Source organism: Humidesulfovibrio sp. (assembly GCF_031082295.1).
In the GTDB taxonomy this organism is placed as follows: Bacteria; Desulfobacterota; Desulfovibrionia; order Desulfovibrionales; family Desulfovibrionaceae; genus Humidesulfovibrio.
Genome location: NZ_JAVHLD010000007.1, coordinates 1 through 54241 on the forward strand (window position 1 = coordinate 1; position 54241 = coordinate 54241).

Genomic DNA, 54241 nt, shown 5'->3' on the forward strand with positions numbered 1-54241 from the left:
CGCAGGTATTTCGGCGTCTTCGCCGAAAACCTGCGCGCATTGCCTTCGCCCAGCCGAGCCGACGCGCCTGTCCTCGCCACCCTGTCCAGCCCCATTGGGGGGTCCGGGGGCCTCAGGCCACCGGCCGCCGGAGGCGTCTCCCGGTCCAGGCGAAGCCCCTGGCCCGGCGTCTCGTCGGCTAGCGCTTGCCCCAGGTTCTGTGGTGCTTGTCCTTGAGTTGCCGGAGGGAGCGGCCGAGCTGGGTGGCCAGGGACGGTCCGCTGTTGTGGCTTGTGTGGGTCTGGCCCGTGAAGTTCTGGCCGGGGTTGGCCTGGCCGGGATTGGGCTGTGTTTCGGCGGTCTGGCCGCCATTGGCTTTGCCGAGTTTGCGGTACTTGATCTTCATGCGCAGCATGCCGCCGATGAGCAGCAGGCTGACGCCGTTGGCGGCGATGACGGCCGGGGCCTTGATGAGGACGCCGTAGGCCAGCCAGAGCGTGACGCCCAGGAACATGGACGTGTACATGACAAGCGAGATGTCGCCCACGGCCTTGGTGCGCCATGTTTTCCAGACCTGCGGCAGGTAGGCCGCGGTGGTCAGCGTGCCTGCGGCCAGGCCGATGTATTCGATGTAGATGCGTTCCATGCGGTGTTCCTTTCCGGCGCTGGCGGCTGGCGGCATTGCGTCGGGGGCTTCTTCGGGGGCACTGATACCCGAGTCCGCGCGGCGGGGCAACCGCCAGGTCGCGAGGTTTTCGGCGCGCGCAAAACCGTTGCCTTGCACCCGCCCGTGGGGGTATTGCAGCGGGGATGCGCCATGCGCGCGATTTTGGAAAGGGGACAAAAGTGCAGCACCCGGCAATCGAAATCGACGACCTCTGGTTCGCCTACGGCGGCGTGCGCGTGCTGGACAAGGTGCGCCTGGCGCTGCCCGCGGGCGAGTTCCTGGCGGTGCTGGGGCCCAACGGCGGGGGCAAGTCGACGCTGTTGCGGGTGCTACTCGGTTTGGTGAAGCCCGGAGGCGGCAGCGTGCGCGTGCTGGGCCAGGAGCCGGGGCTTGCGGGCGGCCGCATCGGCTATCTGCCGCAGTTCACCAGCGTGTCCGCGAGCTTTCCCATCACGGTGCTTGGCGCGGTGAGCCTGGGCCTGGTGCGGCCCGGCTTTTCGGGGCTGGGCGCGGGCCTTGTCTCGTCGGTGACGGGGTGGCTCAACCCGGCTGTCCGCCGCGCCGAGCGCGAGGCCTCTCTGCACGCGCTTTCCCGCGTGGGCCTGGCTGACCAGGCCGGGCGCAGGTTGTCGGAGCTTTCCGGCGGGCAGCGCCAGCGGGTGTTCATCGCCCGGGCCATCGTGAGCGGGCCGGAGCTGCTGCTGCTGGACGAGCCCACGGCCAGCGTGGACGGCAGGAGCAGGCAGGAGCTCATGGAGCTTCTGGCCGAGCTGAACCGCGACATGACCATCGTCATGGTCAGCCACGACATGAGCACCGTGGACGGCTGCGTGACGTCCATCGCCTGCGTGAACAGGAGCCTGCACCACCACGCCGAGAGCAGGCTGACCCCGGAGATCTTTGCCGAGGCCGCAGGCGTGGACCTGAAGGCCACGTGCCCGGTGGAGCTGGTGGCGCACGGGCCGGTGCCGCACCGCGTGCTGCTCGACCACGACCACCCGGACTGCTGCGGCGGCGCGCACCGCCACGATGGAAAGGGCGAAGGGGGCGCGTCATGATGGAGGCGCTCGGCTTCGAGTTTTTCCGCAACGCGCTCCTGGCGGGGCTGCTGGCCAGCGTCATTTGCGGGGTCATCGGGTCGCTGGTGGTGGTGAACCGCATCGTGTTCCTGGCGGGCGGGGTGGCCCACGCCTCCTACGGCGGGGTTGGGCTGGCCTTTTTCCTGGGCCTGCCGGTGCTGCCCGTGACTACCGCCTTCTCCACCTGCGCGGCCCTGGGCATGGCCTGGGTGACGCTCGACGCGCGCGAGCGCTCGGACACGGTGGTGGGGGTGCTGTGGGCGGCGGGCATGGCGCTCGGCATCATCCTGCTGGACCTGACGCCCGGCTACAATTCCGACCTCATGAGCTACCTGTTCGGCAGCATCCTGGCGGTGCCGCAGAGCGATCTGGTGCTCATGGCGGGACTCTCCGCGCTGGTTCTGGCGCTGGCCGCGCTGTTCTCGCGCGGGCTCCTGGTCATGAGCTTCGACTCCGAGTTCGCCCGTTCGCGCGGGGTGCCCGTGCGCTTCCTGCACTTCCTGCTCATGGCGCTGGTGGCGGTGTGCGTGGTGCTGGTGATCCGGGTGGTGGGCCTGATCCTGGTCATGGCGCTTCTGACCATTCCGCCCTTCATGGCCGAGCGCCGGGTGCGCTCGCTGCCGGGCATGATGTTTTTGTCCGCCGTCTTGAGCGCCGTGTTCTGCGTGGCCGGGCTGTATCTTTCCTACATGCTGGACCTGACCTCCGGGGCCACCATCATCGCCACTGCCTGCGCGGGCTTCGCGCTGTCGCTTGCGGTGCCGGGCAGGAAGCGGGGGGCCGCGTCGTGAGCCACCTGCGCGAATACGTGGAGGTCGGGGACATCGCCCGGCACATCCGGCGCATGGCTCTGCTGGTGCGCTCGGCCGTGACCGGCGGGCCGTTCGCGTCGAGGTCCACGGACGTTGGCGGGAGCGTGCCGACGGGCGGCTGCGACGCCACCGGCTGCCGGGACAAGGGCTGCGCGTCCGGGGGGTGCGCCTCAAAGGGCGCGCCGCAGCCGGAGGAGCCCGGGGCCGGACGCGGCTGGTGGGTGCTGGCCCAGGGCGGGCCGCTCGACGAGCATGACTTTCAGGCGCGGGAGGCCGCGCGCGAGGCGTTGCTGGAGCGGGTGCGCCGGGCTGGCGTGCTGGTGGGCGAGAACGTCTGGGTCTGGGACCTGTCGGGCCGTGCGCAGCTGGTGCTGACCACCCTGCCGACGCTTGAGCGCGCGCGCAAGGTGGCCGTGCGCCTGCGCCAGAAGGGCCTGGCCATCGTCATCCGGCGGGAGATGCCCGAGGCCCCGTAGGCCGGGACTGCGCGGCTAAACGGCCGCTCGGGAGAAGGCTCCGGGGCGTGCGCCGCTGATAACCAGCAGGTCCGCCGGGGCGATCTCCAGGGTGCGGTCAGGCCTGCCGAAGCCGCAGTACAGCGTGGGCGTGATGCCGAGCACGTCCTCATCGACATGGATCATGGCGCCCCCGTAGAACGGCAGGGGCAGCGGCGAGACGCTGCCGGGCTCCACGCCGAGCCGCGCGAGCACCTCCGCCGGGGCCAGCGCGGCCACGTCGCGCCGGTTCACGCCAAGCGCCGCCGCCAGCTTCGCATAATCGACCCGAAGGGTTCCGCGCAGGGCGGCCAGCACAAGGCGTCCGTCGCGCAGGCCGAAGGCGATGGTCTTGACGATGCGCGTCACGTCGAGGCTCAGGTTTGCCCGGGCCTCGTCGATGGTGCGCGTGCTCTGGTGGGCGTGCAGCGTGTGGGGCACGCCGCTTCCTTCCACAAGGGCGCGCAACGATTCGAAGGGTGTCCCGCCCCCGGGGGGCGAGGCTGGCGATGGCGTCATGATCCCGGGGCGGGGGCCTCGGCCCAGCAGCCCAGCAGCCCCAGCTTGCTCAGCTCCTCGCGGATCTGCGCGGCGCGGAAGGGCTTTGTCATGTACGACACGGCCTGGCCGTGGATGAAGGCGCGGGAGGCCGTCTTGTCGTCGTCCAGGGTGGTGGTGATGATGACCGGCACGCGCCTTTCCTGCGGGACGCCGTGCCTGTCCTCCAGGGCGCGCAGCTGCTCCAGGGCCTGCAGGCCGTTGATGCCGGGCAGCATGATGTCCAGAAAGACCACGTCGAAGGGCTGGTTCTGCTCCAGGGCGGTTCGCTGGGCCGCCACGGCGTCCTCGCCGGAGCTGACGGCCAGGCAGTCGCCCAGGCCGCGCAGGGACAGCCGCAGGAACTCCCGGTTCACCGGCTCGTCCTCAACGATCAGGATGCGCAGCATATCTCTCCCCGGCGGTCACGATCGGCGGCAAGCCCTTCGCGGCGCTAGCCCTTGGGCCTGGCGCCCAGCTCCATGACGGACTCGAAGAGGAAGTGGTCCACCACGTGGCAGAGCATGTGCCCGGCCGCGATGTGCACCTCCTGCACCTGGGGGGTGTCCTTGCTGCCCACGCTGATAAGGTGGTCGCAGAGGGGCTCCATCTCGCCGACCATGGCCCCGCACATGCCGATGGTGGTCAGCCCGCGGCTCTTGGCCTCGCGCAGGGCGGCCAGCACGTTGCGGCTGGTGCCGGAGGTGGAAAGTCCCACCAGGATGTCGCCCGCCTGGCCCAGGGCCTGGACCTGCTTCACGAACACGAGGTCGAAGCCGTAGTCGTTGCCGATGGCGGTGATGATGGATGTGTCGGTGGTCAGCGCGATGGCTGGCAGCGGCGGGCGCTCCAGCTTGAAGCGGTTCACGAATTCGGCTGCCAGGTGCTGGCAGTCGGCTGCGCTGCCGCCGTTGCCGCAGAAGAGCACCTTTCCGCCCTCGGTGAGGCACAGGGCCACGGCGCGGGCGATGCCGACCAGGTGGGCGGCGTGCTCCTCGAAGAAGGCTTCGCGCACGCGCAATCCTTCGCGGGCGTGGTCCAGAACCTTGCGGATGGCTTTTTCAGACATGGGGTCTCCGGTGTCTCGGTCAATGTGTCGCGCAACCGGGATCTGATACACGCTTTTGCCCTCGCAGGCAACGCGCCGCCTCTGCCCAGGGCGCCGAATAATGTTCGGCGTCTATGTCCGACCGTCATTCTGTGAGAAATGCTTTGAACTCCCGTTCTGATTGAGGTAAGGAACTGAGCACATAGGTTTGTGTTGCACAATTTTCTACAATTTTGGAGGAGGAACGGATGAAAAAGACGACTATGAAACTGCTGGTGGCGTTCCTGGCCCTGGCTCTGGGCGCGTTTGCGCTCATGGGTTGCGGCAAGGACAGCGACACGATCAAGATCGGCTTCAACCTTGAGCTTACGGGCGACATCCCGAAGGTCGGCGAGGCTTCCAAGTTCGCCGCCGAGATGCTGAAGGAAGACATCAACAGCAAGGGCGGCCTGGAAGTGGGCGGCAAGAAGTACAAGGTCGAGTTCGTCTACCAGGACAACGAGGCCAAGGCTGAGAGCGCCGTCAACGCCGCTCTGAAGCTCATCACCCAGGACAACGTCGTGGCCATCATCGGCCCCAACTCCTCCAAGCAGGCCATCCCCGCCGGCGGCGCCTGCAACGACAACCAGACCCCCATGGTGAGCCCCTGGTCCACCAACCCCGACACCACCAAGGACCGTCCCTGGGTGTTCCGCGCCGCCTTCCTCGACCCCTTCCAGGGTCCCGTGGCCGCGAATTTCGCCGCCAAGCAGTTCGGCGCCAAGACCTCCGCGGTGCTCTTCGACATCGCCAACGACTACTCCAAGGGCCTGGCTGAGATCTTCAAGGCCGAGTGGGAGAAGAAGAGCGGCGCCGGCACCGTGGTGGCTTTCGAGTCCCACGGCACCAAGGACCAGGACTTCTCGGCCCAGCTGACCAAGATCGTGGCCGCCAACCCGGACTTCATCTTCGTGCCCGACAACTACAACCAGGTCGCCCTCATCGTGAAGCAGGCGCGTGACCTCGGCTACAAGGGTCCCTTCATGGGCTCCGACGCCTGGGGTTCCGCTGAGCTCATGACCCTGTGCGGCAAGGAATGCATCGGCCAGTTCTTCAGCACCCACTACGCCGCCGCCGGCGCCCAGGGCGCGACCAAGGAATTCATCGATCGCTACAACGCCAAGTACAAGTACGTTCCGGACGACGTGGCCGCCCTGACCTGGGACGCCACCCGCCTGGTGCTCCAGGCCATCCAGGAGGCCGGCAAGGTCGAGAAGGACATCAAGGCCGAGCGCAAGCTCGTGCGTGATGCCCTGGCCAACATCAAGGAATTCGCCGGCATCACCGGCACCATGAAGTTCGCCGGCACTGGCGACCCCAACAAGTGCGCCGTGGTTGTCCAGATCAGCCCCGAGGGCAAGTTCGAGTTCAAGGAATCCGTCTGCCCCCAGTAGCCGGATAGGCATGCTTTGCGCGGCGGGGACCACCAAAGGTCCCCGCCCGCTTTGTGTTTAAAACGCGGGCCAGGCGCTCCCGGCCCGCTCAAGCTCTCTCCCAAGGCAAGGTGTCTGCGGTGGAATTCTTTCAGCATTTATTGAACGCGTTGCAGTTCGGCAGCTTTTACGCCCTCATCGCCCTGGGCTACACACTTGTGTACGGCGTGCTGCGCCTGATCAACTTCGCGCACGGCGACATTTTCATGGTCGGCGCGTACATAGCGTATTTCGTGGCGGTGCTGCTCCTCGGCGGCGAGGGCATGAACGGCCTGGGGCTCTCGCCCGGGCTCACGCTCGCCATCACCGTGCCCGCCACCATGATCCTTACCTCGCTGGTGGGCGTGACGCTTGAGCGCACCATGTACCGGCCGCTCCGCCGCAAGGGCGCGGACCGGCTCTACGTGGTCATCACCGCGCTCATGGCCGGACTGATCCTGGAGAACGGCAACCTGGCCCTCTTGGGCGCCAGCCGCAAGAGCTTCCCCGAGCTGATGGAGAAGGTCGTCTGGACCTTTGGCGGCATCTCGGTGACGAACCTGAAGCTCGTCGTCGTGGTGGCGGCCATCGCGGTCTTCGTGCTGCTCGAGTTCATCGTCAGCAAGACCAAGATCGGCATGGCCATGCGCGGCATCAGCTACGACAAGTTCGCCATCCCGCTCATGGGCATCCCGCTGGACACCATCATCGTGTTCACCTTCATTCTCGGTTCGAGCATGGCCGGGCTGGCGGGCATCCTCTTCGCCATGAGCTACCCCATCCTTGAACCCTACATGGGCGCGCTCATCGGCTGGAAGGCCTTCATCGCAGCCGTCGTGGGGGGCATCGGCGACATCCGCGGGGCCATCGTCGGCGGGTTCCTGCTCGGCTTCATCGAGATCGGCGTGGTGGCCGTGTTCCCCAGCACCCTGCGCGACCTGTTCGCCTTCTCGGTGCTGCTAGGCATCCTCTGGCTCAAGCCCACAGGCCTCTTCGGCGTAGCCAAGACCACGAAGATCTAGCGAGAAGAGCATGCAGAAACACACCTTCACCATCTCGCTCTTCGTCGGCATCTTCGCGCTCACGGTGCTGGCGCAGCTTGGCGTCATCAACCAGTATCTGCAGTCCGTCATCATGCTCATGGGCGTGAACATCATCCTGTCCACCAGCCTGAACCTCGTCAACGGCTACATGGGCGAGTTCTCCTGCGGGCACGGCGGGTTCATGTGCGTGGGCGCCTACGTCACCTCCGTGGTCACGGTCCTGTGCTTCAGCAAGAACCACATCCTGGGCGCGCCGCTGCTGCCGCCGTCCATGGCGCTCTTCGCCTTCCCCATCGCGCTGTTCGCCGGGGCGGCCGCTGCCGCCGTGGCCGGCCTGGTGGTGGCCATCCCCTCGTTCAAGACCCGCGGTGACTACCTGGCCATCATCACGCTGGCGGCCAACTACATCGTCATCTCCGCCATCGACAACCTGGAAATCATCGGCGGGCCGCGCGGGTTCATGGGCATGAACGCCGCCGTCAACGGCATGGAGGGCATCGTCGACATCCCCTGGATGCTCCTGTGGGTGCTCTTCGGCACGCTGTTCAGCGTGTGGCTGCTCCGGCGCTTCGTGTCCTCCACCCTCGGCAAGGGCGTGCCGGCCATCGCACAGGACGAAATCGCCGCCGAGATCATGAGCGTGGACACCAACCGCATGAAGCTCATCGCCTTCATGCTGTCCTCGGGCATCGCAGGCCTGGCGGGCGGGCTCTTCGCCCACATCCTGGGCTACGTGAACCCGCACTCCTTCGACATCATGAAGTCCACCGAGGTCATGGTCATGGTGTACCTGGGCGGCATGGGCTCGCTCTCGGGCGCCACGCTCTCCGCCGTGCTGTTCACCGTGCTGCTCGAGGTCCTGCGCCCCCTGGAGATCTGGAAATGGGTGGTCATCCCCCTGCTCCTGATCCTGCTCATGCAGTTCCGGCCCGAGGGCATCATGGGCAACAAGGAGTTGTCCGACCTGTTCCCGAAGCTCAAAAAGTACTATTCTTTCAAATAGTCCCCTGGAGAGAGCATGCCCCTTCTTGAAGTAAAAGGACTCACGCGACGCTTCGGCGGCCTCATCGCCGTCAACGACTTCAACATCGACCTTGGCGAGCGCGAAATGGTGGCCTTGATCGGCCCCAACGGCGCCGGCAAGACCACGGTGTTCAACCTCGTGTCCGGCTTCTACCAGCCGAGCGAGGGCGCCATCACCATCAACGGCCGCGATACCAAGGGCATGCGCCCGCACCAGGTGACCAGCCTGGGCGTGGCGCGCACCTTCCAGGGCATTCGCCTTTGGGGCGAGATGACCGTGCTCGACAACATCCGCGTCTCGCAGCACTACCGCGCGGGCTACAGCCTGCTGGACTGCTTCCTGCGGACCAAGAAGTACATGGTCCGCGAGAAGGAGATCGAGCGCATCGCCTGGGAGCTTTTGGAAGCCATGGACCTGAAGGAATATGCGCTGGAACTGCCGCGCAACCTGTCCTACGGCATGCAGCGCCGCGTGGAGATCGCCCGGGCCATGAGCCTCAAGCCCTCGCTGCTTTTGCTCGACGAGCCCGCCGCGGGCCTGAACTCCGCCGACGTGGAAGGGTTGATCAAGCTGGTGCGCTGGATCCACGACACCTTCCCGGTGACCATCTGGATGATCGAGCACCAGATGAAGGTGGTCATGAGCCTGTGCACGCGCATCAAGGTCGTGGACTTCGGGGCCACCATCGCCGACGGCACGCCCGAGCAGATCCAGAACAACCCGCTGGTCATCAAAGCCTATCTGGGAGACGACACGATTTGAACACGCTCTTGGAAGTCAAGAACCTCAAGGTTCGCTACGGCAATATCGAGGCCCTGCACGGCATCTCCTTCGACGTGAAGGAGGGCGAGATCGTGACCTTGATCGGCGCCAACGGCGCGGGCAAGTCCACGACGCTTCTGTCCATCTGCCGCCTGCCACCCCCGGAGGCCCCGCGCGTCACCGAGGGCGACATCCTGTTCAAGGGCCAGAGCCTCTTGAACGTTCCGCCGCACAAGATCGTCAGCGAGCTGAACATGGCGCTGGTGCCGGAGGGCCGAAGAATATTCGGCAACCTCACGGTGGAGGAAAACCTGAAGCTGGCCACCTACGCCCGCACCGACGGGCACGAGGCCATCCACCGCGACTTCGAGCGCGTGTACACGCTGTTCTCGCGTCTGGCCGAGCGCCGCAAGCAGCGCAGCGAGTCGCTCTCCGGCGGCGAGCAGCAGATGCTGGCCGTTGGCCGCGCGCTCATGAGCAAGTGCAGCTTCATCATGCTCGACGAGCCCAGCATGGGCCTGGCCCCGCTCTTGATGTACGACATGTTCCGCACGCTCAAGGTGCTGAACCAGGAGGGCATGACCATCCTCTTGATCGAGCAGAACGCCAACCTGGCCCTGCGCTTCGCCCACCGCGGCTACGTGCTGGACACCGGCGAGATCGTGGCCCGCGGCACCAGCGAGGAGCTGCTGGCCGACCCGGAGGTCAAGAAGGCGTATCTCGGAGGATAGCTCGCGCGACGGAAACGTCGTTTTACTGAAATTGTATGGGGGGGGCTTCGGCTCCCCTCTTTTTTTGCGCGTATACGATATTTCGGGCTAGAGTTTTGCGCCTGCGTGATATAGGTTGCACGAAATGGACGCGCAGGAGGACGCATGGTTACGGTGAAGGATATCGAGAAGCTGCGGGCGATGAGCGTTGAAATCGACGTGCTCTACGGCAACGGCGAAGACCAGCAGGGCCAGCATCGACTGGATGAGGCCTTGAAGCTGGCGGAAGGGCTGGATCCTGCCTACGCCAATTTCTTCCAGGGGGAGGTGGCGGACTATGTCAAGAACGACAACAAGCGCCAGGAGGCCCTTTTCCGCAAAGCGCTGGCCCTGAGGCCGGAAGACCATTTCCTCCTGCGGGGGCTTGGTGTCAGCCTGTCCAAGCAGGGCAAGCTGGCGGAGGCCCTGCAATTATATGACAAGGCCCTCTTGCTGGGTCCGAAGGACGGGCGCGCCTGGTGCAGCAAGGGGGTTGTCCTCTCCGAGATGGACAGGGAGGACGACGCCATCGCCTGCTACGATCAGGCCCTGGCGCTGAACCCAAAAGACTTCAACGCGTTGCGAAACAAGGGCATCGCTCTGTATAAGCTGGGCAAGGAGCCCGAAGCGCTCGCATACTATGACCAGGCCCTGGCGCTCAACCCCAAGGACTACAACTCCTGGCGCGTCAAAGGCGTTTCCCTGGGCCAGCAGGGCAACCATCGCAAGGCTCTTGAATGCACCGAAACAGCCCTGAAGCTCAAACCGAACGATGTCCAGGCCCAGGCGAACAAGGCCTTGCAGTTGCACCAGCTGGGCAACGTCGATGAGGCGATGCGGCTCATTCGGAAGGTTGCAAAGGAGAACCCTGGCGATGGGTATGTGCAGCGTTTCAGCCGGTATTTGAACGTTCTGCAAGGCAAGAAGCAAATAACGGCAGCTGCCACGGGCAGCCAGAAACAGCAGTTGGATGACCTGATGGCTGTTGTGGAGAGGGTGCGCAGCGAGTTCAACGAGTCCATCAATGAGATCTGCAAGAAGATGGAGGAGAGCACTCGCCACATCAACGACTTTCTGGAGCCGGAGTCGTTGCTCCGAGACGACCAGGCGCTGTTCTTCATCCTGCGCAAGTGGAATTCTTATACCCCCTGCATACCGCGTGAGGATGGTGAGCGGAGCATCGGCGGCGGCTACTTCTTCCTTGTGAACGGGATCGGCACTGTGGTTGATCCAGGCTACAACTTCCTTGAAAATTTCAACCGCATCGGCGGGCGCATCACCGATATCCACAACATCGTCATCACCCACGCTCACAACGACCACACGGCGGACCTGGAATCAATCCTCTCACTCGTGTACAAGTACAATGATGACAAGGAATTGAGGGAGCCGACGGACGAAGGCTTCAAGTCCGTCAAGCTGTTCCTCAACGCCGGGTGCCAGATGAAGTTCTCCGGCCTCATCGATCTGCGCGGCGCTCACCATCTCGAAGATGTGCAGACCCTCATGCCCGGCCACCGCTATGACCTTGGCGAGGGGCTGGTCCTGCGGGTATTGCCTGCCTACCACGACGAGGTGGTGGCAAAGAAGTATGCCGTGGGTTTGGAGTTTACCTTGGGTGCCCAGGACGACAGCGCTACACGCGTGGTCATCACCGCTGATACGGGGCTGTTTCCGCAGACCAAGGACCGAAAAGCCGACATCGAGGGTGAGGAGATCTGGAAGCGTTACGGCCTGGAGCCCGGCGGCACGCATCTTCTCGTTCCGCACCTTGGCTCTGTTAAGGAAAAAGAGTTCACCGCAACGCTGCCCACGGACACGCAAGGCGTCTTCTACCCCAACCACCTGGGGCTCATGGGTACGGTGCGAGTCATATCCTCTCTGCGTCCGGAACTGGCCATGGTGTCGGAGTTCGGCGAGGAACTGAAGGAATTTCAGCAGAAGCTGGTGGAGATGATCGCGGAGTGCGTGCAAAGCTTCCAAACGACTGAAGCCACCCGGACGTTGGTGCTGCCCGGCGACCTGACCTTCATCTATGAATTGCGGGAGCGCAAGGTGTACTGCATCAAGAGCAAAGGCCCCGTTCGACCCTCCGCCGCGCTCGAGGCCGAGCTCTGCAAGGAGGAACGGCTGGCCCTGTTCTATTATCACAGCACGGAGACGAGGGGGCTGCGGAACTTCAACGAACTGGTCAAGGACTTTGAGAAAGCCTTGAGAGAGCGTTGCCTGACCTTCATCCACAAACAGGCCGCAGGGGAGAAACCGCCCAAGCCTTCCTCCCGAAAGCGCGGATAGGGTGCATGGGGGAGCTTCGGCTCCCCTTTTTTTCGCCTCGTTCCTTTCCGCACAATGCTTGCCAAATTCTCCTGGCGGATTATAGAGGAGGTCTCGCGCGGCGATTCCCGCTGCCGAGGATGCGCGAGCGCGCAAGGAACGCCCATGCCCCGCAGCAAGAAAACTTCGGCCCAGGCCTGCCCGGTCCCGTCGCCGCCCGTCCGCCAGGAGCTCATGGCGATCATGGGGGCGGCCCCGCCCGCTGTGCGCCGTTCCATGGGCGAGCTCATGCTCTCCATCAAGGCCGGGCTCACCGCCGCCAACCAAACCCCCAAGTTCGTCGACGCCCGCGCGAAGATCTACGACTGGCGGAACCTCCTGCCCATGCTCGCCGACATCCGCGTCAAGCTCGACAAGCCCGTGGCCGCGCGCCTGCGCCGCCGGGGCAAGGCCAAGACAGAGCTGAACCGCCTGGAGGAGAAGTTCGCGCTCCTGCGCCGCGCCCACGAGCGCATGTCGCTCATGGTCCAGATCACCTACGCGCTGGTCAACGTGGGCGGAGAGTTCCAGACGCCCGAGGAGGTGCTGGAGCAGAGCGCCGAGGTCCTCATCGAGCTGCTGGAGGCCGACCTTTTCGTCTGCCGCCTGCGCGACGAGTATGAGGAATGGGTCAACGTGGCGGCCAATACCCAGCACGGCGCCAGCACGCCGATCCTGGTGCGCGCCATGGAGGAGAGCATCCCCGGCCACCCGGTGATGCAGGCCGTGGCCAGCAAGCAGTGGAGCTACGTGCTCTCGAACAACCTCATGAGCTCCGAGCGCGGGGGCGAGTCCTACGACTGCGTGGCCTATCAGGAGGGCTACCGCTCGCGTCTGGCCTTCATCCTGCGCGGGCACGACACCCGCCCCTTCGGCCTGATCATGCTCTATTCGCGCGTGGAGGGCTTCTTCAGCGGCTACGAGCACCAGTTCCTCATCGACTGCTCGCGCATCGTCTCGCTCACGGTGGGCTCGCGCCTGGAGGTGGGCCGCGACGCCCTGGCCAAGGCCTCCGGGGGCATGGCGCACGTGGGCAACAACGCCCTGTCGGTCATCAAGAACTGCCTGGAGCTGGTGAAGGAGGACCTGGAGGCGGGCATCCAGGCCGGGGCCGTGCCGGTGCTCCGGCAAGTGCGCTCCGGGCTCGACCTGGCGCGCGAGATCGAGCTCATCGCCTGCGCCCTGGGCGGGGCCGAGCGCCTGCGCGGGGCCATCGCCAACCTGCTGGACGCCGTGGACCACCCGCGCATCATGCACTACATCCGCGGCGAGGAGGTTCTCGACCTCGACCCGGTGGGCCTTCCCGGCAAGTACGGCAACCAAAGCTGAAGCCGGTTCCGGCAACCGCTGGCAAAACCGGCGGGTGTCCGTGCGCGTCGCCTCCCCCCCCATAAGGCCCGGCATGGGGCCGTCCCCCCGGTCAAGGCTCTCCTCTGCGAGGGGTTCGTGTGTCTTTGCCCACCGCCGGATTGCCATGTTTCCCTGCTTCGGGTATGACTTGTCAAAAGTCCCCGCACCCGCAAGGAGGCACCCATGCGCCCACGCCAATCCGTCTGGACCCTGCGCGCGGTCCTTGCCCTGGCCGCGCTGCTGACCCTGGCCCTGCTGGCGCCCACCGCCTGGGCCGAGACCCCGCAGCACCGCCTGGCCCTGGTCATCGGCAACTCGAACTACGAGACCTCGCCCTTGAAGAATCCCGTCAACGACGCCACGGACATGGGCAACATGCTGAAAAGCATGGGTTTTGAGGTCATCCGAGAGCTGAACGCCAACCAGAAGCAGATGGAGAACGCCATCCGCACCTTCCAGGGCAAGCTCGGCAAGGACTCCGTGGGCCTGTTCTTTTACGCGGGCCACGGCATGCAGGTCTCCGGCACCAACTACCTGGTGCCCGTGGGCGCGAAGATCAACCAGGAGTCCGACGTCAAGTACGAGTGCGTGGACGCGGGCCGGGTGCTCGACGCCATGCACACCGCCGGCAACCCGCTGAACATAGTCATCCTGGACGCCTGCCGCGACAACCCCTTCGCCCGCAGCTACCGCTCCAGCACCAAGGGCCTGGCGCGCATGGACGCGCCCACCGGCACGTTCATCGCCTACGCCACGGCCCCCGGAGACACCGCCGCCGACGGCACCGGCAAGAACGGCGTGTTCACCAAGTACATGCTCGAGTACATGCCCACCCCGAACCTGGAGGTGGACAAGGTGCTCAAGAAGGTCCGCGTGTCCGTCATGCGCGAGACGGGAAAGAAGCAGGTGCCCTGGCAGGCGTCCTCGCTCACCGGCGACTTCTTCTTCAAGGGCGGCGGCGCGGCCGAGGGTCCGGCCGACAAGGCCGTGGCCGAGGAATGGGCGCGCATCGAGAAGGAGCGCCAGGAAATCAACGAGATGAAAAGCCAGCTGGAGCGCAGCAAGGCCGCCTCGGCCCAGGCGCCCCAGGCCGCACCCCAGGCTCCGGCGGGCAAGGCTGCCGTAGCGCCCCAGGCCGCGCCGGCGGCCCTGAAGCCCGTCGCCGCCAAGCCTCCCAAGCTCATGTTCCTGCTGCAGGAGGACTGCGTGAACTGCCCGGTGAAGGGCATGAACATGGCCGAGAACGAGCTCATCGCCAAGCTCAGCCAAAAGGGCTACCCGCTCATCGACAAGAGCCAGCTTGAGGCCGCCAACCAGATGGGCCAGGCCCGGCTGGCGCTCTCGGGCAACGTGGACGCGGCCAAGCAACTGGGCGCCATGTTCGGCGCCAAGTACGTGCTGGTGGGCAAGGCCGTCATCCAGGACGGCGGCGAGATCATGCCCGGCACGGGACTCAAGTCCATCCAGACCAACATCCAGCTCAAGATCATCAGCTCCCAGACCGGGCAGATCGTCGGGGCCACGGTGAAGACCGCCAGCGCCGCCCACATCAGCGCGCTCAACGGCGCGCAGAAGGCCCTGGCCCAGGCCGCGCAGGAAACCGTGGACGGCTTCGTGGCGCCCACCCTGGCGGAGGCCGCGGCCAAGGCCGGGGCGGAGGGCGGGGCGGTGCGCGTGTTCGCCACCGGGGTCAAGGACATGGCCGTGTACGGCGCGCTCATCGCGGCCCTGGAAAAGACCCCCCGGGTGACCCAGGTCAACACCGACCGCTTCAACAAGCAGAGCGGCCTGCTGGTGCTCGACCTGCTCTTCGGCGGCAGCGGCGAAGACCTGGCCGTGGCCGTGGACAACCAGTCCCTGGGCGGCAAGCGCAAGATCTTCGTGCAGGACTTCGGCGCCGAGCAGGTGGATATCCGCGTCAAGTAGCCGCACAGCGCCGCCGACAACAAAAGGCCCTGCCGGAGCGCATCCGACAGGGCCTTTCCCATTGTGGTGACGGGAGGTTACTTCAGCGCGCCGAGCACGCCGTCCACCTGGCGCTTGTAGGCCGGGTCGGCGGCCACGGTCTCGGCGAAGAGCTTCTCGGCCCCGGCCTTGTCGCCCTTGTCCAGCGCCTCCAGCGCCCGGGAGTAGAGCATGGCCGCGTCCATGCCGCCGCGCGCGGCGGGCGCCTCGGCAAGGCTGACCTTGAGGGCCGCGGCGATCTTCTCGGCCAGTTGGCGCTCAAGCTTCATGAAGTCGTCCTTGTGGCCCATGATGGACGAGGCCAGGATGCACTCGCTGGTCTCCACCTTGATGATGCGGGCGTCCATGCGCACGTCCTTGCCGAGCACCATGAAGGAGCCGAAGGCGATGGCCTGCGCGCCCAGCAACCGCCCCGCCTGCACCGCCGTGCCGGAGTCGATCATGCCGGTCTGCCCCATGGCGATTTCCTTGAGCAGGGCGGCGATCTGGGCGCGCTCGATGACCTTGAGGCTCGTCCCGGCCAGCTTGAGGTCAGTGATGAGCATGGCCGCGAGGCCCTGGGCCAGCGGGCCGTACGACGCATGGTCGGTGACGGCGTTGTTCTCGAAGGGCAGCACGGCCAGGGTGGTGGGCGCGGCGTCCTGGGCCTGGGCGCGAACGGGCGCGAGGCAGACCAGGGCGGCCAGCAGGGCGAAAGCGGCCAGGGCGGCCAGGGGCCGGGCCGTCAGCGTATGGGAAAGGGTGCGCATCGCGGATCCTCCTCGGGGATGGGCATGTGTCGCGGGTTATTGCTTCTTGCGGGACGAGCGCCGCCTGCCGGAGTCGTAGCCGGGCTCCGTCCGATACGAGGCGAAGTCGATGCTGAAGCTCTCTCCGTCGCCGTAGTCCTTCTGGCAGTAGCCGGTGTTGTATTCGTCGATGTAGGCGGTCAGGGGCTGGTTGCCCACCTTCACGGCGTAGCCGTAGATCTGGCCGCTCGGCAGGATATACAGGCCCAGGGTTTCCTGGCCTTTCTTGAAGACGCGGATGTTGGTCTCGTCGCCGGGAATCTCCGGGAACTTGTCCTCGAACTTCTCTCCGGCGAAGCGGTAGCCCGCGCGGATGAGCTGATCCTCGGAGGGTTTCGGGTTGTAGGCCTTGTCCGCCGCCATTGCCATTGGCGGAAGCAGGGCGCCGAGAGCGACGCCGAGAGCGACGACGATGGCGGCGCCGAGGGCGAGCGCCTGCCAGCGCGCATGCGGGAAAGTTCGGTGGGTGCTGCGGTCATCCGGTGCGGACATCTCGTTCCTCCCAGGCCCGGAGAAGGGGGGATGCGGGCGCCAATTGGTCATATTGTGCCAGAAGTGGGGCTTTCTGGCAACCTCCGGGCCGGTTGCGCCGCATGGTTGCCGCGCCGTCTTGAGGCATGGGCGCGCACCTTGCGCGCGGGCGAAATCTTTGGCAAGAATGGACCAGGACCAGAAGCATCTCAGGCATGAACGCGCCAGGCTCCCCGCCTGCGCCACAACCCTGGAGGTCGCATGAACGCAGGCCCCCGTTTTCCCCGCTGTCTGTCTTTCGGGCTGGCTTTCGCCGGCGCCGCCCTGGCCCTCTCCGTGGCCTTGACCAGCCCGGCCCTGGCCGAGGAGGTCAGGCGCTACAAGCCCGTGGTGGTGCAGGGCGGCGACAACAACCTCTATCCGCCCAAGGTGCTCATCGTGGATACCCGTGACGGCCACCTCTGGCTCTGGCAGGAGCGCGGCAAGAAGGACTCCCAGGACGGCCTGGCCGACACGCAGCTCATTTACCAGGGCAAGGTGGCCCCCGGCCGCGCCGCCGGGGACGTGATCTCCACCATCAAGCGCAAGTAGGCCGGGCCGAACTACTTGTTGCCGCCCACGGTGACGCCGCCGATGGCGCTGTCGGCGCTGGTGTTCTGGCCTCCGGCCTGGGTGGTCACGCGGTCGGCCTTGCCGCTGACGTTGACATCGCCGGTGTGGCTGCCGCGCCGGATGTCAATGGTGTGGACGCTGGTCCGGGCCTCGGTCTTGTCGCCCGTGGCGCTGGTGGAGACCTTGCCCACCTTGCTCGACACCATCAGGTCCGTCTCGCGGATCTGCCCGGCCTGGGCCGCGCCCGTGGGCAGTGCCGTCGCCAGGAGCGCCAGGAGCGTGAGGCTGGCCAGGGCGGTCAGCGGCTTCGGAGCCCGACGAGGGAGGGGACCCGTCAGCGGCGTCTCATGGGGGAGTGTTGTAACGAGGTCGCGGCGGAGCATGCGGCACCTCCTGGCCTGTTGTCGGCCCTCTGGAGTCGGATCGGACTGTTGCGGGCGCGGTTTCGCTGCGCCTCCCGCAAGAAATGGTGATGCCATGTGTATGGAATTAAATAGCACAAGGCCGTGAAGAGAGCAACGCCTTGGCCTTCTGCTGAGTTGTGGCAGAGGGTGCGCGCCTTGACAGGGCTATGGGCTTCGGAGTAATTTCAATGCATCCTGTGGGACCTCTCCCCAGCGGTCCTTGCCTGGGCATGGTGCCCAGGGACGACGGCTGGCAGGGTCTGGCCCGCAAGGGGGACACATGAAACGCGCCTCGCTCATCCCGTTCATTCTGGCCCTGACCCTGGTATTCTGCGGGTCGGCCCTGGCCAAGGACATGGACGACAAGATCGGCAACGATGACGGGTTCGAGTTCGACAACGACCTGAAGAGAAGCACCAACGTCAAGTACACGAAGGTCAAGGCCAAGAGCGACGCCAAGCGCGACAAGGGCGGCTCCATCGAGGCCGGCGACGGCGACACCAACATCAACAGTGTCGTGGCCGGGGGCAACATCTACGGCGATATCGTGATCATTGACGAAGGCAAGGGCAACAAGAACATCATCAAGAAGTAGACGCCCGCGGCAGGCGCCGCGCGGCTCGCAAGCCGCCACACGGCAAGGAGTTGGCACCATGAAAAAACGCCTGATGCTTGTTACCCTGCTCGCCTTGAGCCTGCTTTTGTCCTCGTGCAAGCAGCCCACGGACGTGACCCTGCCCGTGGAGGCGCCCAAGGCCACCGAAACATCCTATTCACAGGCCCTGAAGAAGTTCGGGCGCCTGACGCGCGAATTCCGGGTGAGCACCCTGCGCGTGCAGACCACCCAGGTGCAGGACGACACGGGTTCCTCCGCAGCCACGGGCGCGGAGATCCCGTTTGACATCACCAAGATGATCATGAGCGCCATCAACGGCATCGGCGGCAGCATCCAGTTCATCCCCTACGACCCCATCTACATCAAGAACCAGGCCGCCCTGAACATGACCACGCTGGAAGGCAAGATGAAGCCGGAAATCGTGCTGAACGGCGGCATCACCGAGTTCGACCGGTCCATCGAGTCCGGCAGCTCCGGGTTCGACTTCGGCGGCAGCTTCGGCGCGGGCAAGAACTCCCCCAGCCTTGACGCGGGCAAGCAGGACCGCGATTCCGTGTCGAGCATCACCATCGACCTGAACATCACCGACGTGGAGACCATGGCCATGGTGCCGCGCGTGCAGGCCGTGAACACCATGAAGGTCTTCAAGGCCGCCAGCGACCTCGACCTCGGCTTCTCCATCTTCGGCGCAAGCTTCGGCTACAAGAGCAGCATCAAGAAGATCCAGGGCCGCCACGCCGCAGTGCGCGTGCTGGTGGACCTCTCTGTGCTGGAGACCCTCGGCAAGTACCTGAACCTGCCCTACTGGAAGTGCGTGGACCAGGGCGCCAAGCCCGATCCCGTGGTCATCGAGAACATCCGCGACCAGTACCTCGAGGCCAACCAGCAGGGCCGTGTGCGCATGATCCAGAACCTGCTCTACGTCTACGGCTTCCGGGGCCTGCGCGCCACCGGCAACCTCGACGGCGACACCGTGGCGGCCATCAAGGCCGTGAGCGCGGCGTACGGCTTCCAGGCCCAGACGCTGGACGAGAACTTCTACGAGCAGCTCTTCCTGAACGCCCCTGTGCTGGGCGAAAAGAGCAAGGTCCAGGGCAGCGCCGGCGCAGCCGCGCAGAACATGACCATCGACGGCTCCGTGGTGGGCCGCGCGGCCAGCCAGAGCGCCCAGCCCGGCGTGCCCTTGAGCGTGGACATCAAGACCGACAAGGCCGTGTACAAGCAGGGCGAGAAGATCCGCATCACCCTCCAGGGCAACAAGGACTTCTACGGCAAGATCGTGTACCTCACCGCCGACGGCCAGACCGTGCAGCTGCTGCCAAACGGCATGCGCAGCCTGGACTTCTTCAAGGGCGGCCGCACCTACAATGTGCCCGAGGACTCCGACGGCTTCAGCCTCGACGTGGCTCCGCCCTACGGCGCGGAGCGCATCATGCTCTACGCCAGCGAGTCCCCGCTGCCACCGGTCAAGACCCGCTCGCTGGGCGAGGGCACGGGCGGCATGCTGAGTCTTGAGGGCGGAAAGCAGGCCCTGACCAACCTCTCGCGCGGCATCAAGATTTCCCAGGCCGCGCCTGCAAAACCCGTGGCGACCGAGGCCCGCGAGGCGGCACCCCCCATGAAGCCGCAGCCGGTCCAGGGCGCCAGCACCAGCGTGGTGGAGCGCGCCGTCGCCATCACCACCAAGGCCAAGTAGGGGCACCATGCCGGGGCGTTTCGCCTCTCGAGGAGAAGGCCCCGGCACAGACTGGAGAGTTGTACACGTGCAACGTAACCTGTAGCCTTTCAAGGGGGAGTCTCATGAAAAAGCTCGTATTGTGCGCGTTCATCGTCCTGGCTAGCGCATCCCTGGCCCTGGCCGCCACCAAAACCGGCGACATCAGCGTGGACAGCAAGGCCGGCACCGTGACCAACGTGGGCATGGGGCAGAACGTGAAAGCCACCACCGACGTCCATTCCGTTGACGTGAAGGGCGGCTCCAAGACCGGCGACATCAAGGTCAAGGGCAAGGCCGGTCAGGTCACCAACGTGGGCATGGGCCAGGGCGTGAAGGCCGAGACCAAGGTCGGCAGCGTGAAGGTCGGCGGACAGTAAGCAACAGCGAAAGAACAAGCGAAGAGGCGGGGCGACCCGCCTCTTTTTTTGCGCCGTGGATGCCGGAGGAAGGTCTACTCGTAGCGCAGGGCGTCGATGGGGTTCAGCCGCGCGGCCTTCCGGGCCGGGTAGAACCCGAAGAAGATGCCGATGGCGCTGGAAAAGGCCACGGCCAGCCCGATGGCGTTGGCCGAGATGAGCGTCGGCCAGTCGAACAGGGCAGAGATGAGGAGCGCGCCGCCCACGCCCATGAGGATGCCGATGACGCCGCCGAGCAGGGTCAAGAGCACTGCCTCGGCCAGGAATTGCAGCAGGATGTCCTTCTCCCGGGCGCCTATGGCCATGCGGATGCCGATCTCCCGGGTGCGCTCGGTGACGGAGACGAGCATGATGTTCATGATGCCGATGCCGCCCACGATGAGCGAAATTGAGGCCACCGCGCCGAGCAGCATGCTCATGACCTGGGAGGACTGCTGCGACACGGCCAGGATCTCGGTCAGGTTGCGCACGGTGAAGTCGCGCTCGCGCGTGGGGCCAACGCGGTGGCGCTGGTCGAGGAGCGCTGTGACCTCCTTCTCGGCCTGGGCGAGCAGGCTCTGGTCCTTGGCCTGCAGCAGGATGACCCCCACGGTGCCCGGGATGGGACTGCCGAAGAGCTTGCGCTGGGCCGTGGTGATGGGCACGTAGACCACATCGTCCTGGTCCGAGCCCTGGGGCGAGCGGCCCTTGACCTCCAGCACGCCGATGACCGTGAACGGCATGCCCTTGATGCGCACCTGCTTGCCCGTGGGATCCTCGTCGCCGAAGAGGGTCTCGGCCACGGTGTTGCCCAGGGCGCAGACCTTCTGGGCCGTGTCCGAATCGTTCTGGGTCAGCTCCCGGCCGCGCACGGTCTTCCATTCGCGGATCCAGAGGAAATCCGGCGTCACGCCCTGGATCATGGTGGACCAGTTCATGTTGCCGAAGACCACCTGGGCCGTGCCGCGGACCGTGGGCGCGGCGAGCGCCACCGCCGGACACTCGTTGCGGATGGCCTTGACGTCGTCATAGGTCAGCGTCGGCGCGGAGCCGCCGCCAGCGCTGATGCCGCCGCTGGTGGTGGAACCGGGCAACACCAGGATGAGGTTGGAGCCCATGGTGGCGATCTGGCCGGCGATCTGCCTTGACGCGCCCGTGCCCACGGCCACCATGACGATGACCGCGCCGATGCCGATCATGATGCCGAGCATGGTCAGAAACGAGCGCATCTTGTTCACGCGCAGGGCGCGCAGCGCGATCTTGAGCGGCAGCAGGAGGTCCATCAGGCCACCCCGCCCTGGGCGCCGCCGCGCGTGTCGTCGACGATCAGGCCGTCGCGGAAGGTGATGCGGCGGCCGGCGTAGGCCGCGATGTCCTGCTCGTGGGTGACCATGATGATGGTGATGCCCTGGCTGTTCAGCTTCGTGAAAATGTCCATGATCTCCTCGCTCATGTGCGAGTCCAGGTTGCCGGTGGGCTCGTCGGCCAGGATGAGCGCCGGACGCCCTGCCAGGGCGCGGGCGATGGCCACGCGCTGCTGCTGGCCGCCGGAAAGCTGGTTGGAGAGGTGCCCGGCGCGTCCGCCCAGGCCCACCATCTCCAGCGCCTCCAGGGCCCTGGCGCGGCGTTCGGGCGTTGGCACACGGCCATAGACCAGGGGCAGCTCCACGTTTTCCAGGGCGCTGGTGCGCGAGAGCAGGTTGAAGCCCTGGAACACGAACCCGAGCTTTCTGTTGCGGATGTCCGCCAGCTGGTCCTTGCCCAGGCCGTGCACGGCCTCGCCGTCCAGGTCGTAGCTGCCGGAGGTGGGGCGGTCCAGGCAGCCCAGGATGTGCATGCAGGTGGACTTGCCCGAGCCGCTGGAGCCCATGATGGCCACGAACTCGCCCTGGCTCACGCTTAAGCTCACCCCGCGCAAGGCGTGCACGGTCTCCTCGCCCATCTGATAGGCCCGGGTGACGTCCGTGAGGCGCACGACTTCCTTGCCAGCCGCCCCGCTCATGGCGGACACCCCGTCCACCTAGAGCCTCGGCCCCATGGGCGGGCCGCTCTGGGTGGAGGACTTGGCCGCGCCGTTCTTGCCCTTGGCGCTCACGGCCTCGACGATGACCTCGGCGTCGGCGGGCAGCTCGCCTCCGGCGATCTCGGTCTCCTTGTCGTTGCCGATGCCGAGCTGCACGCTGACCGCAACCGGCTTGCCGTCCTTGAGGATGTAAATCCTCTTGCCTGCCTTGCCCTTGTCGGCGGCCTTTCCGCCGCTCTTGTCGGGCGTCTTCTGGCTGGCGTCGGCGTCGGTGGCCTTGGGCCGGAAGCGCAGGGCGGGGGTGGGGATCTTGAGCGCGTCGGCCTTGCTGGCGGTGATGAAGGTCACGTTGGCGGTCATGCCGGGCTTGAGGCGCAGGTCGGAGTTGTCCACCCCGACGACAACCGTGTATGTGACGACGTTTGACACCGTGGTGGCTGCGTTGCGCACCTGGGTGACCACCCCGGCGAAGTTCGACTCGGGATAGGCGTCAACAGTAAAGGTGGCGTTGCCGCCCTCCTTGACCTTGCCGATGTCCGACTCGTCCACCGTGGCGTAAATCTGCATCTTGGTCAGGTCCTGGGCGATGGTGAACAGGGTGGGCGTGGTGAAGCTGGCGGCCACGGTCTGGCCCACGTCCACCGCGCGGGAGATGACGATGCCGTCCACCGGGGAGCGGATGGTGGCGTAGTCGAGGTTGGTCCTGGCCTGGTCGAAGCTGCCCTTGGCCTGGGCCACGGAGCCCTGGGCCGCGCCGAGGGCGGCTTTGGCAGAGGCCGCGGCGGTGGCGGCGGTGTCGTAGTCGCTCTGGGACACGGAGCCGTCGTGCACGAGGCTCTTGTAGCGGTTCAGCGTGCGGGTGGTGTCGGCCAGGGTGACCTTGGCCTTCTCCAGGTTGGCCTGGGCGGCCAGATAGTTGCCTTTGCTCTGCTCCACCTGCGCGCGGAAGGTTGCCGGGTCGATCTGCGCGATGACCTGGCCCTTCTTCACCTGGGAGTTGAAGTCCACGAACAGTTCCTTGATGGTGCCGGACACCGGCGCGCCCACGTTCACCGTCACCACCGGGGTGATGTTGCCGGAGCTGGTCACGGTGGCCACGATCTCGCCGCGCGTGGCCTTGGCCGTGCGGTAGGTCTCCGCCGCGTTGCCGCCCCGGAAATAATAGAAGGCCCCGCCCGCGAGGGCCAGTGCCAGCGTGGCCGCAAGGGCGAAGCCCAGGGGCTTCTTGTTGATGAGGGTGGGCATTTATCTGTTCTCCTGGGAGACGATTTCCGGGTGTTCAGGCAGCGCGGTCCAGGGGGTGGCCCTGTCCCAGATGGTCTGTGCGGGCGTTCTTGCAGTCAAGGTTCATGGCGCACTACGTAGCGAGAAGCGTGCCAAGGGCGATTGCCCCGGAAATACAGCCTATTTCTCTCGACACGCCAGCCGTTGTGCAAAGCCTTGCGCGCACTTGTGCACATGTCCATGCTGGCCTTTCAGGGGCTGCGCGTGTTAGCCTTGATTGCAGTTCCGGTGCTTCCAGCCGGGGAGCGTCTTCACGACGTGCCAGAGCAAGACGCGCTGGCCTTCCGTTTGGTTACCGGAGGCGACTCAAGGGGAGGCCGCCATGCATCCGCTCTCCGCGCAGGTGTCCGTGATGACCGGCTTGAACGCCGTGGGCTTTCTGGCCCGCTTCTCCTACGCCCTGGCCAGAAACCCGGTGCTGCCGCTGTTCGCCCTGTTCCTGGGCGCGGGGCCGGAGGCCGTGGGCCTGGCCGTGGGCATCTCCACGGTGACGGGCATATTCTTCAAGATGCCCGCCGGGGCGCTGTCCGACGTGGTGGGCCGCAAGCGCACCATGCTGGCCGGGCTGTTCGTGTTCGGCCTGCTGCCCTTCGCCTACCTGTTCATCCAAAGCTACGAGGCCCTGGTGGTGGTGCGCTTCGTCCATGGCCTGGCCACCGCCATCTACGGGCCCGTGGCCATGGCCGTGGTGGCCGAGATGGCGGGCGAGCGCCGGGGCGAGATGCTCGGCTGGTTCTCCTCGGTCATGATCATCGGCACGCTCTTGGGCGCGCCCCTGGGCGGCTACATGCTGCACCACGCGCCAAACGCCGCCGCTCCCGGCCTGTGGGACTTCCGGCTGGTGTTCCTGGTGAGCGGAGCGGCGGGCATGTCCGCGCTGTTGCTGGGCCTGTGGCTGCTGCGAGGACCGGAAGAGCACGCCGAGGCGGGCAGCCCCCTGGCCGACCGCCTGGCCAGGTTCCGCCAGGGCATCCGCGAGGTGGTGGCGGACCGGCGCGTGCTGCTGACCTCGGCCATGGAGGGCGTGCAGAACATGGGCATGGGCGCGCTGGAGGCCTTCCTGCCCGTGTACGCCGTGACCCGCGCGGGCCTGAACGAGCTGGAGGCCGGAATGCTCTGGGCCGTGCAGATTTCCGTGACCATGGTGGGCAAGCCCCTGCTGGGGCGGCTGGGCGACGCCCACGGCCGCAAGGCTCCCATCGCCGCGGGGCTGGCCTGCTGCGCCCTGGGCCTGGGGGCGGTGCCCTGGCTGGCGGGCTTCTGGGCCCTGGCCGTGGCGGCGCTCCTCTTCGGCCTGGGCGAGGCGCTCGTCACCTCGTCCTCGGCCGCCCTGGTGGCCGACCTCTGCCGCAAGCGCCATTACGGCGCGGCAATGGGCACCTTCGGCACCATCTTCGACGTGGGCCACGCTTCCGGGCCCATCCTGGGCGGCGTGCTCGTGGCATGGCTGGATTTCCGGCTGGCCTTCGCGGTGCTCGCCGTGGTATTGCTGGCGGCGATACCGGTATTTCTCGCCGGAGTGAGCCTTGACGACGGCTCAAACGACAACACCGATGACCGTGCGGCTGCCGCATAGGGAGCGACTCCATGAAAAAGACCCTGACCCCCGCCGAATTGCGCCAGGAACTGGCTTCGGACAAACCGCCCCTGGTCATCGACGTGCGCCGGGTGGACGACCACGAGGGCGGGCCGGAGGGCATCCCCGGCGCGGACTGGCGCGCCCCGACACTGCTTGAGGACTGGGCGGGTGGCATCCCCGAGGGCGCCGACGTGGTGGTCTACTGCGTGCGCGGCGGCGGCGTGAGCCAGGGCGTGCAGACGGTGCTGGCGAAGCGCGGGGTGGCTGCGCGCTACCTGGAAGGCGGGCTGGCGGCCTGGGCCGCCGACGAGGCGCTTGAGCGCGACCCGGACCTGGAACTGCTGCGCACCCAGGGCGTGGGCGACAAGGGTCTGCGGCACGCCCTGCAGGTGGCCCGGGTGGCCCTGTGGCTGGCGGCGGGCCTCGACGGGGCCAAGGCCGGGCCGGTGGACGCGGAGGTCCTCAGGCGCGGGGCGCTGCTTCATGATCTGGGAAAGGTGCGCGACACGGGCAACCTGCACGGAGTCGTGGGCGCGGAGCTGGGGCGCGGGCTGGGCCTGCCGGAGGCGGTGCTCGGCTGCATCGAGAAGCACGTGCGCCACGGGGTGCCGCTGGACCAGGCCGAGGCCCTGGGCCTGCCCCGGCGCGATTTTTCCTTCACGCGCCTGGAGGAACGCCTGGTGTCCTATGCGGACAAGATAGCCGACATCCTGGCCGCCGGACTGGCCGAAGGGCCTGCGGACGCGCACGCGCGCCTGCCGGAGATCCTGGCCGCGCACCCGGCCCTGGCCAAGGACGACGCCACCAAGGCCCGCTACCTGGAGAGCCGGGGCCTGCTGGAGGGCCATGCGTGAGCGTGGGAGACCGGCCCGTGCTCTGCCTCTGCCGGGGCCTGACCCGGGAGGGGGTGCTGCTGTCCCTGGAGGCCGGGGCGCGCAGCCTGGGCGAGGTGCGCGGGTTCTGCGAGGCCAACGGGCACGTGGTCGCGCCCGCCCCGGACGCCATGCATGACTGTTGCACGGACGTGCTGGCCGGGTTGCTGCGCCAGGCCCAGCAAACACCCAGCATCGAATCATGAGGAGAGCCATGAGCCCCGCCCCCACCTTCCGCGAGTTCTTCCGCTACTGGCTGCGCCTGGGGTTCATCAACTTCGGCGGGCCGGCGGGCCAGATCGCCATGATGCACAAGGACATCGTGGACGAGCGGCGATGGGTGCCGGAGAAGCTCTTCCAGCGCGCGCTGGGCTTCTGCATGATCCTGCCCGGGCCGGAGGCGCACCAGCTGGCCGTGTACCTGGGCTGGCGGCTCTTCGGCTATGGCGGCGGCTGCGTGGCCGGGCTGTTCTTCCTGCTGCCGTCCGTGGCGCTCATGCTCTTCCTGTCCTGGCTGGCGGCGGCCCATGGCGGCGTGCCGCTGGTCCAGGGCGTGTTCCGGGGCATCGCCGGGGCGGTGGTGGCCATCGTGGCCCAGGCCGTGTGGCGCATCGCCAAGAAATCCCTCAAGCACCCCGTGCTGTATGCTTTCGCCGCCGCCAGCTTCCTCATGGGCTACGCGCTCAGGCTCAAGTTCCCCGGCATCGTGGTGGCGGCGGGGCTGCTGGGGCTGTGGCTGGGCCAGGTGCGGCCGGACATCTTTTGCCCGAAGGGCGCGTGCGAGCCCGAGGACGAGCTGCCGCCGCCCGCGGCGCGGCCACTAAAGCATCTGGCGCGGGTGGGCGGGGTGTGCGCCGGGCTGTGGCTGGCGGTGGCCCTGCCGACCTACCTGCTCTCCGGGCCGGACTCGCTGCTGCCGAAGATCCTGAGCTTTTACTCCCGCGCCAGCTTCGTGACCTTTGGCGGGGCCTACGCGGTGTTGTCCTACGTGTCGGACATGGCCATGCGGCTGGGCTGGGTGGGGCAGGAGCAGCTGGTGCTGGGCCTGGGCCTGGCCGAGACCACGCCAGGACCGCTCATCATGGTCACGCAGTACGTGGGCTTCCTCACGGCCTGGAACCACCCCGGCGGGCTTGACCCGCTCACGGCGGGCATCCTGGGCGGGCTCTTGACCACCTTCGGCATGTTCCTGCCGAGCTTCCTGCTGGTGTTCGCGGGCGCGCCGTTCATCGAAGCCCTCACCGCCAACGCCCGGCTGCGGGCGGCTCTCACGGGCATCACGGCGGCGGTGGTGGGCGTGGTGCTGAAGCTCGGCGTGGTTTTCGCCACGGCCACCTTCTGGCCGAAGTTCCTGGGCGGCGGGGTTGACCTGTTCGCCGTGGCGGTGGCCGCGGCCTGCGGCGTGGCCCTGTGGCGCTGGAACACCGGGGTGCATTACCTGGTGCTGGCCTGCGGGGCGCTGGGCGCGGCCATGACCCTGGCGGGTGGGTAGGCTGGGCTTATCTGGCAAATTGCCTTTCGCCAGGGGTTGGAGTAGGAAGCGGCCAGTTGCGGCCCCACCCTCTGACCCCCGGGGCCGCGCCGCCATGAACCGGAGACCGCCATGCGCCTCACGCCCCGAATCATCGCCCAATGCTTCTGCATCATCGTCCTGTCCGGCGTTTTCGCCTTTGGCGTCAACGCGCTGCGGCCCGATGGCCTGCCCCTGGCCCAGGCCGCGGCCAAGCCGGCGCCCAGCGCCGTGAAGCTCTCGCCCGTGACCGGCGAGATCGCGCTGAAGGACGCGGCCATGCTGTTCCTGTCCGACCGCGCAGTGTTCCTCGACGCCCGCTCGGCCTACGAGTACCAGCTGGGCCACATCAAGGGCGCGCTCAGCCTGCCCGTGCGCAGCTTCGCCTCGGACTTCCAGGACATCAAGCCCCGGCTGGCGGGCAAGGACGCGGTCATCGCCTACTGCGACGGCGCGGACTGCCCCCTAAGCCACGCCCTGGCCAAGCACCTGGTCGAGGCCGGGGTCAAGAACGTCTACGTGCTGGTGAACGGCTGGACCCTGTGGCAGGCCGAGAAGCTGCCGGTGGCCCAGGGAACGGAGGCCCAGGGCGCGCCAGCCAAGGTTTCGGCGGCGGTCCCGGCGGCCAAGCCCGTTTCGGCCAAGGCCAAGGACCCGGCCAAGGCCAAGGATTCGGACAAGGGCAAGGCCAAGCTGTGCACCGACTGCACCAACTGATGCCCCTGCCGTCGCGCGCGGCGGACTTCACGCTGCGCTTCGCCCTGGCGCTGGTGCTGTTCTACGCCAGCGCGGACAAGCTGCTGCACCCGCAGAATTTCGCGGCCATCGTGGCGGGCTACCACATCCTGCCGGACGCGCTCATCGCGCCGGTGGCCGTGTGGCTGCCGTGGTTCGAGCTGCTGCTCGGCCTGTGCCTGGTGTCCGGGGTCTGGTGCGAGGGCGCGGCATCGCTCACCGCCGCGCTGTTCGCCGTGTTCTGGGTGCTGCTCATCGTCAGCTGGGCGCGCGGCATCGACGTGAACTGCGGCTGCTTCTCCACCAGGCCTGTGGACCCCGACGCCGAGCCCACGCCCGTGCTCTTCTACGTCGGCCGCGACGCGGCGCTGCTCGGCCTGGCGCTGCTCACGGCCTGGGCGCGGCTCAAGGTGGCGCGGGAAGGCGCGGAGTAGGCGAGGCGTCGAGCCCTATTTGATGAACGTCCCGTCCTGATACTCGCGGAAGGCCGCCTGGATCTCCGCCTCGGTGTTCATGACGATGGGGCCGCGCCAGGCGATAGGTTCGCCCAGGGGCCGCCCTGTGAGCAGCAGGAAGCGCACGCCCTGTCCGTTCGGCCCGCCGCCCCCCAGCACGCAAAGCTCGTCCCCATCCTCAAACAGCACCAGGGTGCGGTCCGCCACGGGCGTTCCGTTCACCGAGCCCTGCCCCCCGATGACGTAGATGAAGGCCGTGTACCCGCGCCGCGTGGGGTGCGTGAACTCCACGCCCGCAGGCACCGAGCAGTCCAGGTACTCCGGGTCGATGACGATCTCCTCCATGGGGCCGCGCAGGCCGCCCACCTCGCCGGCGATGACCTTCACGCGGGTTCCGCCGGGCAGCGTCGCCTCGGGGATTTCCGCCGCGGTGATGCCCCGGTAGCGCGGGGCCATCATCTTCTGCCGCGCCGGGAGGTTGGCCCAGAGCTGGAAGCCGTGCATGGAGCCGTGGGCGTCGCCCTTGGGCATCTCCTGGTGGATGATGCCGCTTCCGGCGGTCATCCATTGCACGTCGCCGGAGGAGATGACGCCCGTGTTGCCCATGCTGTCGCCGTGCTCCACGTCGCCCTTGAGCACGTAGGTGATGGTCTCGATGCCGCGATGCGGATGCCAGGGAAAGCCTTTGAGGAAGTCCGCCGGGTCGTCGGCGCGGAAGTCGTCGAGCATGAGGAAGGGGTCGAAGGTCGGCGCCTCGTAGTAGCCGAAGATGCGGCGCAGGCGCACGCCCGCTCCCTCGGTGACGCTCTCGCCCCTGTAGATGTCCTTGATGGCCCTGCGCATGGCTGTGCCTCCGGTTTGCGGATTGCTGATGGGGGCAGGATAGGCCAAGCGGCGGGGATGTCAATCGGGGAGGCGAAATAGACAAGCCCCGCCACCATCCATGCGGACAGCGGCGGGGCCTTGCAGTCTCAATAATACGCGCGCTACTCGATGATCCGCTGCTCCACCGCCGCGCCGCGCCGCAGGTCCCAGACGTCGTGGCGTTTCATCCAGACAACGATGAGGAACAGCGCCACGTAGCCCGCGCTGAAGATCTGGTGGATGCCGTCGGTGTCGCCGCCCCAGGGCAGGTCGAGGTTCATGCCTTCCAGCAGGGACGGCCCGGCCAGCTGGCCCGCGAACATGAAGAACAAAAGCGCCGCGGCCCCAGGCCCAAGCGACAGCGCGGCCAAGAGCGCCACGGCCAGGAGCGACTGCGCCGCCGTCAGGAAGAGCTCGTGCAGCTGGTACGGCCCCAGCGGCAGCGGGTGCTCGAAACCGCCGCTGGCCAGTCCGTACACCCCGGGGATCATGCCGACGAGCAGGGTCCACTGGTTGAGCTTGCTGGAGAGCAGGCTGCCCATGGCCACCGCCGCCTGGCCGCGCAGCACGAACATGATGGCCACGATGAACTCCGGGGCCTCGCTGGCAATGGGCGCCAGCCACTGCACCAGCAGAAACTCGTTGATGCCGAAGACCTTGCCCGAGGCCACCAGGTTCTCGCTGAACAGCTCGGCGCTGGCCAGGATGACCCCGGCGGCGAACACGAACAGGCCGATGGTGGCCCAGCGGCGGCGAATCTTGGGCAGCGCGCCGATGAGCTCGGCCGGGCCTTCCAGTTCGCAGTCCTCGCAGGGGCGCTGGGCCGCCAGCCGGATGTACCAGGCATAGATGGCGAAGAACACCAGTCCGTCGTACCAGGCGAGGCTGCCCTTGATGGGGATAAGGAAGGCGTACGCCGTGGCGATGCCCAGAAACAGCACCTCGGTGCGCTGGTCCTGGTGCAGAAACACGCGTCGACGCGACTTGAACCAATGGATGGCGGCGATGCTCGTCCAGGCCACGCCGATCAGGAGCCGGTTGGCCCCGGTCATGTTGGCGATGGCGTAGTGCGCGTAGTCCGAGCCGGGGTTCTTGCCCGCCTGCCAGGTGAAGTACATGTCCACCGCGTATTCCGGCAGCACCGCGATGAGCGCCACGACCGCGAGGGCCAGGGTCTGCGGGATGTCCATCTGGGCCACGTCGCAGGCCCACAGGAGCAGGAACGACGCGCCCAGGATGGCCATGCCGGACAGCAGGGCGGCGGGCGGCGGCGCAAGATGCACGCCGGAAAGCTTGAGCCACAGGCCAGGCAGGGTGATCAGCGCGGCGAGGATGAGGGGCAGGGCCTTCTTGTTCATGGGGGGGGGTGGGCTCCGGGTTAGCCGTCGGCCAGCAGGCGCTCGGCCACGGCGACGTCGTACAGGCTGGTGGGGTCGCTTTCCTTGCCGCTGGCCTTGAACATGGCCGCGGCCTGCTCAATGACCTCGTAAGGCAGCCAGTTGTGCTTGTCCCACACGCTCTGGTCGCTCTGGTGCCACATGCGGAACTCGATGCGCCCGCCGAAGCGCCGCACGTACATGCGCGCCTCCGGGTGCTGGGGGTTGGGATAGTAGTACAGGCCGAGCTGGTCCTTCATGTCTAGAACTCCAGGTTGGTTGGCAGGGGCGTGGCGACGGGCGCGCTCAAGGGGTCGGCCTGCACGCGCAGGCCGGTGCGGGCGTCCGGGCGCAGGGAGAGCCCTGCGGCGGCGAAAAGGGCGCCCGCGTCGCGGCCGAGGAAAAACTCATGGTACTCCGGCTCGATGTTCGCACGTTCGGTGAGCCCGGCGCGGAAGGCGCGGTCGGTGAGCGCCATGCGCGTCAGCTCGTCCTGGGCGTCCAGGGCGTCCTGGCCGCCCGCGCGCAGGGCCGCGGCCAGGGGCGCGATGCGCGCCGGGGGCACCAGGGCGTCGTGCTCGGCCATGACGGCCAGCAGGCCGTGGCCCTTCGGCAGCAGGTCCGCGCGGGTCAGGCGGTCGACCTCGTACATGGCGGCGATGGCCTCCGTGTCCTGGCAGGACAGTACGCGGCACTCGACCGGGCGGCGGTCGTACAGGGCGCACTCGTTGCCGGGCTGGGTCAAAAGGGCGCAGGCCCAGCCGGTGCCGCCGCTGACCCTGTCGGCGTTGGCCCCGCCCCCGCGCAGCTTCAGCACCTCGGTCTGCAGGGGCAGCAGGCGTCCCTTGGGCTGGTCGAAGCAGAGCTCGCCCGCGCGCAGGGTCACGATCATGGACAGGGCCAGCGCGCCCGGGCCTTCAAAGAGGGCGAGGTCCTGGGTGTGCAGGGCCGGGCCGCTCTTGCGGCAGCAAGTTCCGCAGCGGCGGCAGACAGGTTTTGTGGAGTCGGGTGCGATTTTCAAAATATTTATTGCCTGAGGGAAGATTTTTTTGCTACGTAATGAACTCTCATCGGGAACAGCTGCTTACCCTGGCGCGGGCCGGAAAGCAACCCGCCGGGACCACCGGAGACGGTCGTTCCGGCGGAGTGTAATGCTTGCCGGAGTGTGTGTTTTACCGGATTTATGTTGACAAAGACGGTGGATTTTCCGTAACTGATGGGCAATCATGCGCTGGACTTGGACGGGGCGGGGTTCATCCCGCCAATTCGTTCTGTAGGCGTCTCGCAAGATGGAGGAAAGGCATCCGACAGAGTCCGCGCGCCAGCGGACAAGGGCCGGATGGTTTTTGGAGTGTGGCAACATCTTAAATCAAACAACGGAGGTTAAGGGAATGGCGAAACACAAAACCCCCTTGTTGGACCAGCTGGAGAGCGGCCCGTGGCCCAGCTTTGTGTCCGACATCAAGCAGGAAGTAGAGCACAGATACGCGAATCCGAAGGGCATCGACTACCAGATTCCCGCGGAGTGCCCGGACGACCTGCTGGGTATCCTTGAGCTGTCCTATGTCGAAGGTGAGACCCACTGGAAGCATGGCGGCATCGTGGGCGTGTTCGGTTACGGCGGCGGCGTCATTGGTCGTTACTGCGACCAGCCCGAGAAGTACCCGGGCGTTGCCCACTTCCACACCGTGCGTCTGAACCAGCCCTCCGGCATGTTCTACAAGACCGACTTCCTGCGCCAGCTCTGCGACATCTGGGAACTGCGCGGCTCCGGTCTGACCAACATGCACGGCGCCACCGGCGACATCGTGCTTCTGGGCACCAGCACTCCCCAGCTGGAAGAAATCTTCTGGGAAGTCACCCACAACATGAACAACGACCTGGGCGGCTCGGGCTCCAACCTGCGCACCCCGGCCTGCTGCCTCGGTGAGAGCCGCTGCGAGTACGCTTGCTACGACTCTCAGGAGCTGTGCTACAACCTGACCAACGAGTATCAGGACGAACTGCACCGCCCCGCCTTCCCCTACAAGTTCAAGTTCAAGTTCGACGGCTGCTCCCTGTGCTGCGTGGCCTCCATCGCCCGCTCCGACATGAGCTTCATCGGCACCTGGCGCGACGAGATCCGCGTTGACCAGAAAGTCGTTGCCGCTTACGTGGGCGGCGAGCTGGCCCCCAACGCCGGCGCCTACGCCGGTCGCGACTGGGGCAAGTTCGACATCCAGAAGGAAGTCGTGGACCTGTGCCCCTCCGGCTGCATCCGCTACGAGGGTGGCAAGCTCGAGATCAACAACAAAGAATGCGTCCGCTGCATGCACTGCATCTGCGTCATGCCCCGCGCGCTCAAGATCGGCAACGACCGCGGCCTGTCCATCCTGGTCGGCGCCAAGGCCCCGATCCTCGACGGCCCGCAGATGGGCTCGCTCACCATCCCCTTCATCAAGGCCGAGGGCGACTTCTCCGAGATCAAGGAATTCGTGGAAGCGACCTGGGATTGGTGGATGGAAGAGGGCAAGAACCGCGAGCGCATTGGTGAGACCCTGAAGCGCCTCGGCTTCTCTCGCCTGCTCGAAGTTACCGGCACCAAGGCTGATCCGCGCCACGTGAAGGAACCCCGCCACAACCCCTACATCTTCTGGAAGGAAGAGGAAGTGGAAGGCGGCTGGCAGCGTGAGATCTCCGATTACCGCTCCAGACACCAGAAATAAGTAGGACAGGAGGAAACATCATGGCTTTCATTTCTTCCGGATACAATCCCGCGAAACCGATGGAGGGACGCATCACCGACATCGGTCCGCGTCACTTCACCGACTTCCTGCCCCCGGTCCTGGCCAAGAACAAAGGCGCCTGGGACTACCACGAGATCATCGAGCCGGGCATCCTGCTGCACGTGGGCCTCTCCGGCGACAAGGTCTACACCGTTCGCTGCGGCGCTGCCCGTCTGATGTCCGTCACGCACATCCGCGAGATCTGCGACATCGCCGACAAGTACTGCGGCGGTCACCTGCGCTTCACCACCCGCAACAACATCGAGTTCATGGTTGCCACTCTTGACGAGGCCAAGGCCCTCAAGACCTTCCTGAACGGCCAGAAGTTCGCGGGCGGCTCCTACAAGTTCCCCGTTGGCGGCACCGGCGCCGGCGTCACCAACATCGTCCACACCCAGGGTTGGGTCCACTGCCACACGCCCGCCACGGACGCCTCCGGCACCGTCAAGGCGACCATGGACGTGGTCTTTGAAGAGTTCCAGCAGATGCGCCTCCCGGCTCCCGTGCGCATCTCCATGGCTTGCTGCCTGAACATGTGCGGCGCGGTGCACTGCTCCGACATCGCCATCCTGGGCATCCACCGCAAGCCCCCGATCCTCGACCACGAGAACCTGGACAACATCTGCGAAGTGCCCCTGGCCGTCGCCGCTTGTCCGACCGGCGCCATCCGCCCGACCAAGATCGAGTTCCAGGGCAAGCAGGTCAACACCGTTGCCGTCAAGAACGAGCGCTGCATGTTCTGCGGTAACTGCTACACCATGTGCCCGGCCATGCCTCTTGCTGACAAGACCGGTGACGGCATCGCCATCATGGTCGGCGGCAAGATCAGCAACCGCATCACCCAGCCCAAGTTCTCCAAGGTCGTTGTGCCCTTCATCCCCAACGAGCCCCCGCGTTGGCCGAAAATGACCAAGGTCATCAAGCAGATCCTGGATGCCTACGCCAAGGACGCCCGCAAGTACGAGCGTCTGGGCGACTGGGCCAACCGCATCGGCTGGGAGCGCTTCTTCGAGAAGTGCGACCTGGAGTTCTCGGCTCACCTGATCGACGACTTCCGTGATCCGGCGTACTACACCTGGCGCCAGACCACCCAGTTCAAGTTCTAGCCAAAGACTGCAAACGGGGCGCGGAGGGCAACCTCCGCGCCCCTCACAACAAAAAGGGGCAACACCATGGCGCTCGTTTACGAAGAAGCCAAGGCCAAGATCATCGAGTTCTGCAACTCCAAGGCCAAGAGCAAGAGCAAGTTCTACTTCAACGACTTCACCGCCCTCTTCCCCGAAGAGAAGGGCCGCGACGTGAAGAAGATCCTGACCCAGATGATCAACGAGGAAGTCCTCGTGTTCTGGTCCAGCGGCAGTACCTCCATGTACGGCCTGGCTGGCGCCGGCAAACACGCCGACGGCGAGGACTAAACTCCTCCAGCCTCAAAGCTTAGTTCGAGGGGCCTTGCCCAGATAATGGGCAAGGCTTTTCTCGTTTGCAAAAGCAAATGCGCCGCACCACCCAGGCCAAAGCCACATGACAGCCTTTCCCCGCATCATCCTGGCCGGACTTTCCGGCGGCTCGGGCAAGACCTTCGTCTCCGCCGGGATCTGCCGCGCGTTCGCCCGCCGCGGCCTGTCCGTCAAGCCCTTCAAGAAAGGCCCGGACTACATCGACGCCTCCTGGCTTTCCCACGCCGCGCGTTCGCCCGCCTGCAACCTCGACCCCTTCCTGCTGCCGCAGGCCGTCGTGGCCGGCTTGTTCCAGGAGAAGGCCGCGAAGGCCGACATCTCCATCGTGGAAGGCAATCGCGGCCTGTTCGACGGCAAGGATTTCGAGGGCACCTGCTCCACCGCCGAGCTGGCGCGCCAGCTTTCCGCACCCGTGATCCTCGTGCTCGACGCCACCAAGATGACCCGCACCGCCGCCGCCATAGTGGCCGGGTGCCGCGCCTTCGAGCCCGGCCTGAACCTCGCCGGGGTCATCCTGAACCGCACCGCGGGCGAGCGCCATCGCGGCATCCTGAAAGAGTGCATCGAGGGCCTGGCCGGGGTACCGGTCCTGGGCGCGCTGCCCAAAAGCAGCAGCAACCCCATCCCCGAACGCCACATGGGCCTTGTGTCCGACCAGGAACACTCCGGCCGCGAACAGGCGCTCGACGCCATCGCCGACACCATCGAGGCCTGCGTGGACCTCGACCGCGTGCTCGAAATTGCCCGCGGCGCGCCCGCCCAAACAGCGGCAGAGCCCGTGCCCTGGCCCGAGCCGGTTTGCGCGCCGGCGAAAGCCCCGGTCATCGGCTACGTGTTCGACGCCGCCCTGTGGTTCTACTACCCCGAAAATCTCCAGGCGCTGGAACGCGCCGGGGCCAGGCTTCACCCATTGAGCCTGCTCTCAAACGAGCCCTGGCCGGACATCCACGGCCTGTACCTGGGCGGCGGCTTCCCCGAAACCCAGGCGGAGGCGCTCTCCGCCAACACCGCCGTGCGCGACCGCGTGCGCGCCCTGGCCCTGGCCGGGCTGCCCATCTACGCCGAATGCGGCGGCTTCATGTACCTCTGCGAAAGCCTGACCCTCGGCAGCGGCGCGGATCAAAGCGCGCACAGCCTGGCCGGAGTCTTCTCCCTGGCCACGCGCCTTTGCCCCCGGCCCCAGGGCCTGGGCTACGTCGAGGCCCTCGTGGAGGTCGAAAACCCTTTCCACCCCCTCGGCGCGCACATCACCGGGCACGAGTTCCACTACTCCGCCTGCATGGACCCCGCGCTGCCCACCCTCGCGCCGCCCACAGCCCTCAAGATGCTGCGCGGCCAAGGCATGATCGGCAAACGCGACGGCCTCGTCAGCAACAACACCTTCGCCTCCTATACCCACATCCACGCCCTCGGCACCCCGCACTGGGCACCAAACTTCGTCCGCGCCGCCCTGGCCTGGCAGCAGCAGAAAGGCCAATAGCCTCCAGGCGGGGTGCGGGGGCACCACCGTGCCGATGAAGAGAATGGATTATGGGGATTCCAGGATTTGCTATTGTCTCTAAGGATGCTTGAGCCAATCGCTTTCGACAACCAAAGGTTGTAGCCCAGCTTTCTCTCGAGCTATAGCGATTTGTGTTTTTAGCAACTGATGTATGCGGTAGCCACGGTTGTAGATCGAGTAGCCGAAGTTGAAGTCTTGCCCAATCGACTTAACACATAAATGCGCAATTTTCGGAGACCAAATGCCGTAAGAATAGTTTAATCTTGTTTCTGAAATGTCAGTCAGATTAATGCAAACTGTTCGTGTCGCATGCATTCCGCTTTTAACGGCAAGCCTAGATTCAGTTAATACGAAAAACCCATTGATGTAGTTGAGAAGCAAAGATGTATGAAATATAATCTGATGAACAGCAAGTATGATAAATACAATTAGTAGCGCATAAAATTGAGCGGCATTCTCATATATATTGATTGTGCAATACAACATCAGTGCTAAAAAGAGAAATTCTTGAAAATAAAGTTGTGATGGTGCGTCAAATCGCTCGATATAAATAATTTTCTCGTGTTGTGGCGTGACGGAGTCAATGTAGGCTTGCGCCCGCATGCGTCGCCATTCGCCAAGCGCAATTTTGTGCTTGCGCTTAATAAAGTAGATTGGAAGTTTGTGGAGAATATATAATATAAATACAGATACAGACAAAATATCATATGCCACAAGCCAGCTAACAAGTATAGTTGCGGAATGTGGATGTGTGTTCAACAGACGGTCAACGATGAACCAAACTCCAACAACGCTTGCCACCCAAAGGCAACAGAGCGATGCTCTGAAAGGCGTCAGTGTGGGCAGTGCACCATCTTTCCGCCAGTCTTCATTTCCTGGAATTTCATCTAAAGGTTCGAACAGTGTCGTTTCTGCCTTGAAGCTGAGACGGTCATACCATGAGCGTTCCTCAGGATTGCTTTTCATATTACTGGTTGTGCCTCATCCAGAGCATTAAGGTCATCGTCTTAGCGGCACAGGTCTGGCCTGTGCGATTCATACGCCGTCGCCCTCTGGCAACTGCACGCTGACGACTTCGACTTCCTGGTCGAAGCCTTTGACCTTGATGCGTGTGGGTTCGTTGAGGTTGAAGTGGTCGTGCACGAGGGCGGCGGTGCGGGCGGAGAGCAGCACCCCGCCCTTGGGCGCGTTGGATTCCAGGCGTTGGGCGAGGTTGACGTTTCGGCCGAGGAGGGTGAACTCGCGTCGCGTGCGGGAGCCCATGTCGCCCACCACGCAGTGGCCGGTGTTGACGCCGATGCGGATCTGGATCTCGTGGCGGCCCTGGGCGCGCCAGCGGGCGTTCAGGCGTTTGAGCGCGGCCTGCATGTCCACGCTTGCGGACACGGCGGCCACGGCGGAGCGCCGGGCGTTTTCCACGCTGTCGACGCCGGGCGCCTCCGGATAGCCGAAGAAGGCCATGATGCCGTCGCCCATGAACTTGTCCACCGCGCCGCCGTGCCTGAAGATGCAGGCAGTCATCTCCTCCAGGTACTCGCCCAGGAAGCGTTGCACCTCGGCGGGTTCCATGCGGTCGCTCATGGCCGTGAACCCTGCGATGTCGGAGAACAGGATGGACAGGTCCACGCCGCGGCCTTCCATAATGTCCGTGCCGGAGGCAAGGATTTGCCGGGCGATGCTGGGGGAGAAATAGGCTTCGAGCATGCGCTTTTGGCGGGCGCTGTCGCGGGCGGTGCGGGCCAGGCCATCGGCCAGCAGGCCGAGGGTGAAGGTCAGGCAGGCCAGGGTGCTGGCCGTGAGGTTCAGCGCCAGGCCTGTGGACGCGTAGATGCCGAGGGCGGTGGCGGGGCAGAGGGCCGCCGTGCCCAGGCTCACCGGCAGGAACAGCCGGATGGGCAGGCGCAGGTAGAGCAGGGTCAGCAGCGCCAGGAAGCAGGCTGTAAGCGCGCTGGACTGCCAGGCCGGGGCTTGGCGCAGGAAGCTGCGGGAGAGGATGGTGTTCATGAGGTTGGCGTGCAGCGTCGCCAGGGGCTCTGCCGGGGAGAGCGGCGTGGCCTTGATGTCCGTGGTGCCGGAGGCGGCGAGGGCGACCAGCACGATCTTGTTCTTGAGGCCTTCGCTCAGGAAGGCCATGCGCGCGGGGTCGGCGGCGGACTCCAGCACCTCCGCGTAGGACAGGTGCCAGAACCCCTGGCCCCAGGGCGCGGCGAGGTTCACCGGCAGCAGCCCCTCGGCATCGGTCGGCACGCTGATCGACCCGGCCTGGGTCGTCACTCCGTTGCGCGCTCCGCCTGCCCAGGTGATGTCGAGCTGGCCGGGGCGGGCCTGGGCCGTTGCGTCCAGGCGGCGAAGCACGGCGGTCAGCGCCAGGGAGGGCAGCAGTTGCCCGTGATAGCCCACGTAGAGCGGCATGCGCCGGAACACGCCGTCGGCGTCCGGGGTGGCGGCCACGTGGCCCAGGCCCAGGCTGTGGCGCGAGAGCCGCGCCAGGGGCAGGAAGGTCCGCTCGGCCTGGCGCAGGTCCGGCACGTGCAGCTGGCCTGGCGGCAGCAGCGAGGGCAGGAGCGGCAGGTCGTCAGCCTCCGGGGTCAGGCGCACCACTTCATTTTCAGTGACCAGTCCCACCCCCACCGGGAGCACAACCCGGCCATTGCGGACGATGGCCGCCTCGAGGGCGGCGTCCTCGGCGGAGCCTTTGTCGCCGCCCTGTCCATCTGCCGACGGGCCGTGGAACACGATGTCGTAGGCGACCAGGTCGACGCCGCAGTCCGTCAGGATGTCCAGCACCTTGGCGTGGGCAGAGCGGGCAAGCGGCCATTTGCCGAACAGGCGCACGGAGTCGTCGTCGATGTCCAGGAACACGATGTCCGGGTTGGGCAGCGGGCGGGCGGCCAGCCGGAAGCGAACGTCGGACAGGGACAGCTCAAGGCGCGTGAAGGCGGCGGGGAAGGCCAGGAGCAGCGCGCAAAACAGGGCCAGCAGCGCGCCGCCCACAGCCAGGCCGCGCGCCTTGGCCGACAGGATGCCTTTGGGGCCGGACACCCGGGCCGCCTACGGGAGGTCCTTGCCGGGCGTTCCAGGCACGGGGAAGCCGCCCTCGCGCCCGGCGGCGCCGGTCATGTTCACAGGCGACTGGGAGCCCTTCTGGCGCATGGAGCGCGTGGGCTTGGTGGCAACTCCCGGCAGCGCGGACTTGACCTCCACGCATTCCGAGACGACGCCCTGCATGGTGGTCGGCTTGGGCTTGCCGGCGCGGGCCTTGCCCAGGGCCTCGTCGAGGGTGGGGGCTATGGCCGGGGCCGCGAGGCCGCCAGTACAGGCCAGCACGCGCAGGGAGGCCGGGGCGCTGAACTTGGGCAAGCTTTGTTGCATGGGCTTGCCCGGAGCCAGCCGGTAGGCCGCGCCACCGCCGCCCGGCAGGAGCTCGTCCTCCACGTCGGCGCCGGAGTCCACGGCGATCATGACCTCGCAGGCGCGGTTGGCCTGCAACTGGACCTGGGCGCTGTCCGCGGCGATCTGCAGCACAGGCAGGGCCAGTGCTGCGGGCGGGGGCTCGGGCAGGGGCTTCAGCCGCAACTCCACCAGCACCACGGCGCGCACCGAGGCCAGGCCCATGGGCGGGGTGCTGTGCGCGGCGATGACCCGCATGCCCTGGGGCGAGAGGTCCAGCGCGTTGCCGCCGCCGAGGGCGGCGTAGTGCTTGGCGGCCAACAGGCGCGCACTGTGCAGGGCGTCCTGTTCGGCCTCGTCAGCGCCCACGCCCTGGCCAACGGCTTTGACGAGGACGTGGCGCACCGGGCCGGGGGCAAGGCCACGGTCTTCATCAGCTTGGGGAGAAGCGGCCTGGGGCGCGTCGGCCTGGGCTGCGGCGGCCTGGGCTGCGGCGGCCTGGGCCGGGGTGCTCAGGCAGGGCAAGAGCGTCAGGGCGAAGAGCGCCCAGGCAATGGCGCGAAGGGGGCGAGGGGTGGCGCAGGGGCGTGGGTTCATGGCGGCCTCCTGGGTTGAGCGGTCGTGCGCATCCTAGCGCAGATCAGGGCTCAAGACAATGCGCCCCAAGGGTCTTTCGGCAGCGCAGCCACCTCGCCGGGGCCAATCCACGCCCGGCGGGCGTTGCCCTGGCGGGCCAGGTCTGGTAGAAGGCTGACGCGGCGCAGATGAGCGCCTGAACCATTCACAGAAGGAGTTTGCGAGATGCAGCGTCTTTTCCGCGCGGCCCTGTCTGCGGCCCTGGTGATCGTGATGACCCTCGCCTTGTCCGGCCTGGCGCTGGCCCAGGGCAACCCGGCGGCCACCCCGCAGCCCGGCAAGACCCTGGTGAAGATCGAGACCACCAAGGGCGACATCGTGCTGCAACTGTTCAAGGACAAGGCTCCGCAGTCCGTGGGCAGCTTCCTCAAGTACGCCAAGAGCGGCCACTACGATGGAACCATCTTCCACCGCGTCATCAACAGCTTCATGATCCAGGGCGGCGGCTTCGACATCATGATGCAGGAAAAGCCCACCGGCGCGCCCATCCGGAACGAGGCCGACAATGGGCTCAAGAACTCCCTGTACACCATCGCCATGGCCCGCACCTCCGACCCGCACTCGGCCTCGGCCCAGTTCTATATCAACGTGAAGGACAACCGCTCGCTGGATTTCCGCAGCAAGACCGAGGAAGGCTGGGGCTACGCGGTGTTCGGCGTGGTGGTGGACGGCAAGCGCGTGGTGGACGAGATCAAGGGCGTGGCCACGGGCAGCCGCGGCCCCTACGACGACGTGCCCCTGAAGCCCATTCTCATCAAGAAGGTCGTGGTGCTGTCGGAATAGCCGACGCGGCCCACGCGACGCATGAACGAGGCGGTCCCGCATGGGGCCGCCTTTATTTTTGGGCCTAGGCCGCCTTTTCGGACTGGCTGCTCGCGAAGAACTCGTAGCTGACGCGGTGGGCTTCCTCGTGGGACAGGCCGCGCCCGTGACGCAACATGGTGTAGAGCAGCCCCACCGGGTGGGTCGGGGTGGGGGACAAGGTGGGGCTGGCAGGTTCGCTGACGAGAGACAGGAAGCGCGTGTTCGTATGGTGTGCCATGTTTCCTCCGGGGGTAAGGAAGGTTTCTGCGATCGTTAAGGCAATATTCGCGCCAACTTCTGTATGCCATTAAGAATAAAGCTTATTCAGATGAAGAGGCCTTTCTCTGCCTCAAAATAATTATCAAAAATGTTAATATCTATGTGGTTCTTGTCAGGAATTGTTATTAGGTTAATCGCATTCGGAACAAGATTTCAACGTTCCAGGTGAAACTTGGCGGATCAGCGGGCGGGCTTGCGCTTCTGCGGATGGGGTTATGGCTGGGCGGCATGGCCATGGCCTCCGGGGCTCGCGGGCGAGGGAAGCGCCCGCCTGCCGGAAAAATATGCCTGGGCTGTGTGACGGCAGCGTGAAGGCGGGGTGACTGTTTGCCCAAGGTGGTGGTATGCTGAGCGTCAGCGAGAAGAATGTTGCATCCTTTTGCGTCCTCTGCCGTCTTCACTACACATCATGCCGCTGCTGCGGCACAGGGAGGCGAGGACATGCATATGAGCAAGGACAGCGAGATCAGGGAAGCGGTTCGCAGGCGCTACTCGGAGACGGCACTTTCCGGCGCTGCCGGTTGCGGTTGCGGCGGCGGGTGCTGCAGCCCGCACAACACGGCCACGTCCGGGGCGCTGGCCATCTCGGTCGGCTATTCTGAAGAGGAGCTGCAAAGCGTTCCGGAGGGCGCCAACATGGGCCTTGGCTGCGGCAACCCGCAAGCCATTGCGGCGCTTACACCGGGCGAGGTGGTGGTGGATCTGGGGAGCGGCGGCGGTTTCGACTGCTTCCTTGCCGCGAGGCAGTTGGGCGCGGCAGGTCGTGTCATCGGCGTGGACATGACGCCGGAGATGGTGGAGAAGGCCAGGAGAAACGCGGCGGCTGCCGGGTTCACCAACGTCACCTTTCGCCTGGGGGAGATCGAGCATCTGCCCGTGGCCGACGCCGAGGCCGACGTCGTGTTGTCCAATTGCGTCATCAACCTGAGCACGGACAAGGCACAGGTGTTCCGTGAGGCGTTTCGGGTGCTGAAAAGCGGGGGCAGGCTGGCCATCACGGACATCGTGGCCGTGGCGGATATGCCCGAGGACCTCCGGGCGAACGTCATGCTCCATGCCGAGTGCCTGGCTGGCGCGGCGCGGGTTGAGGCGCTGGAGGAGATGATGCGCCAGGCGGGGTTTGCGCAGGTCTCCATCCGCGTGAACCCCGCAAGCGCCCAGATGATGGACACGATGTTCCCCGGCCTGGGTCTGGGCGGGGTTGTGGCCTCGGCGGTGCTCGAGGCGGTCAAGGCCTAGGGGGGAAGCGCATGGTGCAGACTCCGGAAGCCGTCTGGCAGGAGCACCGGGGCGTGCTCAAGTCCTTCATTCTGAAGCGGGTGCGCGGCGCGCCCGAGGCCGAGGACATCCTGCAGGACGTGTTTCTCAAGATGCTTGCGGGCCTGGGGTCCGTGCAGCGGATGGACAATTTGCGGGCCTGGCTGTTCACCGTGGCGCGCAACGCGGTGACGGACCACTTCCGCGGCAAACGGCCCACGCAGGAGCTTCCTGAGGATCTGGCCGGGGACCCGGCCGACCACAGACAGGAGGGGACCAACGGCCAATTGGAGGACGTGGGCGCCTGCCTGAGTCCCATGATCGCCGCCTTGCCGGAGAAGCTCCGTCTGGCGCTGGTCCTGGCCGACCTGGAAGGCCTGAAGCAACGGGAGGTGGCGCAACGTCTGGGCATATCCCTTGCCGCGGTCAAGTCCAGGGTCCTGCGCGGACGTCTCCTGGTCAGGCGGATGATCGAGGACTGCTGCCACCTGGAACTGGACGCCAGGGGGAGCATCATGGACTATACGGTCAAGCCCAAGGGCTGCCCGCAGTGCGGCCAGGAAACAGGGCTGCGCAAGTTCCAGAAATAGAAAAGGCCCCGTCGGTTGGCGGGGCCTTCTTGATTTTTTGTGGGAGCTCAGCCCTCTGAGCTGGTGTCGTCCACCACGGGGGGCACGCCGCAGGCCTTGGCGCGTTCGTTTTCCTCGGCGCGCAGGGCGCGGCGCAGCACCTTGCCGACCATGGTCTTGGGCAGGCTTTCGCGGAACTCCACGTGCCGGGGCACCTTGTAGCCGGCCAGCTTTTTGCGGCAGAAGGCGATGACGTCGGCCTTGGCCAGGGTCTCGCCGGACTTGACCACCACGTATGCCTTGACCACCTCGCCGCGCGCGTCGCAGGGCACGCCCACGGACACGGCTTCCTGGATCTTCGGGTGCTGGTGCAGCACTTCGTCGATCTCGCGGGGGTAGATGTTGTACCCGGCGCTGATGATGAGGTCCTTCTTGCGGTCCACGATGAAGAAGTAGCCTTCCTCGTCCATGTAGGCGATGTCGCCGGTGTAGAGCCAGCCGTTCCTGAGCACGTCGGCGGTTTCGTCGGGCCGGTTGTAGTACCCGGCCATGACCTGCGGGCCGCGGATGACCAGCTCGCCCATCTTGCCCGGGGGCAGGGCCGGGCCGCCCAGGTCCTGGTCCACGATCTTGGCGTCGGTGCCGGGCACCGGCAGGCCGATGGAGCCGTGCTTGGCCACGCCGTCCAGCGGGTTGATGTGCGTCACCGGGCTGGCTTCGGAAAGCCCGTAGCCCTCGCAGATGCGCGCGCCCGTGACTTTCTTGAACTGCTCGAACCACTCCACGGGCATGGGCGCGGAGCCGGACACGCAGTACTTGACGGAGGACAGGTCGTAGGCGGCGATGTTTTTCTGCTGGAGCAGCGAGATGTACACCGAGGGCGCGCCGGGGAAGGCCGTGGGCCTGTGCTTCTGGATGGCCTTCAGAAGGTCGCCGGGCACGAAGCGCGGAAAGAGGATCTGCGTGGCGCCCTTGGCCGTGGCCAGGTTCAGGCACACGGTGAGCCCGTAAATGTGGAAGAAGGGCAGCACGCCGAGGAATATCTGGTGGCCCTTGGACAGTCCCGGGAGCATGGCCACGGCCTGGCTGGCATTGGCCTGGAGGTTGGCGTGGGTGATCATGCAGCCCTTGGCCAGGCCGGTGGTGCCGCCGGTGTACTGCAAGAGCGCCAGGTCCTTCTCGGGGATGATCTTGTCGCAGGTGTAGCCGCCGATGCCGCGCTGCAGGGCGGACCAGGGCAGCACTTTGGGATCGTCCACGGGCACCGAGGACTTCTGGCCCTCGCGCCAGCACTTGAGGCGGTAAAGCAGGCCCAGCGGGAAGCGCAGGCCGTCGCTGATGCTGGTGACGAAATATTTTTCGATGGGCAGTTGGTCGCGCAGGGGCGCGATCTTGGGCCAGAGCAGGTCCAGCAGGATCAGGAAGCGCGCGCCGGAGTCCTGGAACTGATGGACGATCTCGGTCTCCATATAGAGCGGGTTGGTGAAGACCACGGTGCCGCCCGCGCGCAGCACGCCCCAGTAGGCGATGACGGCTTGCGGGGTGTTGGGCAGCATGACGGCCACGCGGTCGCCCCGCTTGAGCCCCTGCTTGCGGAGGTTGGCCGCCAAAAGCGACGAGAGCCTGTTCAGCCGGGAGTAAGTGATGCTCAGGTTCTGGAAGATCAGCGCGGTCCGGTCGGGCCATTGCTTTGCGGCGTCTTCGAGCAGCGAGTGCACGGGCCTCGGCGACGCGGTAAAGGTGTGTGGCACTTCCGGGTCATAGTGGGCAAGCCAGGGGCGCTGAATATCGGGCATGAACCAACCTCTTGGGGGGGGAGATGCAAGGACGCCTTGAGGCGCCAAAGGAGTATAGGGGGCGGCCAGACTTGAGGCAAGGGGAAATGCGAACCCCGAGGGCAGGCCCGTGCGTGAGGTAAAGATTGTGTGAAAAAATCCGATCTTTCATTGTGTCCATGAATGATTTTGCGAAATGTTGAAGATTCCTGCCCCAGTGTCATAAGGTCGCCAATTCCCGCCGGGATGTTGACAATACTTGCCTGGTGCGGATAAAGGTACCGTAGAGCCTGTTGCGGGTGGAGGCGTGAAATCATTGACTGGCTGAATGATCCGTGCAGACTTGGCGCGAGGATTGCAAAAAGCTTAACGCAATTCCGCGACGGCAGACTCTTCCGGACCGGGATTGCCTGCAAGGGACCGGTTTGAACGCATCGCACCAACCATTGGGTGAATGAACATGCTGCTCGCTGACGGAAAATACATCAAGCCAAGCAAGGAAACCAGGGTGCTCGCCATCCTGAACTCCCTGTCCCAGGACTCCGCGCTGTCGCAGATTGAGCTGGGCAAACGGCTCAAGCTCTCCGGCGCCATGGTCAACCAGTACCTGAAGCTCCTGCAGGAGCAGAATCTCATCGAGTACCGCCCGGTGAACGGCAAGAGCTATCGCTACGTGCTGACCAGCGGCGGCGAGAAGAGCCGCAGACAGATGTTCTCCGACTATTCCAGCGAAACCATCCGCCTGTACACCAACATCAAGGACTTCATCCTCTCCAAGCTGCGCAGCCTGGAGCGGCGCGGGCGCAAGAAGATCGTCCTGTTCGGGGCCTCGGAAACCTGCGAGGTGGTGCTCTCCGCCCTGCGTGACACCGCCTTCATGGTGGTGGCCGTGGTCGACACCGACCACGAGAAGCACGGCTCCATCTTCCACGGCTACGTTGTGTCATCGCCCCTGGTGCTGGACCACGTGGACTGCCAATGCGTGGTCATCACGTCCTTCGGCCGCCAGGATGAAATATATCAGCAACTGCAGCCTGTGGCACAGAAGCGCGGGCTCGAAATCGTGAGGCTGTGAGCATGGCTAACTCTCCCTACGTCACCACCCGTTCTGGACTGCGCATCGGGCAGGGGCAGCCCTGCTTCATCGTGGCCGAGGTGGGCAACAACCACCAGGGCGAGATGGATCATGCTCGGCGCATGGTCGAAGAGGCCGCCAAGGCCGGCGTGCAGGCCGTGAAGTTCCAGAAGCGGCACCTGGAGTCCCTGCTGACCCGCAGCGGGCGCGAGGCACCCTACGGCGGCGCCAACAGCTTCGGCCCCACCTATGGCGCGCACCGCCTGGCGCTGGAGCTTGAGGCCTCGCAAATGGCCGAGCTGAAAGCCCTGGCGGAATCCCTCGGCCTGGTGTTCTTCGCCTCGGCCTGGGACGAGGTCAGCCTGGACGAGATGCTCGCCCTCGACGTGGAGCTTCTGAAGGTCTGCTCCGCCGACCTGGTCAACGTGCCGCTCATGCGCCGCGTGGCCGCCACCCGCCTGCCGGTGATCCTGTCCACGGGCATGAGCAGCCTGGAGGAGATCGACGCCGCGGTCGCGCTCATCCGCTCCTATCACGACGACCTGGTGCTGCTGCACTGCAACAGCTCCTATCCCTGCCTCGAAGAACAGATCGGCCTGCCGGTGATGGACGCCCTGCGGGAGCGCTACAACCTGCCCGTGGGCTATTCCGGCCACGAGCGCGGGCTTGCCCCCAGCGTGGCCTCGGTCGCGCTCGGCGCCTGCGTCATCGAGCGCCACTTCACCCTGGACAAGGGCCAGACCGGCACGGACCACAAGGCCTCCCTTGAGCCCGACGAGCTGGCGCTTTTGGTGCGCATGGTGCGCGAGGTGGAACAGGCCATGGTCCTCAAGGGCAAGAAGGTCTTCCCCGAGGAGCTGGCGGCGGCGAAAAAACTTCGCAAGTGTCTTGTCTTCTCGCGTGACCTTCCCGCCGGGCATGTGCTAACGTCTGCCGACCTGACCACGCGCAGCCCGCTGGACGGCATTTCCCCGGCTCACTGGGACGAGGTGCTGGGCGCGGTGCTGCTGCGGCCCGTCAAGCACGAGGAACCCCTGCAGTGGGAAACCTTGGGCATCAGCGGCGCAGCGGCGCGGGCGGCCTCCTCGTCTACATAGACGTCGCCGCGCGGGTTCAGGCAACGCACCGGGCTTCAAGCCCGTGAGCCCAGGGAGCGCATGCCATGAATCAGACGAGCATCCTGCTGGAAAGCGGCACCAACGAGCTCGAGATCATCGAGCTCTATCTGCTGGAGCCCGGCCCAGACGGCAAGCCCGAACCCCATTACTTCGGCGTCAACGTGGCCAAGGTGCTCGAGATCATCGAGGCCTCGGACAAGCTTGAGCCTTCCGCCTCGTCACCCCATCCGAGCTTTCTCGGTGTCATCCCCCTGCGCGACATGGTCCTGCCCGTGGTGGACCTCTCCATCTGGCTCGGCGTGAGCCGCGTGCCCACCGCGCACGAGACCGTCATCGTCACCGAGTTCAACGGCGTGCGTTCGGGCTTCCTCGTCTCCGGCGTGACCATGATCCACCGCGTGGGCTGGGCCGAGGTGGAACCCCCGAGCCGCATGCTGGCGGACCTGCCCGGCAACTGCATCACCGGCACCGTGCGCCTGGGCGAGCACTTCGCCCTGCTGCTCGACCTGGAGCGCGCCCTGGTGGAGCTTGGCGCGGTGACCATCGACCTGCCGGACCACGTGGAGCAGAAGGACGAGGAGCGGCCCCTGCGCGTGCTCCTGGTGGACGATTCGACCTCGGTGCGCTTCCTGCTCAAGCGCAACTTCGAGAGCGCCGGGTTCGAGGTGGAGGCCAAGGGCAACGGCGAGGACGCCTGGAATTTCCTCGTGGACCTGAAGGCCGAGGCCGCCAGCCGGAAGACGCCCATCACCGGCCTGCTGGACGCCGTGATCTCGGACGTGGAGATGCCGCGCATGGACGGCTACACCCTCACCCGCAACATCAAGGCCGACAGCGAGCTCTCGCGCCTGCCCGTGGTGCTCTTCTCCTCGCTCATTTCGCCCGCGCTGCTGCACAAGGGCCAGAGCGTCGGGGCCGACGCCCAGATCACCAAGCCCGAGTTCGGCGGGCTCACCACCCAGGTGCGCGAGATCATAGAAAAGAGACGGGCGGGGTAGCCCGGCGCACTTTTCGCCCGGGCCGATTTTTTGTCGGCAGGGGGGCTTGACGAACCCGGACTTTCGGCGTTAGGCAGAAATCACGAACCAAACCCGCAACCTGCGAGACCCATGACATGAACCGCACCGCCGCCGCCCGCATGAGCCTAGCCCAGGCCCTCCGCGTCGACGTTGTCGTCGTCGTAGGAGTCGTAGGCAGACGCGTGTCGTAGCGGTCCAGGTCCTTTTCAAGGCAACCAAAACCCCCGTCGGCGCGCGCTGGCGGGGGTTTCGCGTTTCCGGGGGGAGCGCAAGGTCCGCACCAGCCGCACACGGGGCACCCACGGGAGGTGACCCATGTTTGAAGGAAACGGCGCGGAACTTGTGATCCGGCTGCTGGAGCGCCAGGGCGTGAAACGCATTCCCGGCATTCCCGGCGGGGCCAACCTGCCCCTGTACGACGCGCTGGGCGCAAGCCGCCAGATCCGCCACATCCTGGCCCGGCACGAGCAGGGCGCGGGCTTCATGGCCCAGGGCATGGCCCGCACCACCGGCGCGCCCGCCGTGTTCTTCGCCACCTCCGGCCCCGGCGCCACCAACACCCTCACCGCCATCGCCGACGCCAAGCTCGACTCCGTGCCCATCATCTGCATCACCGGCCAGGTGCCCAGCTCCCTCATCGGCACCGACGCCTTCCAGGAGGTGGACATCTACGGCATGAGCCTGCCCGTGACCAAGCACAACTTTCTGGTGCGCAGCGTGGACGAGTTGGTCCACGTCATCCCCGAGGCCTTCCGCATCGCGTCGTCGGGCCGGCCCGGGCCGGTGCTGGTCGACATCCCCAAGGACGTGCAGACCGCCCGCGTAAGCCTGCGCGAGCTGCCCGAGCCCGCCCAGCCAGACCCCGTGGAGGCCCCCGACGCCCAGGCCATCAGCCAGGCCGCGCAGATGATCGGCCAGGCCAGCAGGCCCATCCTCATGCTCGGCGGCGGGGTGGCCGCCTCCGGGGCTTCCGCCGCCGCCCGGGCGCTCGCCGAGGCCGCGAGCCTGCCCTCCACCATGTCGCTGCTCGGCCTGGGCATCCTGCCCGACGCCCACCCGCTCAACCTCGGCATGCTCGGCATGCACGGCACACGCGCGGCCAACATCCTGCTGGAGGAGTGCGACCTCTTGATCGTGGCCGGGGCGCGCCTGGACGACCGCGCCACCGGGCGGCTGGAGCGCTTCTGCCCGGCGGCCAGGCTCATCCATATGGACATCGACCAGAGCGAGCTGGACAAGCTCAAGGTGGCGCACCTCGGCATCACCGGCGACGTGGGAGCGTCCCTCGCGGCCTTGCTGCCGCTTGTGGGCGCCAACGGAAAGGAGAACGACCGGGCCGCCTGGCTGGCCCGCGTTGCCGAGTGCAAGGCCGCCAACCCGCACACTTTTCCCGGCCTGGACAACCCGCTCACGCCCTACGGCCTGGTGCGCGTCACCGGCGAGCTGCTGGGGCAGGACGCCATCGTGGTCACGGACGTGGGCCAGCACCAGATGCGCGCGGCCCAGGCCTACCCGGACCTGAAGCCCCGCGCCTGGCTGACCTCCGGGGGGCTCGGCACCATGGGCTTCGGCCTGCCCACGGCCATCGGCGCGGCCCTGGCCAACCCGGCTCGGCCGGTGGTCTGCTTCAGCGGCGATGGCAGCCTCCAGATGAACATCCAGGAGCTGGCCACAGCGGCCGAGCTCGGCGTCAACGTCACCGTGGTGCTGGCCGACAACGGCGGCCTGGGCCTGGTGCAGCAGCAGCAGGACCTGTTCTACGGGCGGCGCATCTTCGGCTCGGACTACCGGGTGCGCATCGACTTCGTGAAGATCGCCGAGGGTTTCGGCGTGCGGGCGCTGGACCTGAACGAGAGCCGCGACCCCATGGCCGACCTGGAGCGCGCGCTCAAGCGCGAGGGGCCGTGCCTGGTGCGCGTGCCGGTGCAGGCGGAGGACAACGTGTATCCCATGGTGCCCCCGGGGGCGGCCAACATAGACATGATCGGCGGGGAAACGTGCACAGAAAAGGGAGGGAACTAGCCATGGGCGCGAACGGAATCGGAACCAACGGCTTCATGGCCCTGCGGCTCACGGTGAACAACCACCCCGGCGTCATGAGCCATGTGTGCGGGCTGTTCGCCCGGCGCGCCTTCAACGTGGAGGGCATCCTGGTGACGCCCCAGCAGGGCGGTGATACGAGCCGCATCTGGCTGGTGGTCCACGCCGACGACCGGCTCGGCCAGATGATCCGCCAGGTGCGCAAGCTGCACGACGTGCTGGAGGTCCTGGCCTTTGAGGCCGACCAGAGCGCGCTCTCGCGCATGGACGAGTGCATGGCAGGGTGGGAACAGGCCGGGCCGTGCGCCGAAGCCGGAATGTAGGGGCCGGAATGTAGGGGCCGGAATGTAGGGGCCGGAATGTAGCGGACGGAATGTAGCGGACGGAATGTAGCGGTCGGAATGGAGCGGGCTGGCAGGCACGCGGGGGGCTGTTCCTCCGCCGGGCCAGTCGGAGTGGAGAGCCATGCCCCGCGATGAAAGTAAGTGCTCGCACGCAAAATCGCTGGTGGCCAACGAAAGGCCGAGGGGGAGAAATGCGCAAGACGGTTCGTGACGTGTATTGCAGGAATATCGTGGGGGTCAGCGAGGATGTGCGGGTGTCCTTGGCCCTCGCCATCATGCGTGAACGCAAGATCAGCTCCATCTGCGTGCTGCGGGAAGAGCGCGCCGTGGGCATCTTCACCGAGCGCGACGTGGTGCGTTGCGTGTCCGAAAAGGGCGTCCACTTCGAAACGCTGCCCATCAGCGAGGTCATGTCCGCGAACGTGCTGGCGACCAGCGCGGACACCTGTCTCTTTGAGGCCTTCCAGGTGATGGCCGGGAACAACATCCGGCATCTGGTGGTGCTTGGCGATGACGGACGGGCCATCGGCATGGTCACCCAGTCGGACATGATCATGCACCTCGGCTACGAGTACTACGTCAAGGTCAAGAACGTGTCCCAGATCATGAGCCGCAAGGTGCACACCGTTTCCCGCTCCTGCACCGTGGAGGACGCCATCCGCGAGATGGCCCGCCTCAAGGTGAGCCTGCTGGTGGTCATCGAGGACCGGCGGCCCGTGGGCGTGTTCACCGAGCGCGACGTGCCCCGGCTCCTCGGCGTCATGAGCGAGATGAATCCGCTGCTCGTGGGCGAGGTCATGAGCAGCCCGGTGATCACCATGCATGAGGACGAGGCGGTCTTCCACATGGTCGAGGTGCTCCTCGAGAAGCAGGTGCGCCGTGTGGTGGTGGTGGACGACCAGGGGTGCGTTGTCGGGGTGGCCACCCAGACCGACCTGGTCCGGGGCATGGAGAGCAAGTACATTGATTCGCTCAAGAGCGTCGTCAAGGTGCAGAGCACGGAGCTGGACCGGGCCATCCGCCAGTTGTCCGAGAAGACCATGTATCTCGACAGCATCCTGCGCACGTCCATCTCCATAGGCATCGCTGCCACGGACGCCGAGCTGAACATCGTCTACTTCAACCCCGCCGCCGAGGCTATCCTGAACGTTCCCCAGGCCGAGGTGCTGGGGCGCAACCTTCGGGAGCTGCACCTGGGCAAGGCGGACCGCTTCGATGCGTGCCTGCCCAAGCTGCGGCTGGGGCTGGACCACCTCTTCAGCTTCGAGCACGACGCCGGGGAGGGAGGGACGAAGCTGATCCAGGCCCGGGCCTCTGGCATAAAGGGCCTGCAGGGTTCCCTGGGCCTGGTGCTGATGCTGGAGGACGTGACCAGCCGCCGCAAGGCCGAGGAGACCATCCGGCACCTGGCCTACTACGACCCCCTGACCGACTTGCCGAACCGGGCGCTGTTCCACGAGCGCCTGGAGCGCGACCTGATGCGGGCGAGGCGCAGCGGCAAGCTCCTGGCGCTCATGGTCATGGACGTGGACCGCTTCAAGGAGATCAACGACACCTTGGGCCACGCCGCGGGCGACAGCGTGTTGCGGGCCGTGGCCGACAGGCTGCGCGACCTGCTGCGCAAGTCTGACACCATGGCCAGGGTGGGGGGCGACGAATTCGTCTTCATTCTGCCGGAGGTCAACGACATGAACGACGCCAGGGGCATCGCCGCGAAGGTTTTGACGGCGCTTGCGCCCGCCTTCAGCCTGGGAGACGCTGCCGTGCCCGTCTCTTTCAGCCTGGGCATAGCCCTGTTCCCCCAGGACGGCGAGGACGTGGAGTCGCTGTTGCGCCTCGCGGACCAGGCCATGTACCGGGCCAAGGAGCAGGGCAGGAGCACGCGCTCCTCCAGCGTCTGCCTGTCGGCCGGGTGAGGGTGCGGCCTAGTGCCGCAGCTTGGCCGCAAGCACGGCGCTCAGGCGCTCGTGCACGCCCTTTGAGTGGTCCGGCACGAAGAGGTTGGTGGGGGTCTTGGCCTTGCTGGTCACCGTGACCAGGGTGCCGCCCTGCTGCGGCGCGAAGTACACGCCCACGTTCTCGCCGTTGGAGAAGGCGCTCAGGCCATGCTCGGCCAGGATGTAGTGCCTGGACGGGTCCACCTCGACCACGTCAAGGCCCATCAGGCGCAGGGCGGTCTGCGCCGCCTGGAACACCGTTTCCGGGCTCTCGGGGTAGGGCATGGTCAGCCCCTGGGGGATGAAGGTGACATCGCCCGAGGCGTCCGTCTTGACCTTGCTGTCGGGCGCGATGGTCAGCTCGCCGGAGCTGTCGGCGTCGGGCCGCAGGGTTCCCACGCCGATGCAGCCGCCGAGGGCGGCGCAGAGCGCCAGGGAGAGGAGGAGCGCCGAAAACTTCATGGGGTGCCTCCTTTGTGCGGGAGCTAGAACCCGTGCTCGCGCAGGAAGTCCATGCTGAGCGTGGAAGCGGGCCCGCCCTTCGAGCCGTGGCCGCCAGCCGCGAGCCAAGGCCCGATCATGTTGCGCACGTACTTGCCGATGAGGTCGGTCTCCATGTTCACCTTGGTGCCCGGGGTCCAGCCGGAGATGGTGGTCTCGCGCTGGGTGGCCGGGATGATGTTCACGGACAGGAACTCCGGCCCGCAGTCGTTCACGGTCAGGCTGATGCCGTCGAGCGTGATGGAGCCCTTGGGCACCACGAGGGGGCCGTATTCCGCCGGGAAGGCGAGGGTATAGACGCGGCTCTCGCCGGCGGGCTTGATGTCGCTCACGGTGGCCAGGCAGTCCACGTGCCCGCTCACCAGGTGGCCGCCCAGGCGGTCGCCCAGGGCCAGGGCGCGCTCCAGGTTCACCGCGGCGCCGGTCTTCAAGCCCCCCAGGCTGGTGTGGGCCAGGGTCTCGGCGCTGGCGTAGACGGTGAACCAGTTCTCGCCGAAGGTTTCAACGGTCAGGCAGGCGCCGTTGACGGCGATGGACTCGCCAAGCACGATTTTCGGCAGGTCGAACAGGGCGCGTATCTTGAGCCGGGTCTCGCCGCCGCGCGCGCCGCCCTTCTCCGTGCTCTCCACGCGGCCCATGCCCTGCACCAATCCAGTGAACATCTCTAGCTCCGGGGCTTGTAGGTCAATTTCAGGTCCTGGCCGCAGGAATCGGCCACGGCCAGGCGGAAGTTCAGGGTCTCGTCCATGCTCTGCACGGCGTCGCCCGCGAACAGGCTCTTGCCCTCGGCATCGCCCAGC

General features: G+C 66.2%; 56 protein-coding genes (1 of these 56 cut by a window edge). 34 read left to right on the forward strand and 22 right to left on the reverse strand.

The features are described 5' to 3' along the window. Positions 1-178 precede the first annotated feature (178 nt). Complete coding sequence (locus RDU24_RS05685) at positions 179-625, reverse strand: SemiSWEET family sugar transporter (protein WP_308734775.1); 447 nt, start codon at positions 623-625, stop codon at positions 179-181. A 200-nt stretch (positions 626-825) separates the two neighbouring features. Between RDU24_RS05685 and RDU24_RS05690 the strand changes: the two genes are divergently transcribed. The 3 genes from RDU24_RS05690 to RDU24_RS05700 are packed head-to-tail and all read left to right on the forward strand — an operon-like array spanning position 826 to position 3013. After that, entirely contained in the window at positions 826-1704 is an 879-nt protein-coding gene (locus RDU24_RS05690; RefSeq protein ID WP_308734776.1) for a metal ABC transporter ATP-binding protein, read from the forward strand. Continuing rightward, a complete protein-coding gene (locus tag RDU24_RS05695; protein WP_308734777.1) occupies positions 1701-2516 on the forward strand; it encodes a metal ABC transporter permease in 816 nt (271 codons plus the stop codon). The genes RDU24_RS05690 and RDU24_RS05695 overlap by 4 nt, the downstream gene beginning before the upstream one ends. Then, positions 2513-3013 carry a hypothetical protein gene (locus RDU24_RS05700; protein WP_308734778.1) on the forward strand — a complete coding sequence of 167 codons (501 nt, stop codon included), beginning with the start codon at positions 2513-2515 and terminating at the stop codon, positions 3011-3013. The genes RDU24_RS05695 and RDU24_RS05700 overlap by 4 nt, the downstream gene beginning before the upstream one ends. Positions 3014-3028: 15 nt before the next feature. Here RDU24_RS05700 and RDU24_RS05705 read toward each other — a convergent pair whose 3' ends face one another. From RDU24_RS05705 to RDU24_RS05715, 3 genes are all read right to left on the reverse strand, one after another. Beyond that, entirely contained in the window at positions 3029-3472 is a 444-nt protein-coding gene (locus RDU24_RS05705; protein ID WP_308734779.1) for a YbaK/EbsC family protein, read from the reverse strand. Between the two features lie 74 nt (positions 3473-3546). Next, positions 3547-3978 carry a response regulator gene (locus tag RDU24_RS05710; protein WP_308734780.1) on the reverse strand — a complete coding sequence of 144 codons (432 nt, stop codon included), beginning with the start codon at positions 3976-3978 and terminating at the stop codon, positions 3547-3549. A 44-nt stretch (positions 3979-4022) separates the two neighbouring features. After that, a complete protein-coding gene (locus RDU24_RS05715; RefSeq protein ID WP_308734781.1) occupies positions 4023-4637 on the reverse strand; it encodes a D-sedoheptulose 7-phosphate isomerase in 615 nt (204 codons plus the stop codon). A 227-nt stretch (positions 4638-4864) separates the two neighbouring features. On the opposite strand from RDU24_RS05715, the gene RDU24_RS05720 reads away from it, so the two are divergent. The 8 genes from RDU24_RS05720 to RDU24_RS05755 all read left to right on the forward strand — a co-directional run bounded on the left by RDU24_RS05720 (position 4865) and on the right by RDU24_RS05755 (position 15234). Continuing rightward, positions 4865-6049, forward strand: coding sequence for an ABC transporter substrate-binding protein (locus RDU24_RS05720; RefSeq protein ID WP_308734782.1), 1185 nt, complete (start codon positions 4865-4867; stop codon positions 6047-6049). A 119-nt stretch (positions 6050-6168) separates the two neighbouring features. Continuing rightward, positions 6169-7089 carry a branched-chain amino acid ABC transporter permease gene (locus RDU24_RS05725; protein ID WP_308734783.1) on the forward strand — a complete coding sequence of 307 codons (921 nt, stop codon included), beginning with the start codon at positions 6169-6171 and terminating at the stop codon, positions 7087-7089. Positions 7090-7099: 10 nt separating this feature from the next. Further along, entirely contained in the window at positions 7100-8113 is a 1014-nt protein-coding gene (locus RDU24_RS05730; protein WP_308734784.1) for a branched-chain amino acid ABC transporter permease, read from the forward strand. 15 nt (positions 8114-8128) lie between these two features. Then, positions 8129-8896, forward strand: coding sequence for an ABC transporter ATP-binding protein (locus tag RDU24_RS05735; RefSeq protein WP_308734785.1), 768 nt, complete (start codon positions 8129-8131; stop codon positions 8894-8896). Further along, positions 8893-9627 (forward strand): ABC transporter ATP-binding protein, encoded by a 735-nt coding sequence (locus tag RDU24_RS05740; protein WP_308734786.1) that lies wholly within the window; start codon positions 8893-8895, stop codon positions 9625-9627. The genes RDU24_RS05735 and RDU24_RS05740 overlap by 4 nt, the downstream gene beginning before the upstream one ends. Before the next feature lie 144 nt (positions 9628-9771). Next, complete coding sequence (locus tag RDU24_RS05745; protein WP_308734787.1) at positions 9772-11940, forward strand: tetratricopeptide repeat protein; 2169 nt, start codon at positions 9772-9774, stop codon at positions 11938-11940. Between the two features lie 144 nt (positions 11941-12084). After that, the gene (locus RDU24_RS05750; RefSeq protein WP_308734788.1) at positions 12085-13287 is read left to right on the forward strand and encodes a histidine kinase; all 1203 of its coding nucleotides are present in this window, start codon (positions 12085-12087) and stop codon (positions 13285-13287) included. A 204-nt stretch (positions 13288-13491) separates the two neighbouring features. Beyond that, positions 13492-15234, forward strand: a complete 1743-nt coding sequence (locus tag RDU24_RS05755) for a caspase family protein (protein WP_308734789.1) — start codon at positions 13492-13494, stop codon at positions 15232-15234. 77 nt (positions 15235-15311) lie between these two features. On the opposite strand, the gene RDU24_RS05760 is transcribed toward RDU24_RS05755, so the two are convergent. Continuing rightward, a complete protein-coding gene (locus RDU24_RS05760; RefSeq protein WP_308734790.1) occupies positions 15312-16022 on the reverse strand; it encodes a CsgG/HfaB family protein in 711 nt (236 codons plus the stop codon). 36 nt (positions 16023-16058) lie between these two features. Then, entirely contained in the window at positions 16059-16553 is a 495-nt protein-coding gene (locus RDU24_RS05765) for a hypothetical protein (RefSeq protein ID WP_308734791.1), read from the reverse strand. A 240-nt stretch (positions 16554-16793) separates the two neighbouring features. On the opposite strand from RDU24_RS05765, the gene RDU24_RS05770 reads away from it, so the two are divergent. Beyond that, positions 16794-17123, forward strand: coding sequence for a hypothetical protein (locus RDU24_RS05770; protein ID WP_308734792.1), 330 nt, complete (start codon positions 16794-16796; stop codon positions 17121-17123). Between the two features lie 11 nt (positions 17124-17134). Here RDU24_RS05770 and RDU24_RS05775 read toward each other — a convergent pair whose 3' ends face one another. Then, positions 17135-17527 (reverse strand): hypothetical protein, encoded by a 393-nt coding sequence (locus RDU24_RS05775; RefSeq protein WP_308734793.1) that lies wholly within the window; start codon positions 17525-17527, stop codon positions 17135-17137. A gap of 301 nt (positions 17528-17828) precedes the next feature. Here RDU24_RS05775 and RDU24_RS05780 point away from each other — a divergent pair, with 301 nt between their 5' ends. From RDU24_RS05780 to RDU24_RS05790, 3 genes are all read left to right on the forward strand, one after another. After that, complete coding sequence (locus RDU24_RS05780) at positions 17829-18143, forward strand: hypothetical protein (protein WP_308734794.1); 315 nt, start codon at positions 17829-17831, stop codon at positions 18141-18143. A 58-nt stretch (positions 18144-18201) separates the two neighbouring features. Continuing rightward, positions 18202-19860, forward strand: a complete 1659-nt coding sequence (locus RDU24_RS05785) for a DUF4384 domain-containing protein (protein WP_308734795.1) — start codon at positions 18202-18204, stop codon at positions 19858-19860. A gap of 104 nt (positions 19861-19964) precedes the next feature. After that, positions 19965-20258, forward strand: coding sequence for a hypothetical protein (locus RDU24_RS05790; RefSeq protein ID WP_308734796.1), 294 nt, complete (start codon positions 19965-19967; stop codon positions 20256-20258). Between the two features lie 74 nt (positions 20259-20332). Here RDU24_RS05790 and RDU24_RS05795 read toward each other — a convergent pair whose 3' ends face one another. The 3 genes from RDU24_RS05795 to RDU24_RS05805 are packed head-to-tail and all read right to left on the reverse strand — an operon-like array spanning position 20333 to position 23544. Next, positions 20333-21559, reverse strand: a complete 1227-nt coding sequence (locus RDU24_RS05795; protein ID WP_308734797.1) for an ABC transporter permease — start codon at positions 21557-21559, stop codon at positions 20333-20335. Beyond that, positions 21559-22296: an ABC transporter ATP-binding protein gene (locus RDU24_RS05800; RefSeq protein ID WP_308734798.1), complete on the reverse strand. Its 738-nt coding sequence runs from the start codon at positions 22294-22296 to the stop codon at positions 21559-21561. Before RDU24_RS05800 ends, RDU24_RS05795 begins: the two co-directional genes overlap by 1 nt. After that, positions 22297-23544 carry an efflux RND transporter periplasmic adaptor subunit gene (locus RDU24_RS05805; RefSeq protein WP_308734799.1) on the reverse strand — a complete coding sequence of 416 codons (1248 nt, stop codon included), beginning with the start codon at positions 23542-23544 and terminating at the stop codon, positions 22297-22299. Positions 23545-23905: 361 nt separating this feature from the next. Here RDU24_RS05805 and RDU24_RS05810 point away from each other — a divergent pair, with 361 nt between their 5' ends. From RDU24_RS05810 to RDU24_RS05835, 6 genes are all read left to right on the forward strand, one after another. Beyond that, the gene (locus RDU24_RS05810) at positions 23906-25159 is read left to right on the forward strand and encodes an MFS transporter (RefSeq protein WP_308734800.1); all 1254 of its coding nucleotides are present in this window, start codon (positions 23906-23908) and stop codon (positions 25157-25159) included. A gap of 11 nt (positions 25160-25170) precedes the next feature. Further along, on the forward strand, positions 25171-26016 hold the full coding sequence (locus tag RDU24_RS05815; RefSeq protein ID WP_308734801.1) for an HDIG domain-containing metalloprotein: 846 nt from the start codon (positions 25171-25173) through the stop codon (positions 26014-26016). Further along, the gene (locus RDU24_RS05820) at positions 26013-26240 is read left to right on the forward strand and encodes a hypothetical protein (protein WP_308734802.1); all 228 of its coding nucleotides are present in this window, start codon (positions 26013-26015) and stop codon (positions 26238-26240) included. The genes RDU24_RS05815 and RDU24_RS05820 overlap by 4 nt, the downstream gene beginning before the upstream one ends. Before the next feature lie 8 nt (positions 26241-26248). Beyond that, complete coding sequence (chrA, locus tag RDU24_RS05825; protein WP_308734803.1) at positions 26249-27526, forward strand: chromate efflux transporter; 1278 nt, start codon at positions 26249-26251, stop codon at positions 27524-27526. A 111-nt stretch (positions 27527-27637) separates the two neighbouring features. After that, positions 27638-28261: a rhodanese-like domain-containing protein gene (locus RDU24_RS05830; RefSeq protein WP_308734804.1), complete on the forward strand. Its 624-nt coding sequence runs from the start codon at positions 27638-27640 to the stop codon at positions 28259-28261. Further along, positions 28261-28713: a MauE/DoxX family redox-associated membrane protein gene (locus RDU24_RS05835; RefSeq protein ID WP_308734805.1), complete on the forward strand. Its 453-nt coding sequence runs from the start codon at positions 28261-28263 to the stop codon at positions 28711-28713. The genes RDU24_RS05830 and RDU24_RS05835 overlap by 1 nt, the downstream gene beginning before the upstream one ends. Positions 28714-28728: 15 nt before the next feature. On the opposite strand, the gene RDU24_RS05840 is transcribed toward RDU24_RS05835, so the two are convergent. The 4 genes from RDU24_RS05840 to RDU24_RS05855 form a co-directional block, all read right to left on the reverse strand. After that, a complete protein-coding gene (locus RDU24_RS05840) occupies positions 28729-29577 on the reverse strand; it encodes a pirin family protein (protein WP_308734806.1) in 849 nt (282 codons plus the stop codon). A 143-nt stretch (positions 29578-29720) separates the two neighbouring features. Further along, positions 29721-30956 carry a sodium:calcium antiporter gene (locus RDU24_RS05845; RefSeq protein WP_308734807.1) on the reverse strand — a complete coding sequence of 412 codons (1236 nt, stop codon included), beginning with the start codon at positions 30954-30956 and terminating at the stop codon, positions 29721-29723. A 20-nt stretch (positions 30957-30976) separates the two neighbouring features. Beyond that, on the reverse strand, positions 30977-31234 hold the full coding sequence (locus RDU24_RS05850; protein WP_308734808.1) for a hypothetical protein: 258 nt from the start codon (positions 31232-31234) through the stop codon (positions 30977-30979). A 2-nt stretch (positions 31235-31236) separates the two neighbouring features. Next, positions 31237-31995 carry a YkgJ family cysteine cluster protein gene (locus RDU24_RS05855; protein ID WP_308734809.1) on the reverse strand — a complete coding sequence of 253 codons (759 nt, stop codon included), beginning with the start codon at positions 31993-31995 and terminating at the stop codon, positions 31237-31239. Between the two features lie 370 nt (positions 31996-32365). Here RDU24_RS05855 and dsrA point away from each other — a divergent pair, with 370 nt between their 5' ends. The 4 genes from dsrA to RDU24_RS05875 all read left to right on the forward strand — a co-directional run bounded on the left by dsrA (position 32366) and on the right by RDU24_RS05875 (position 36676). Further along, on the forward strand, positions 32366-33679 hold the full coding sequence (gene dsrA / locus RDU24_RS05860) for a dissimilatory-type sulfite reductase subunit alpha (RefSeq protein ID WP_308734810.1): 1314 nt from the start codon (positions 32366-32368) through the stop codon (positions 33677-33679). 20 nt (positions 33680-33699) lie between these two features. Further along, positions 33700-34845 (forward strand): dissimilatory-type sulfite reductase subunit beta, encoded by a 1146-nt coding sequence (gene dsrB / locus RDU24_RS05865; RefSeq protein WP_308734811.1) that lies wholly within the window; start codon positions 33700-33702, stop codon positions 34843-34845. Between the two features lie 66 nt (positions 34846-34911). Further along, the gene (locus RDU24_RS05870) at positions 34912-35154 is read left to right on the forward strand and encodes a dissimilatory sulfite reductase D family protein (protein WP_308734812.1); all 243 of its coding nucleotides are present in this window, start codon (positions 34912-34914) and stop codon (positions 35152-35154) included. Between the two features lie 106 nt (positions 35155-35260). Beyond that, a complete protein-coding gene (locus RDU24_RS05875; protein WP_308734813.1) occupies positions 35261-36676 on the forward strand; it encodes a cobyrinate a,c-diamide synthase in 1416 nt (471 codons plus the stop codon). 78 nt (positions 36677-36754) lie between these two features. On the opposite strand, the gene RDU24_RS05880 is transcribed toward RDU24_RS05875, so the two are convergent. The 3 genes from RDU24_RS05880 to RDU24_RS05890 form a co-directional block, all read right to left on the reverse strand. Continuing rightward, positions 36755-37663: a hypothetical protein gene (locus RDU24_RS05880; RefSeq protein ID WP_308734814.1), complete on the reverse strand. Its 909-nt coding sequence runs from the start codon at positions 37661-37663 to the stop codon at positions 36755-36757. A 69-nt stretch (positions 37664-37732) separates the two neighbouring features. Then, positions 37733-39739, reverse strand: a complete 2007-nt coding sequence (locus RDU24_RS05885) for a CHASE2 domain-containing protein (RefSeq protein WP_308734815.1) — start codon at positions 39737-39739, stop codon at positions 37733-37735. 9 nt (positions 39740-39748) lie between these two features. Next, entirely contained in the window at positions 39749-40684 is a 936-nt protein-coding gene (locus tag RDU24_RS05890) for a hypothetical protein (RefSeq protein WP_308734816.1), read from the reverse strand. 204 nt (positions 40685-40888) lie between these two features. Between RDU24_RS05890 and RDU24_RS05895 the strand changes: the two genes are divergently transcribed. After that, positions 40889-41506: a peptidylprolyl isomerase gene (locus RDU24_RS05895; protein WP_308734817.1), complete on the forward strand. Its 618-nt coding sequence runs from the start codon at positions 40889-40891 to the stop codon at positions 41504-41506. Positions 41507-41570: 64 nt separating this feature from the next. On the opposite strand, the gene RDU24_RS05900 is transcribed toward RDU24_RS05895, so the two are convergent. Beyond that, the gene (locus RDU24_RS05900; protein WP_308734818.1) at positions 41571-41765 is read right to left on the reverse strand and encodes a hypothetical protein; all 195 of its coding nucleotides are present in this window, start codon (positions 41763-41765) and stop codon (positions 41571-41573) included. 488 nt (positions 41766-42253) lie between these two features. Here RDU24_RS05900 and arsM point away from each other — a divergent pair, with 488 nt between their 5' ends. Then, positions 42254-43045 (forward strand): arsenite methyltransferase, encoded by a 792-nt coding sequence (gene arsM, locus RDU24_RS05905; RefSeq protein WP_308734819.1) that lies wholly within the window; start codon positions 42254-42256, stop codon positions 43043-43045. 11 nt (positions 43046-43056) lie between these two features. Then, positions 43057-43653 carry an RNA polymerase sigma factor SigZ gene (sigZ, locus tag RDU24_RS05910; protein WP_308734820.1) on the forward strand — a complete coding sequence of 199 codons (597 nt, stop codon included), beginning with the start codon at positions 43057-43059 and terminating at the stop codon, positions 43651-43653. 47 nt (positions 43654-43700) lie between these two features. Here sigZ and RDU24_RS05915 read toward each other — a convergent pair whose 3' ends face one another. After that, positions 43701-45428, reverse strand: coding sequence for a long-chain-fatty-acid--CoA ligase (locus RDU24_RS05915; RefSeq protein ID WP_308734821.1), 1728 nt, complete (start codon positions 45426-45428; stop codon positions 43701-43703). 439 nt (positions 45429-45867) lie between these two features. Between RDU24_RS05915 and RDU24_RS05920 the strand changes: the two genes are divergently transcribed. The 6 genes from RDU24_RS05920 to RDU24_RS05945 all read left to right on the forward strand — a co-directional run bounded on the left by RDU24_RS05920 (position 45868) and on the right by RDU24_RS05945 (position 52919). Further along, complete coding sequence (locus RDU24_RS05920) at positions 45868-46482, forward strand: winged helix-turn-helix domain-containing protein (RefSeq protein ID WP_308734822.1); 615 nt, start codon at positions 45868-45870, stop codon at positions 46480-46482. A 2-nt stretch (positions 46483-46484) separates the two neighbouring features. Continuing rightward, the gene (locus RDU24_RS05925; RefSeq protein ID WP_308734823.1) at positions 46485-47579 is read left to right on the forward strand and encodes an N-acetylneuraminate synthase family protein; all 1095 of its coding nucleotides are present in this window, start codon (positions 46485-46487) and stop codon (positions 47577-47579) included. A gap of 65 nt (positions 47580-47644) precedes the next feature. Further along, on the forward strand, positions 47645-48598 hold the full coding sequence (locus tag RDU24_RS05930) for a chemotaxis protein (protein WP_308734824.1): 954 nt from the start codon (positions 47645-47647) through the stop codon (positions 48596-48598). Between the two features lie 336 nt (positions 48599-48934). After that, positions 48935-50641, forward strand: coding sequence for an acetolactate synthase large subunit (ilvB, locus tag RDU24_RS05935; protein WP_308734825.1), 1707 nt, complete (start codon positions 48935-48937; stop codon positions 50639-50641). A 2-nt stretch (positions 50642-50643) separates the two neighbouring features. After that, positions 50644-50982, forward strand: coding sequence for an acetolactate synthase small subunit (gene ilvN, locus RDU24_RS05940; protein WP_308734826.1), 339 nt, complete (start codon positions 50644-50646; stop codon positions 50980-50982). A 212-nt stretch (positions 50983-51194) separates the two neighbouring features. Then, the gene (locus RDU24_RS05945; protein ID WP_308734827.1) at positions 51195-52919 is read left to right on the forward strand and encodes a diguanylate cyclase domain-containing protein; all 1725 of its coding nucleotides are present in this window, start codon (positions 51195-51197) and stop codon (positions 52917-52919) included. A gap of 9 nt (positions 52920-52928) precedes the next feature. Here RDU24_RS05945 and RDU24_RS05950 read toward each other — a convergent pair whose 3' ends face one another. The 3 genes in view from RDU24_RS05950 to ribD are tightly spaced (at most 23 nt apart) and all read right to left on the reverse strand, a layout consistent with a single transcriptional unit that may run on beyond the window. Further along, positions 52929-53402, reverse strand: coding sequence for a hypothetical protein (locus RDU24_RS05950; protein ID WP_308734828.1), 474 nt, complete (start codon positions 53400-53402; stop codon positions 52929-52931). Between the two features lie 23 nt (positions 53403-53425). Further along, positions 53426-54103, reverse strand: a complete 678-nt coding sequence (locus RDU24_RS05955) for a riboflavin synthase (protein ID WP_308734829.1) — start codon at positions 54101-54103, stop codon at positions 53426-53428. 2 nt (positions 54104-54105) lie between these two features. Next, positions 54106-54241 carry the 3' end of a bifunctional diaminohydroxyphosphoribosylaminopyrimidine deaminase/5-amino-6-(5-phosphoribosylamino)uracil reductase RibD gene (gene ribD, locus RDU24_RS05960; protein ID WP_308734830.1) on the reverse strand. Its footprint extends 1025 nt past the window's final position, so the window shows 136 of its 1161 coding nt (coding positions 1026-1161); its start codon lies beyond the right edge, outside the window; its stop codon occupies positions 54106-54108.

Excerpts from the sequence above, each read along its gene's own strand:
- RDU24_RS05780 (WP_308734794.1), top strand. The coding sequence starts at position 17,829 with ATGAAACGCGCCTCGCTCATCCCGTTCATTCTGGCCCTGACCCTGGTA.
- sigZ (WP_308734820.1), top strand. The coding sequence starts at position 43,057 with ATGGTGCAGACTCCGGAAGCCGTCTGGCAGGAGCACCGGGGCGTGCTC.
- RDU24_RS05835 (WP_308734805.1), top strand. The coding sequence starts at position 28,261 with ATGCCCCTGCCGTCGCGCGCGGCGGACTTCACGCTGCGCTTCGCCCTG.
- RDU24_RS05715 (WP_308734781.1), bottom strand. The coding sequence starts at position 4,637 with ATGTCTGAAAAAGCCATCCGCAAGGTTCTGGACCACGCCCGCGAAGGA.
- RDU24_RS05720 (WP_308734782.1), top strand. The coding sequence starts at position 4,865 with ATGAAAAAGACGACTATGAAACTGCTGGTGGCGTTCCTGGCCCTGGCT.
- RDU24_RS05845 (WP_308734807.1), bottom strand. The coding sequence starts at position 30,956 with ATGAACAAGAAGGCCCTGCCCCTCATCCTCGCCGCGCTGATCACCCTG.
- RDU24_RS05750 (WP_308734788.1), top strand. The coding sequence starts at position 12,085 with ATGCCCCGCAGCAAGAAAACTTCGGCCCAGGCCTGCCCGGTCCCGTCG.
- RDU24_RS05685 (WP_308734775.1), bottom strand. The coding sequence starts at position 625 with ATGGAACGCATCTACATCGAATACATCGGCCTGGCCGCAGGCACGCTG.
- RDU24_RS05795 (WP_308734797.1), bottom strand. The coding sequence starts at position 21,559 with ATGGACCTCCTGCTGCCGCTCAAGATCGCGCTGCGCGCCCTGCGCGTG.
- RDU24_RS05875 (WP_308734813.1), top strand. The coding sequence starts at position 35,261 with ATGACAGCCTTTCCCCGCATCATCCTGGCCGGACTTTCCGGCGGCTCG.
- RDU24_RS05840 (WP_308734806.1), bottom strand. The coding sequence starts at position 29,577 with ATGCGCAGGGCCATCAAGGACATCTACAGGGGCGAGAGCGTCACCGAG.
- RDU24_RS05815 (WP_308734801.1), top strand. The coding sequence starts at position 25,171 with ATGAAAAAGACCCTGACCCCCGCCGAATTGCGCCAGGAACTGGCTTCG.
- RDU24_RS05900 (WP_308734818.1), bottom strand. The coding sequence starts at position 41,765 with ATGGCACACCATACGAACACGCGCTTCCTGTCTCTCGTCAGCGAACCT.
- RDU24_RS05880 (WP_308734814.1), bottom strand. The coding sequence starts at position 37,663 with ATGAAAAGCAATCCTGAGGAACGCTCATGGTATGACCGTCTCAGCTTC.
- RDU24_RS05850 (WP_308734808.1), bottom strand. The coding sequence starts at position 31,234 with ATGAAGGACCAGCTCGGCCTGTACTACTATCCCAACCCCCAGCACCCG.
- ilvB (WP_308734825.1), top strand. The coding sequence starts at position 48,935 with ATGTTTGAAGGAAACGGCGCGGAACTTGTGATCCGGCTGCTGGAGCGC.
- RDU24_RS05930 (WP_308734824.1), top strand. The coding sequence starts at position 47,645 with ATGAATCAGACGAGCATCCTGCTGGAAAGCGGCACCAACGAGCTCGAG.
- RDU24_RS05920 (WP_308734822.1), top strand. The coding sequence starts at position 45,868 with ATGCTGCTCGCTGACGGAAAATACATCAAGCCAAGCAAGGAAACCAGG.
- RDU24_RS05765 (WP_308734791.1), bottom strand. The coding sequence starts at position 16,553 with ATGTCCGCACCGGATGACCGCAGCACCCACCGAACTTTCCCGCATGCG.
- RDU24_RS05870 (WP_308734812.1), top strand. The coding sequence starts at position 34,912 with ATGGCGCTCGTTTACGAAGAAGCCAAGGCCAAGATCATCGAGTTCTGC.
- RDU24_RS05925 (WP_308734823.1), top strand. The coding sequence starts at position 46,485 with ATGGCTAACTCTCCCTACGTCACCACCCGTTCTGGACTGCGCATCGGG.
- RDU24_RS05950 (WP_308734828.1), bottom strand. The coding sequence starts at position 53,402 with ATGAAGTTTTCGGCGCTCCTCCTCTCCCTGGCGCTCTGCGCCGCCCTC.
- RDU24_RS05805 (WP_308734799.1), bottom strand. The coding sequence starts at position 23,544 with ATGCCCACCCTCATCAACAAGAAGCCCCTGGGCTTCGCCCTTGCGGCC.
- RDU24_RS05830 (WP_308734804.1), top strand. The coding sequence starts at position 27,638 with ATGCGCCTCACGCCCCGAATCATCGCCCAATGCTTCTGCATCATCGTC.
- RDU24_RS05775 (WP_308734793.1), bottom strand. The coding sequence starts at position 17,527 with ATGCTCCGCCGCGACCTCGTTACAACACTCCCCCATGAGACGCCGCTG.
- RDU24_RS05755 (WP_308734789.1), top strand. The coding sequence starts at position 13,492 with ATGCGCCCACGCCAATCCGTCTGGACCCTGCGCGCGGTCCTTGCCCTG.
- RDU24_RS05770 (WP_308734792.1), top strand. The coding sequence starts at position 16,794 with ATGAACGCAGGCCCCCGTTTTCCCCGCTGTCTGTCTTTCGGGCTGGCT.
- RDU24_RS05890 (WP_308734816.1), bottom strand. The coding sequence starts at position 40,684 with ATGAACCCACGCCCCTGCGCCACCCCTCGCCCCCTTCGCGCCATTGCC.
- RDU24_RS05955 (WP_308734829.1), bottom strand. The coding sequence starts at position 54,103 with ATGTTCACTGGATTGGTGCAGGGCATGGGCCGCGTGGAGAGCACGGAG.
- RDU24_RS05735 (WP_308734785.1), top strand. The coding sequence starts at position 8,129 with ATGCCCCTTCTTGAAGTAAAAGGACTCACGCGACGCTTCGGCGGCCTC.
- RDU24_RS05810 (WP_308734800.1), top strand. The coding sequence starts at position 23,906 with ATGCATCCGCTCTCCGCGCAGGTGTCCGTGATGACCGGCTTGAACGCC.
- RDU24_RS05945 (WP_308734827.1), top strand. The coding sequence starts at position 51,195 with ATGCGCAAGACGGTTCGTGACGTGTATTGCAGGAATATCGTGGGGGTC.
- RDU24_RS05695 (WP_308734777.1), top strand. The coding sequence starts at position 1,701 with ATGATGGAGGCGCTCGGCTTCGAGTTTTTCCGCAACGCGCTCCTGGCG.
- RDU24_RS05730 (WP_308734784.1), top strand. The coding sequence starts at position 7,100 with ATGCAGAAACACACCTTCACCATCTCGCTCTTCGTCGGCATCTTCGCG.
- RDU24_RS05785 (WP_308734795.1), top strand. The coding sequence starts at position 18,202 with ATGAAAAAACGCCTGATGCTTGTTACCCTGCTCGCCTTGAGCCTGCTT.
- RDU24_RS05790 (WP_308734796.1), top strand. The coding sequence starts at position 19,965 with ATGAAAAAGCTCGTATTGTGCGCGTTCATCGTCCTGGCTAGCGCATCC.
- RDU24_RS05895 (WP_308734817.1), top strand. The coding sequence starts at position 40,889 with ATGCAGCGTCTTTTCCGCGCGGCCCTGTCTGCGGCCCTGGTGATCGTG.
- chrA (WP_308734803.1), top strand. The coding sequence starts at position 26,249 with ATGAGCCCCGCCCCCACCTTCCGCGAGTTCTTCCGCTACTGGCTGCGC.
- RDU24_RS05760 (WP_308734790.1), bottom strand. The coding sequence starts at position 16,022 with ATGCGCACCCTTTCCCATACGCTGACGGCCCGGCCCCTGGCCGCCCTG.
- RDU24_RS05710 (WP_308734780.1), bottom strand. The coding sequence starts at position 3,978 with ATGCTGCGCATCCTGATCGTTGAGGACGAGCCGGTGAACCGGGAGTTC.
- arsM (WP_308734819.1), top strand. The coding sequence starts at position 42,254 with ATGAGCAAGGACAGCGAGATCAGGGAAGCGGTTCGCAGGCGCTACTCG.
- RDU24_RS05745 (WP_308734787.1), top strand. The coding sequence starts at position 9,772 with ATGGTTACGGTGAAGGATATCGAGAAGCTGCGGGCGATGAGCGTTGAA.
- ilvN (WP_308734826.1), top strand. The coding sequence starts at position 50,644 with ATGGGCGCGAACGGAATCGGAACCAACGGCTTCATGGCCCTGCGGCTC.
- dsrA (WP_308734810.1), top strand. The coding sequence starts at position 32,366 with ATGGCGAAACACAAAACCCCCTTGTTGGACCAGCTGGAGAGCGGCCCG.
- dsrB (WP_308734811.1), top strand. The coding sequence starts at position 33,700 with ATGGCTTTCATTTCTTCCGGATACAATCCCGCGAAACCGATGGAGGGA.
- RDU24_RS05915 (WP_308734821.1), bottom strand. The coding sequence starts at position 45,428 with ATGCCCGATATTCAGCGCCCCTGGCTTGCCCACTATGACCCGGAAGTG.